This is a genomic window from Salmonella sp. SAL04202 (assembly GCF_046550775.1).
Lineage (GTDB): Bacteria > Pseudomonadota > Gammaproteobacteria > Enterobacterales > Enterobacteriaceae > Salmonella > Salmonella enterica.
On the sequence record NZ_JBGDXK010000002.1, the window covers coordinates 57672 to 98201 of the forward strand.

40 protein-coding genes are annotated in these 40530 nt (G+C 52.4%); 27 read left to right on the forward strand and 13 right to left on the reverse strand.

Annotation, left to right across the window (positions count from 1 at the left end):
* Positions 1-117 precede the first annotated feature (117 nt).
* Positions 118-1014, forward strand: coding sequence for an antimicrobial resistance protein Mig-14 (locus ACLJQJ_RS10515; RefSeq protein ID WP_039589419.1), 897 nt, complete (start codon positions 118-120; stop codon positions 1012-1014).
* A gap of 719 nt (positions 1015-1733) precedes the next feature.
* On the opposite strand, the gene ACLJQJ_RS10520 is transcribed toward ACLJQJ_RS10515, so the two are convergent.
* The 3 genes from ACLJQJ_RS10520 to tctD form a co-directional block, all read right to left on the reverse strand.
* Complete coding sequence (locus ACLJQJ_RS10520; RefSeq protein WP_001059351.1) at positions 1734-2747, reverse strand: HoxN/HupN/NixA family nickel/cobalt transporter; 1014 nt, start codon at positions 2745-2747, stop codon at positions 1734-1736.
* A 132-nt stretch (positions 2748-2879) separates the two neighbouring features.
* Positions 2880-4295, reverse strand: a complete 1416-nt coding sequence (locus ACLJQJ_RS10525; RefSeq protein ID WP_047607356.1) for a sensor histidine kinase — start codon at positions 4293-4295, stop codon at positions 2880-2882.
* A complete protein-coding gene (gene tctD, locus ACLJQJ_RS10530; RefSeq protein WP_001237934.1) occupies positions 4282-4956 on the reverse strand; it encodes a transcriptional regulator TctD in 675 nt (224 codons plus the stop codon). Before tctD ends, ACLJQJ_RS10525 begins: the two co-directional genes overlap by 14 nt.
* 154 nt (positions 4957-5110) lie before the next feature.
* Here tctD and ACLJQJ_RS10535 point away from each other — a divergent pair, with 154 nt between their 5' ends.
* The 9 genes from ACLJQJ_RS10535 to csiR all read left to right on the forward strand — a co-directional run bounded on the left by ACLJQJ_RS10535 (position 5111) and on the right by csiR (position 15650).
* Positions 5111-6088 (forward strand): Bug family tripartite tricarboxylate transporter substrate binding protein, encoded by a 978-nt coding sequence (locus tag ACLJQJ_RS10535; RefSeq protein ID WP_000744413.1) that lies wholly within the window; start codon positions 5111-5113, stop codon positions 6086-6088.
* 11 nt (positions 6089-6099) lie between these two features.
* Entirely contained in the window at positions 6100-6534 is a 435-nt protein-coding gene (locus tag ACLJQJ_RS10540; RefSeq protein WP_001574835.1) for a tripartite tricarboxylate transporter TctB family protein, read from the forward strand.
* Positions 6535-6544: 10 nt separating this feature from the next.
* Positions 6545-8059 carry a tripartite tricarboxylate transporter permease gene (locus ACLJQJ_RS10545; protein ID WP_000382034.1) on the forward strand — a complete coding sequence of 505 codons (1515 nt, stop codon included), beginning with the start codon at positions 6545-6547 and terminating at the stop codon, positions 8057-8059.
* A 302-nt stretch (positions 8060-8361) separates the two neighbouring features.
* Positions 8362-9339: a glutarate dioxygenase GlaH gene (gene glaH / locus ACLJQJ_RS10550; protein ID WP_000993092.1), complete on the forward strand. Its 978-nt coding sequence runs from the start codon at positions 8362-8364 to the stop codon at positions 9337-9339.
* A 25-nt stretch (positions 9340-9364) separates the two neighbouring features.
* The gene (lhgO, locus tag ACLJQJ_RS10555) at positions 9365-10633 is read left to right on the forward strand and encodes an L-2-hydroxyglutarate oxidase (protein ID WP_063808936.1); all 1269 of its coding nucleotides are present in this window, start codon (positions 9365-9367) and stop codon (positions 10631-10633) included.
* Between the two features lie 21 nt (positions 10634-10654).
* A complete protein-coding gene (gabD, locus tag ACLJQJ_RS10560; RefSeq protein ID WP_001176523.1) occupies positions 10655-12103 on the forward strand; it encodes an NADP-dependent succinate-semialdehyde dehydrogenase in 1449 nt (482 codons plus the stop codon).
* 14 nt (positions 12104-12117) lie between these two features.
* Complete coding sequence (gene gabT, locus ACLJQJ_RS10565; RefSeq protein WP_001095558.1) at positions 12118-13401, forward strand: 4-aminobutyrate--2-oxoglutarate transaminase; 1284 nt, start codon at positions 12118-12120, stop codon at positions 13399-13401.
* A 129-nt stretch (positions 13402-13530) separates the two neighbouring features.
* Positions 13531-14931 carry a GABA permease gene (gene gabP, locus ACLJQJ_RS10570; RefSeq protein ID WP_000531282.1) on the forward strand — a complete coding sequence of 467 codons (1401 nt, stop codon included), beginning with the start codon at positions 13531-13533 and terminating at the stop codon, positions 14929-14931.
* 41 nt (positions 14932-14972) lie between these two features.
* Positions 14973-15650 carry a DNA-binding transcriptional regulator CsiR gene (gene csiR, locus ACLJQJ_RS10575; protein ID WP_000126152.1) on the forward strand — a complete coding sequence of 226 codons (678 nt, stop codon included), beginning with the start codon at positions 14973-14975 and terminating at the stop codon, positions 15648-15650.
* A gap of 21 nt (positions 15651-15671) precedes the next feature.
* Here csiR and lysM read toward each other — a convergent pair whose 3' ends face one another.
* Together lysM and ACLJQJ_RS10585 are read right to left on the reverse strand one after the other, a co-directional pair.
* Positions 15672-16121 (reverse strand): peptidoglycan-binding protein LysM, encoded by a 450-nt coding sequence (lysM, locus tag ACLJQJ_RS10580; protein ID WP_000522406.1) that lies wholly within the window; start codon positions 16119-16121, stop codon positions 15672-15674.
* A 99-nt stretch (positions 16122-16220) separates the two neighbouring features.
* A complete protein-coding gene (locus ACLJQJ_RS10585; RefSeq protein ID WP_000508175.1) occupies positions 16221-16379 on the reverse strand; it encodes a YqaE/Pmp3 family membrane protein in 159 nt (52 codons plus the stop codon).
* A 182-nt stretch (positions 16380-16561) separates the two neighbouring features.
* On the opposite strand from ACLJQJ_RS10585, the gene ACLJQJ_RS10590 reads away from it, so the two are divergent.
* The 3 genes from ACLJQJ_RS10590 to ACLJQJ_RS10600 all read left to right on the forward strand — a co-directional run bounded on the left by ACLJQJ_RS10590 (position 16562) and on the right by ACLJQJ_RS10600 (position 17656).
* Positions 16562-16861: an ArsR/SmtB family transcription factor gene (locus ACLJQJ_RS10590; protein ID WP_000137432.1), complete on the forward strand. Its 300-nt coding sequence runs from the start codon at positions 16562-16564 to the stop codon at positions 16859-16861.
* A gap of 9 nt (positions 16862-16870) precedes the next feature.
* Complete coding sequence (locus tag ACLJQJ_RS10595) at positions 16871-17398, forward strand: rhodanese family protein (protein WP_063808935.1); 528 nt, start codon at positions 16871-16873, stop codon at positions 17396-17398.
* A gap of 78 nt (positions 17399-17476) precedes the next feature.
* Complete coding sequence (locus tag ACLJQJ_RS10600) at positions 17477-17656, forward strand: hypothetical protein (protein WP_000494943.1); 180 nt, start codon at positions 17477-17479, stop codon at positions 17654-17656.
* An 89-nt stretch (positions 17657-17745) separates the two neighbouring features.
* Here the strand turns inward: ACLJQJ_RS10600 and stpA are convergent, their stop codons facing one another.
* On the reverse strand, positions 17746-18147 hold the full coding sequence (stpA, locus tag ACLJQJ_RS10605) for a DNA-binding protein StpA (protein ID WP_001051100.1): 402 nt from the start codon (positions 18145-18147) through the stop codon (positions 17746-17748).
* A 900-nt stretch (positions 18148-19047) separates the two neighbouring features.
* Here stpA and alaE point away from each other — a divergent pair.
* A complete protein-coding gene (alaE, locus tag ACLJQJ_RS10610; RefSeq protein WP_000492669.1) occupies positions 19048-19497 on the forward strand; it encodes an L-alanine exporter AlaE in 450 nt (149 codons plus the stop codon).
* 34 nt (positions 19498-19531) lie between these two features.
* Here alaE and ACLJQJ_RS10615 read toward each other — a convergent pair whose 3' ends face one another.
* A complete protein-coding gene (locus ACLJQJ_RS10615; protein WP_000281305.1) occupies positions 19532-19882 on the reverse strand; it encodes a DUF2002 family protein in 351 nt (116 codons plus the stop codon).
* Between the two features lie 161 nt (positions 19883-20043).
* Here ACLJQJ_RS10615 and ACLJQJ_RS10620 point away from each other — a divergent pair, with 161 nt between their 5' ends.
* Positions 20044-20370 carry a DUF883 domain-containing protein gene (locus ACLJQJ_RS10620; protein WP_001519557.1) on the forward strand — a complete coding sequence of 109 codons (327 nt, stop codon included), beginning with the start codon at positions 20044-20046 and terminating at the stop codon, positions 20368-20370.
* An 83-nt stretch (positions 20371-20453) separates the two neighbouring features.
* Here the strand turns inward: ACLJQJ_RS10620 and ACLJQJ_RS10625 are convergent, their stop codons facing one another.
* On the reverse strand, positions 20454-21788 hold the full coding sequence (locus ACLJQJ_RS10625) for a PLP-dependent aminotransferase family protein (RefSeq protein ID WP_001138463.1): 1335 nt from the start codon (positions 21786-21788) through the stop codon (positions 20454-20456).
* Positions 21789-21876: 88 nt separating this feature from the next.
* On the opposite strand from ACLJQJ_RS10625, the gene ACLJQJ_RS10630 reads away from it, so the two are divergent.
* The 12 genes from ACLJQJ_RS10630 (at position 21877) to emrB (ending at position 35228) form a co-directional block, all read left to right on the forward strand.
* Positions 21877-22308: a carboxymuconolactone decarboxylase family protein gene (locus ACLJQJ_RS10630; protein WP_000209807.1), complete on the forward strand. Its 432-nt coding sequence runs from the start codon at positions 21877-21879 to the stop codon at positions 22306-22308.
* 271 nt (positions 22309-22579) lie between these two features.
* Positions 22580-22825, forward strand: a complete 246-nt coding sequence (nrdH, locus tag ACLJQJ_RS10635; protein WP_063808933.1) for a glutaredoxin-like protein NrdH — start codon at positions 22580-22582, stop codon at positions 22823-22825.
* On the forward strand, positions 22822-23232 hold the full coding sequence (gene nrdI / locus ACLJQJ_RS10640; RefSeq protein WP_001275401.1) for a class Ib ribonucleoside-diphosphate reductase assembly flavoprotein NrdI: 411 nt from the start codon (positions 22822-22824) through the stop codon (positions 23230-23232). The genes nrdH and nrdI overlap by 4 nt, the downstream gene beginning before the upstream one ends.
* Positions 23205-25349 carry a class 1b ribonucleoside-diphosphate reductase subunit alpha gene (nrdE, locus tag ACLJQJ_RS10645; protein ID WP_063808932.1) on the forward strand — a complete coding sequence of 715 codons (2145 nt, stop codon included), beginning with the start codon at positions 23205-23207 and terminating at the stop codon, positions 25347-25349. The genes nrdI and nrdE overlap by 28 nt, the downstream gene beginning before the upstream one ends.
* 10 nt (positions 25350-25359) lie before the next feature.
* Positions 25360-26319, forward strand: a complete 960-nt coding sequence (gene nrdF, locus ACLJQJ_RS10650) for a class 1b ribonucleoside-diphosphate reductase subunit beta (RefSeq protein ID WP_000777903.1) — start codon at positions 25360-25362, stop codon at positions 26317-26319.
* A gap of 354 nt (positions 26320-26673) precedes the next feature.
* Positions 26674-27876 (forward strand): glycine betaine/L-proline ABC transporter ATP-binding protein ProV, encoded by a 1203-nt coding sequence (proV, locus tag ACLJQJ_RS10655; RefSeq protein ID WP_000985529.1) that lies wholly within the window; start codon positions 26674-26676, stop codon positions 27874-27876.
* Complete coding sequence (gene proW, locus ACLJQJ_RS10660; protein WP_000775015.1) at positions 27869-28933, forward strand: glycine betaine/L-proline ABC transporter permease ProW; 1065 nt, start codon at positions 27869-27871, stop codon at positions 28931-28933. The genes proV and proW overlap by 8 nt, the downstream gene beginning before the upstream one ends.
* Positions 28934-29002: 69 nt before the next feature.
* Positions 29003-29998, forward strand: a complete 996-nt coding sequence (gene proX, locus ACLJQJ_RS10665; RefSeq protein WP_063808931.1) for a glycine betaine/L-proline ABC transporter substrate-binding protein ProX — start codon at positions 29003-29005, stop codon at positions 29996-29998.
* 164 nt (positions 29999-30162) lie between these two features.
* Positions 30163-31347, forward strand: coding sequence for an MFS transporter (locus ACLJQJ_RS10670; RefSeq protein WP_000165758.1), 1185 nt, complete (start codon positions 30163-30165; stop codon positions 31345-31347).
* Between the two features lie 496 nt (positions 31348-31843).
* Entirely contained in the window at positions 31844-32374 is a 531-nt protein-coding gene (mprA, locus tag ACLJQJ_RS10675; RefSeq protein WP_000378431.1) for a transcriptional repressor MprA, read from the forward strand.
* Between the two features lie 126 nt (positions 32375-32500).
* A complete protein-coding gene (gene emrA, locus ACLJQJ_RS10680) occupies positions 32501-33673 on the forward strand; it encodes a multidrug efflux MFS transporter periplasmic adaptor subunit EmrA (RefSeq protein ID WP_001726936.1) in 1173 nt (390 codons plus the stop codon).
* A gap of 16 nt (positions 33674-33689) precedes the next feature.
* Positions 33690-35228 (forward strand): multidrug efflux MFS transporter permease subunit EmrB, encoded by a 1539-nt coding sequence (gene emrB, locus ACLJQJ_RS10685; RefSeq protein ID WP_001187297.1) that lies wholly within the window; start codon positions 33690-33692, stop codon positions 35226-35228.
* A 48-nt stretch (positions 35229-35276) separates the two neighbouring features.
* Here emrB and ACLJQJ_RS10690 read toward each other — a convergent pair whose 3' ends face one another.
* From ACLJQJ_RS10690 to yqaB, 5 genes are all read right to left on the reverse strand, one after another.
* Positions 35277-36647, reverse strand: coding sequence for a carbohydrate porin (locus tag ACLJQJ_RS10690; RefSeq protein WP_000645137.1), 1371 nt, complete (start codon positions 36645-36647; stop codon positions 35277-35279).
* 345 nt (positions 36648-36992) lie between these two features.
* Positions 36993-37508 (reverse strand): S-ribosylhomocysteine lyase, encoded by a 516-nt coding sequence (gene luxS, locus ACLJQJ_RS10695; RefSeq protein WP_001130193.1) that lies wholly within the window; start codon positions 37506-37508, stop codon positions 36993-36995.
* 149 nt (positions 37509-37657) lie between these two features.
* Positions 37658-39214 carry a glutamate--cysteine ligase gene (gene gshA, locus ACLJQJ_RS10700; protein ID WP_000611821.1) on the reverse strand — a complete coding sequence of 519 codons (1557 nt, stop codon included), beginning with the start codon at positions 39212-39214 and terminating at the stop codon, positions 37658-37660.
* 76 nt (positions 39215-39290) lie between these two features.
* Positions 39291-39716, reverse strand: a complete 426-nt coding sequence (locus ACLJQJ_RS10705) for a YqaA family protein (protein ID WP_001279499.1) — start codon at positions 39714-39716, stop codon at positions 39291-39293.
* On the reverse strand, positions 39713-40279 hold the full coding sequence (yqaB, locus tag ACLJQJ_RS10710) for a fructose-1-phosphate/6-phosphogluconate phosphatase (RefSeq protein ID WP_000271296.1): 567 nt from the start codon (positions 40277-40279) through the stop codon (positions 39713-39715). The genes ACLJQJ_RS10705 and yqaB overlap by 4 nt, the downstream gene beginning before the upstream one ends.
* Between the last annotated feature and the right edge of the window lie 251 nt (positions 40280-40530).

Consider the following 40530-nt stretch of genomic DNA (forward strand, 5'->3'; position numbering starts at 1 on the left):
GTCATCGATTAGCATGTTAACCATTAAATACAAGCTAAACATTTGTCACATTTTTATTTGGTTGAGCAAAAAAATAATACAAAATAGAATTTTCAGTAAGCTAAGTCAGGAGTTTTGGTGAAAATACAAGAAGTTAAGCGTATATTAACCCGCTGGCAGCCGTCTTCCTTTACCCTATACCGGGAGGTGTTTACGCAATACGGCGGTAGTATCAATATGCACCCAGATATTGTGGATTATTTTATGAAGCGCCATAACTGGCATTTTAAATTCTTCCACTATAAAGAAGACGATAAGATTAAAGGCGCCTACTTTATCTGTAATGATCAAAATATTGGCATCCTGACGCGCAGAACCTTCCCGCTATCGTCAGATGAAATACTTATTCCGATGGCGCCAGATTTACGCTGCTTCTTACCCGATCGTACTAACCGGCTTTCGGCGTTGCATCAGCCACAAATACGCAATGCCATATGGAAACTCACCAGAAAAAAACAAAATTGTCTGGTCAAAGAAACGTTCTCTTCTAAGTTTGAAAAAAGACGCCGTAATGAATATCAGCAATTTCTTAAAAAAGGCGGTAGTGTAAAAAGCGTTGCTGATTGTTCTTCTGATGAACTGACTCATATTTTTATCGAGTTATTTAAGTCTCGTTTCGGCAATACTTTATCTTGCTATCCCGCTGATAACCTTGCCACCTTTTTTAGTCAACTGCATCACCTTCTGTTTGGGCATATTCTTTATATTGAAGGGATACCTTGTGCATTTGATATCGTACTGAAATCTGAAAGCCAGATGAACGTCTACTTTGACGTATCTAATGGTGCAATTAAAAATGAGTTCAGGCCACTCAGTCCCGGCAGCATACTGATGTGGCTAAATATTAACCGCGCCAGACATTACTGCCAGGAAAGACAAAAAAAATTGCTTTTTTCCATCGGCATACTAAGGCCTGAATGGGAATATAAGCGCATGTGGTCGACCCCCTATTTTACCGGGAAATCGATTTGCTAAGAAGAAAGCCTGGACGTAAATATGTTTTTACGCCCAGGTTTTTCATAAATCCTGATGAACTGATAAAAAACGAAATTTAATCAGAATTTAAAAAATAAGTTAACCACCATATAATCATAATGACAATTACTCGAAATTCACTTACACTATACTCGGTTTTATGGAATTGATTAACACGGTATGTTACAGATAACGTGCTAAAAAGCGTGCAGCGGTTATACATTTTCATATGTGTGTGTCATTAACCTGGCGTCAGGAACAGATGATGATGACAACTACCCTTTTATCTCTTCTGGCCTGGCATACCGTCAGTAGATTAAAGGTGTAGCCTTGCTTTATGGCATTACAAAAATGTGGGTGAGGTCTATGCTCAATGTATACGTTATTTGTAACAACGCTCTTGTGCATAAACAATACGTTATTGCCAACAGCACTGAACGGGTACAGTGGTTCTTGCTGACAACAGGCTTAAAGATCGCCTTAACACGGGATACCTGATAACTGGATTATATTATGACACATGCAGACTGGCTGATTCTTGGGTATACAACTGTTATTATTATTTTTGGTATTGTATGTTATATCGGATTGCTTAAATTGATAACGAAAGGCAAGCATGAAAAATAACGCACTTACCGGGAAGAATATACTCTCAGGAGATAAAATGCTTCGGCAATGATATGACACCACTGCCGAAATGCTATTTTTACAGAAATCAATCAGGTATTGAGGGTGATTTTATCATAGCCGCGCCAGCGATAATTCAACAACGAGAGCAGCCAGAATAGCACGAAAGCGCCCACTACCCAGAAGCCCACATTCCCCATATGATCGTTAAGCGTGCTTACGGTCTGCCAAAATGTTCCGCTTAACTGTAACGCATCATCAATCAACCCCAGCGCCTCAAGCCCGCCAATCGCCAGCGCGACAATGACGGATGCGGCGGTAATGGTCATATTATAATAAAGCTTACGTAATGGATGCGAGAAAGCCCAACCGTAAGCGCCGACCATGACAAAGTTATCCAGGGAATCCACCAGCGCCATCCCGGCGGTAAACAGCACAGGAAAAATCATCATCGACCAGAGAGATAGCCCCTGGTTGGCTGCTGAAGCGGAAATGCCCAGCAACCCAACCTCGGTTGCGGTATCAAATCCCAGACCAAACAGAAAACCGACAAAATACATATGCCAACTGGAAGTGACCAAACGAAACGTACGCTGAAATATACGCGTCATCAGCCCGCCAGGTATCGCCTCGTCATGCGCCCTCACTGACTCGCCGCGGGTAACCGAGCGAAATTGCCGCCAGACGTTGAACAAAATAAACAGGTTAAGCAGGGCCATCGCCAGCAGAAAAAAAGCGGAAACAGCCGTACCAATCAACGAACCATATTGATGCAAAACATCAATACGATCGCGAAATGCCATCGACGTCACAACAATCGCCAGACATGCCAGAACGACAATGGTCGAATGACCCAATGAAAAAAATGCCCCCACGCCTAAAGGCGTTTTACCCTGCTGCATCAGTTTACGGGTGACGGTATCGATGGCTGCGATATGATCGGCATCAACCGCATGACGCAGCCCAAAGCTATACGCCAGTATGGCTGCGCTTAGCATGACTGCATGGTGATGAAAAACACAGAACGCCCAAATCCAGGCCAGGATGTTAACCCCAACAAGAAAGACGGTTAATGCTATTCCCCGTCGTTTAGTATGATTATTCATGCCCCTGCACCCACTATATTTTTAATTAACGCTACGGTTTGTAGGGGGAATGTATGATCATTTGATTAAAACGTCACACCTCAAGATGCGACTTTTTGTAAACGTGCTTTACCGCTGACACATTTGTGCGCATTACTGCGGAACAAGGCTTAAAAAGCGTATCCGAACGTATAACCCTCCCAACGCTTCACTACGGGAAAAATGGGGATGAGTACGGTGCAGGCGTGCGATATCATTGACCAAAGCCAGACCAATGCCCGCCCCGGCCACATTTCCTACGTTATCGAGCCGGTGGAACGGCTGTAGCGCCAGATGGATATGTTCATCATCAATGCCGGGGCCGCTATCTTCGACAACCAGCGTCACGGCATCGCCATCCCGTTCAAGCCGCGCGGTGACGATGCCTTGCTCAGGCGTGTATTTCAGCGCATTATCCAGCAAGTTTCCGCACAGCTCGCTAAGCAGTACCTCATCCCCCTCGATCCACATCGCTTCCTGTTCGCCTTCGTAGCCCAGGTCGATATGTTTACTCCGTGCCTGCGCCAGGCGGGTAAAACAGCCGCTCTGTACGATATCGTACAGATTCACCGGGGAAAAACGCCGCTCGCCCTGCTCTTTATGCTTTACCGCAGAAAGTTGCAACAATCTTTCCGTGAGCTGAATGGTGCTATCCAGCGTTACGCTCATCGCCTGCAGACTTTCGTACCAGTGATGAGGGTGCTGGCTGGCTAACGCCACCGCCGCCTGCGTTTTTAACACCGCCAGCGGCGTTTTTAACTGGTGAGAAGCATCGGCGCTAAAGCGTTCCTGCCGGGAGAGAATGCCGCGGAGCCTGTCAATGTAGCGATTAAACGCCACGATTAACAAGCGTGTTTCCGACCACGGCAGCAGTTCCGGCAGCGGCGTTAACAGACCCGGTTCGCGGCGTACCATTAATGATGAAAGTTGACGCATAGGGCGCAGGATCCGGCGTAATAACCAGCCAACCAGCACCAGGGTTAGCAGCACCAGCAGACCCTGTGAGATCCAGGAAGAGAACAGCAGTTGGCCCGCCAGATAACGACGGGACTGCAGCGTCTCTGCGACATAAATCTCCGCCATGCCGATAATGCCGCCTTCGTTGACCGGCTGTAGCAAACGCGCCACGCGGATCGCCTCGCCGCGATACTCGGTATGATAGAACCACGCCAGCGCCGGATAAAGCCGGGTACGGGGCGTAGCGGGCGGCATGACGGGCAGATCGTCATAACCGGAAATGACCTTTCCGGAAGGGTCGACGACTTTGTAATAGAGTCGATCATTCATATTAAGCTCGAAGCTATCCAGCACCACCCAGGGCACGTTAACTTCCAGATGCTTATTGCGCACCACCAGCCGTTCCGATACCGTTCGCGCCGAGGAGAGCAACGTACGATCATAAGCCTGAGTGGCGGCCTGTAGCGCATTGACATAGCTGTTAAACGCCGACAGCCCCCATAGCAGAATCAGCGGCAACCCCAGGAACAGCAAGAGTTGCAGGTACAACGATTGCGGCTTAACCCACTTCATCGCCGCGCTCCAGCACATAACCCAGGCCGCGCAGCGTCGTAATTCGTACATCGCTTCCCTGGAGTTTTTTACGCAGTCGATGAATATAAAGTTCGATGCTTTCAGGGCTTACCTCATCGTTCAGGCTGAACACCTGTTCAAAAAGCTGCTGACGCGAAACCGGCCGCGTTCGTCGGTACATCAATACGGTTAAGAGCGCCTGCTCACGCGGCGTCAGCGCTAACGGTTGTCCCTGTAACAGAAAATACCCTTCATCATGAAAGATCAATTCCCCCAGTTGCTGAACTTCATGGACCTGCCCAGCGCTGCGTCGGAGCAAGGCCCGTAAACGGGCATCCAGCTCTTCCAGTTCAAAGGGTTTCGGCAGATAGTCATCGGCGCCGACGTTGAGACCTTTTACGCGATCCGCCACCGCGCTTCGCGCCGTGAGCAGCAAAACGGGTAAGGTCTGACCGCGTTTACGCAGCCGTTGCACCACCTCCAGTCCATCCATTCCCGGCATATTGATATCCAGCACCGCCAGCGCGTACATTTCACTGTGCAGAAGATGGTCAGCCGCCAGGCCGTCAAATACGCAGTCCACGGCAAAGCCGTTTTGCACCAGCGCTTTCTCCAGCCAGTGAGCCAGCTCACGGTTATCTTCCGCCAATAAGAGACGCATATCACATCCTGTAAAGTTTCTGCCGCATTGAAAGGGAATTGAAAGGTTATTGTTTTAACAATCACGCAACCGAACTGCTACATGTCGGCTCACATAATCACAAAAATCTTCTTCCGAACCTGAAAAATCCGGACGTCCGGCGTGAGGATAAAAAATGAAAAAACAATTACTTCGTACCCTTACTGCAAGCATTTTATTAATGAGTACCTCTGTTCTGGCGCAGGAGGCGCCGTCGCGAACGGAATGTATCGCGCCAGCCAAACCTGGCGGCGGTTTCGACCTCACCTGTAAGCTGATTCAGGTGAGTTTGCTGGAGACTGGCGCTATCGAGAAACCCATGCGGGTAACGTATATGCCTGGCGGCGTCGGCGCTGTGGCCTATAACGCGATAGTCGCCCAACGCCCTGGCGAACCCGGGACTGTGGTCGCCTTTTCCGGCGGTTCGCTGCTCAACCTGTCGCAGGGGAAATTTGGTCGCTACGGCGTGGATGATGTGCGCTGGCTGGCAAGCGTGGGCACTGATTACGGCATGATCGCCGTGCGTGCGGATTCCCCGTGGAAAACGCTGAAAGATCTGATGACGGCGATGGAAAAAGATCCCAACAGCGTGGTCATTGGCGCTGGCGCCTCTATTGGCAGCCAGGACTGGATGAAGTCGGCGTTGCTGGCGCAAAAGGCGAACGTCGACCCGCACAAGATGCGCTACGTTGCCTTTGAAGGCGGCGGCGAGCCGGTGACGGCATTAATGGGCAACCATGTTCAGGTTGTCTCCGGCGATCTCAGTGAAATGGTGCCTTATCTGGGCGGCGACAAAATCCGCGTGCTGGCCGTCTTTTCAGAAAATCGTCTGCCGGGCCAGCTTGCCAATATCCCTACCGCTAAAGAACAGGGCTACGACCTGGTGTGGCCGATTATTCGCGGCTTCTACGTCGGGCCCAAAGTCAGCGATGCCGATTACCAGTGGTGGGTGGACACCTTCAAGAAGCTCCAGCAAACCGACGAGTTTAAAAAGCAGCGCGATCTGCGCGGCCTGTTTGAGTTCGACATGACCGGCCAGCAGCTCGATGACTACGTGAAAAAACAGGTTACTGATTACCGTGAACAGGCGAAAGCCTTCGGACTCGCGAAATAATCGCGGAGGCAATGATGAGCGATCGTATCTTTGCGGGTATCTGGCTGTTGCTCTGTATCGCCGGGCTATTCATCGCCTGGCAGATCCAAAGCGAATACAGCTATGAACCCGTCGGCCCCCGCCCTTTTCCGCTGGGGATTATCGGCCTGATGGCGCTCTGCGCGCTGGCGCTGTTATTACGCCATCCCGACACGGTGAGCTGGCCGCGCCGCCATGTGCTGCAAAAGCTAATTACCATGATCATTATCCTGTTGATGTATGCCTGGGGATTCGAATGGCTGGGTTTTCCCATCGCCACCGCGCTTCTTACCATGGTTATCGGGATGCTGTTCGGCGCCACGATTCCGGCGGCGGGTATCTCCGGCGCGGTATTGGGTATTCTGCTGTGGTATGCCTTTGACCGGCTGCTTGATGTCACCTTACCTCTCGGCGCCTGGCTGAGTTAACGGAGCAACGATGGATACCTGGATATATCTTTCTCAGGGCTTTGCGGTGGCGATGACGCCGGAAAACCTGGTTATCGCGTTGATTGGCTGCTTCGTGGGCACGATCGTCGGTCTGCTGCCGGGCCTGGGACCGATCAACGGCGTGGCAATCTTACTGCCGCTGGCCTTTGCGTTGCATCTGCCTGCGGAGTCGGCGCTAATTCTGCTGGCGACGGTGTACATTGGCTGTGAGTATGGCGGCAGGATCTCCTCCATATTGCTCAACGTCCCCGGCGATGCGGCGGCGATCATGACGGCGCTGGACGGTTACCCAATGGCGCAGCAAGGGAAAGGCGGCGTAGCGCTGTCGATTTCCGCAGTCAGCTCATTTTTCGGTTCATTAATCGCTATCGGCGGCATCATTCTGTTCGCCCCTTTACTGGCGCAATGGTCGCTGGCCTTTGGTCCTGCGGAATATTTCGCCTTAATGGTTTTTGCCATCGCCTGTCTTGGCAGCATGATGGCGCAAAACCCGCTTAAATCATTTCTGGCAGCGCTGATCGGTCTTGGCCTTGCGACCGTCGGCGTGGACGCCAACACCGGGGTTTATCGCTTTACCTTTGACAGCGTTCATCTTTCCGACGGCGTACAGTTTATCGTCGTGGTGATCGGCCTGTTCTCGGTATCAGAAATACTTTTAATGCTGGAACATACCAGCAGCGGGCAAACAATGGTCCGCAAAACGGGTCGAATGTTGTTCAACCTGAAAGAAGGCGCGCAGTGTATCGGCACCACCCTGCGTTCTTCGGTAATCGGCTTTTTTGTCGGCGTATTGCCCGGCGCCGGGGCGACCATCGCCAGCGCCATTACCTATATGACCGAGAAAAAACTCAGCGGCAACAGCGATAGCTTCGGCAAAGGGGATATTCGCGGCGTCGCGGCGCCGGAGGCGGCAAACAACGCCTCTGCCTGCGGCTCCTTCATCCCGATGCTGACGCTGGGCGTTCCCGGTTCCGGCACTACGGCAGTGATGATGGGGGCGCTGACGCTGTACAACATCACGCCAGGCCCGGCGATGTTCACCGAACAGCCGGATATCGTCTGGGGACTCATCGCTGCGCTGCTGATTGCGAACGTGATGCTGCTGATCATGAATATCCCGTTGATCGGTCTGTTCACCCGTATGCTCACCATTCCGCTGTGGTTCCTGGTACCCGCCATCGCTGCCGTATCGGCGGTAGGGGTGTATGCGGTACACAGCACCACCTTCGATCTGGTGCTGATGGTCGCGCTCGGCGTGTTAGGGTACATTTTACGTAAAATGCACTTCCCCATGTCGCCGCTGATCCTGGGATTCGTACTGGGGGAAATGCTGGAGCAAAACCTGCGTCGCGCACTCTCCATCAGTAACGGCAATATGGCGATTTTGTGGCAAAGCGGCGTTGCCAAAGCCCTGCTGATCATGGCGATCATGGTCATTGTCGTACCGCCAGTGTTACGTCTGATCCGTAAACACAGCCGTAAACCGCAGGTTGACGCCGGTTAATTGACTGCTGAAATACGTTGTACTTGTCCGGCCTACGCGCTCATGTGCCAGGCCGGGCAACCCCGCCAGCATCACTCTTTCCATAACTCGCTCATTTTACACCCCTTCTTGCCGTTGTCAGGCTCGTGGCGCCGTTAACCTCACCTTTCGCATTGTTAAATATTTGTTGTTTTTGATCACAATAATTAAACAAAAGCGGTTATTTCATACGCGTTCCTGGAAAATGTCGATATTTTTAATTTATGGCTACGAAATGAGCATCGCCATGTCTCCCTGACCATCTACCGAGAGGAATGATTCTGATGAATGCACTGACTGCCGTAAAAGCGAACACAGATGATTTAGCCCAACGCCATACTGGTTTCATCCTTGCCCCTTCGGCGCAGTCGCCGCGCCTGCTGGCGTTAACGTTTACGGCGGATACCACAAGACAATTTCTCCATCAGGTTGCGCAGTGGCCGGTGCAGGCGCTGGAATACAAATCTTTCTTACGTTTCAAAATCGGCAAGATCCTCGACGATCTGTGCGGCAATCAGCTACAACCGCTGTTGATCAAAACGCTCCTCAACCGTGCACAAGGCGCGCTGTTGATCAGCGCCGAAGGGATCGATGATGTCGCACAGGCAGAAGAGATGGTCAAACTGGCGACGGCGGTGGCGCATCTTATTGGTCGCTCCAACTACGATGCGATGAGCGGCCAGTATTACGCGCGTTTCGTGGTCAAAAACGTCGACAACTCCGACAGTTATCTGCGCCAGCCCCACCGCGTAATGGAACTGCACAATGACGGTACCTATGTTGAGGAGGTGACCGACTACGTGCTGATGATGAAAATCGACGAACAGAATATGGAAGGCGGTAATTCGCTGCTGCTGCACCTTGATGACTGGGAACATCTGGAGTCGTTTTTTACCCATCCGCTGGCGCGTCGCGTCATGCGCTGGGCGGCGCCGCCAAGCAAGAATGTTAGCCATGACGTCTGGCACCCGGTGTTTGATGTCGACCAACAAGGCCGCCCGGTCATGCGTTATATCGACCAGTTCGTCCAGCCAAAAGACTTTGAAGAAGGCGTCTGGCTCAGCGAGCTTTCAGACGCGCTGGAAACCAGTCAAAACATCCTCTCCGTGCCGGTACCGGTCGGCAAATTCCTGCTGATTAACAATCTGTTCTGGCTACATGGACGCGATCGTTTTACGCCGCATCCTGACTTGCGTCGCGAGCTGATGCGCCAGCGAGGTTACTTCGCCTACGCCGCCAGCCATTATCAAACTCACCAATAAGCGCCACGGCGAAGGAATTACGCGGATGTATGATTTTGTGATTATCGGCGGCGGCATTATCGGCATGTCGACCGCCATGCAACTTATTGATCTCTACCCGGATGCGCGCATCGCATTGCTGGAAAAAGAGTCCGCGCCAGCCTGCCACCAGACCGGGCATAACAGCGGCGTGATCCATGCCGGGGTGTACTACACGCCCGGCAGCCTCAAAGCGCGGTTTTGTCTGGCAGGCAATCAGGCGACCAAAACCTTTTGCGATCAAAACAACATCCGCTACGACACCTGCGGCAAAATGTTGGTCGCCACCTCGGAGCTGGAAATGGCGCGGATGCGCGCGCTATGGGAGCGGACGGCGGCCAACGGCTTAGAGCGCGAGTGGTTAAGCGCGGCGGAGCTGCGTGAACGCGAACCCAATATCATTGGCCTGGGCGGGATTTTTGTCCCTTCCAGCGGGATTGTCAGCTATCGCGATGTCGCGACGGCCATGGCGAACCGCTTTCAGGCCAAAGGCGGCGAGATCATCTACCATGCCGAGGTCAGCGCGCTAACAGAACATGCCGCTGGCGTTGTCATTCGCACCTCGCAAGGTCGGGAAATCGAAACCGCTACGCTTATCGGCTGTGCAGGACTGATGGCGGATCGGCTGGTCAAAATGCTGGGCGTGGAGCCCGGTTTTATTATCTGCCCTTTCCGCGGCGAGTACTTTCGTCTGGCCCCGCGACACAACCGGATCGTTAACCATTTGATCTACCCGATCCCCGATCCGGCAATGCCGTTTCTCGGCGTCCATCTTACCCGCATGATCGACGGCAGCGTTACGGTCGGGCCGAATGCGGTGCTGGCGCTTAAACGCGAAGGCTACCGTAAGCGCGACGTTTCCTTCACCGACACCCTGGAGATTTTCCGCTCCGCCGGCATTCGCCGCGTACTGCAAAACCATCTGCTTTCCGGACTGGGCGAGATGAAAAACTCGCTGTGCAAAAGCGGCTATTTGCGGCGAGTACAAAAGTATTGCCCCAGCCTGACCGTCAACGATCTCCAGCCCTGGCCGGCAGGCGTGCGGGCGCAGGCGGTTTCACCGGACGGCAAACTGATTGATGATTTTCTGTTTGTCACGACGCCGCGTTCCATTCACACCTGTAACGCCCCCTCCCCGGCGGCGACATCCGCGATACCTATCGGCGCGCATATCGTCAGCAAAGTTCAGGCGCTACGCGAAAGCCAGAGCAACCCCGGACGTGCGCTGCGTGCGGCACGCAGCGTGGACGCATTACACGCCGCATTTACCCGTTAACTCTTCAGACAGGAAGCAATTATGCAACTTAACGACTCTACCCTGTTCCGCCAGCAGGCCTTTATCGATGGCGACTGGCGCGACGCGCGCGGCGGCGATGTCATCCCCGTGAGCAACCCCGCCAACGGGAAACCGCTCGGCAATGTGCCCAAAATGGGGGCGGAAGAGACGCGCGACGCCATCGACGCCGCCAATCGCGCCCTGCCCGCGTGGCGCGCGCTCACCGCCAAAGAGCGAGCCAATATCCTGCGTCGCTGGTTTAATCTGATGATGGAACATCAGGACGATTTGGCGCGTCTGATGACGCTGGAACAGGGCAAACCGCTGGCGGAAGCGAAAGGCGAAATTAGCTACGCCGCCTCGTTTATTGAATGGTTCGCCGAAGAGGGGAAGCGTATCTATGGCGACACGATTCCAGGTCATCAGGCCGATAAACGGCTGCTGGTGATTAAACAGCCCATCGGCGTCACCGCCGCGATTACCCCGTGGAACTTTCCCTCGGCAATGATCACCCGTAAAGCCGGCCCCGCGCTGGCCGCAGGCTGCACAATGGTACTCAAACCCGCCAGCCAGACGCCGTTTTCCGCGCTGGCGCTGGCGGAACTGGCCCGGCGCGCCGGAATTCCCGCAGGCGTATTTAACGTCGTTACCGGTTCGGCAGGCGATATCGGCGGCGAGCTGACCAGCAACCCGCTGGTACGCAAACTGTCGTTTACCGGCTCGACGGAGATTGGCCGCCAGCTAATGGAACAATGCGCCAAAGACATTAAAAAAGTGTCGCTGGAGTTGGGCGGCAATGCGCCGTTTATCGTCTTTGACGATGCCGATCTGGATAAAGCCGTCGAAGGCGCGCTGGCTTCGAAGTTTCGCAACGCCGGGCAGACCTGTGTCTGCGCCAATAGATTGTATGTTCAGGACGGCGTTTACGATCGTTTTGCGGAAAAACTCAACCAGGCGGTAAATAAGCTCGCGGTCGGCGACGGCCTGCAAGCCGACGTCGCTATCGGGCCGCTGATTGATGAAAAAGCCGTGGCGAAAGTCCAGGAGCATATCGCCGACGCGCTGGAAAAAGGCGCCCGCGTCATTACGGGCGGTGAAGCGCACAAATTGGGCGGCAACTTCTTTCAACCGACCATTCTGGCGGATGTCCCTGATAACGCGAAAGTCGCCAAAGAAGAGACATTCGGGCCGCTCGCGCCTCTGTTCCGCTTCAGCGACGAGGCGGATGTCATCAGGCAGGCTAACGATACCGAGTTCGGCCTGGCAGCCTATTTTTATGCACGCGATTTAAGCCGCGTTTTCCGCGTCGGCGAAGCGCTGGAATACGGCATCGTCGGTATTAATACCGGCATTATCTCCAACGAAGTCGCGCCTTTCGGCGGTATTAAGGCCTCCGGATTAGGCCGTGAAGGTTCCAAATACGGCATCGAAGATTATTTAGAAATCAAATATATGTGCATCGGCCTTTAACAGGAGAGTCGCTAATGAATACCAATAACGCTTTAATGCAGCGCCGTCATAACGCCGTTCCTCGCGGCGTGGGCCAGATTCACCCGATTTTCGCCGAGCGGGCGGAAAATTGTCGGGTCTGGGATGTCGAAGGCCGTGAGTATCTCGATTTCGCGGGCGGCATTGCCGTCCTGAACACCGGTCATTTACATCCGGGCATTGTTTCAGCGGTGGAAGCGCAGTTGAAGAAATTGTCGCATACCTGTTTTCAGGTGCTGGCCTATGAACCGTACCTGGCGTTGTGCGAACGCATGAACCAGAAGGTACCGGGCGATTTCGCCAAAAAAACGTTGCTGGTCACGACCGGTTCAGAAGCGGTTGAAAACGCGGTGAAAATCGCCCGCGCGGCGACAAAACGCAGCGGCGCTATCGCGTTTAGCGGCGCTTACCACGGTCGTACCCACTACACGCTCTCTCTGACCGGGAAAGTACACCCGTACTCTGCTGGTATGGGATTGATGCCAGGCCATGTCTACCGCGCGCTTTATCCTTGCCCGCTACACAACATCAGCGACGACGACGCGATCGCCAGCATTGAACGCATCTTTAAAAATGATGCCGCGCCGGAAGATATCGCCGCCATTATTATTGAGCCGGTACAGGGCGAAGGCGGATTTTACGCCGCCTCTCCCGCGTTTATGCAGCGACTGCGCGCGCTATGCGACCAACACGGCATTATGTTGATTGCCGACGAAGTGCAAAGCGGCGCGGGCCGGACCGGTACGCTGTTCGCCATGGAACAGATGGGCGTTGCGGCAGATATTACCACGTTTGCGAAATCGATCGCCGGCGGCTTTCCGCTGGCAGGCGTTACCGGCCGGGCAGACGTGATGGACGCTATCGCGCCGGGCGGGCTGGGCGGCACCTATGCCGGAAACCCGATTGCCTGCGCTGCCGCGCTGGCGGTACTGGACATTTTCGAGCAGGAAAATCTACTGCAAAAGGCAAATACGCTTGGCAAAACGCTGCGCGATGGCCTGATGGAGATAGCGGAAACGCACCGTGAGATTGGCGACGTGCGCGGACTGGGCGCCATGATCGCCATTGAGTTGTTTGAAAATGGCGACCCCGGCAAACCGAACGCGACTCTGACCGCCGACATTGTGGCCCGCGCCCGCGAGAAAGGGTTAATTCTGCTCTCCTGCGGTCCTTACTACAACATCTTGCGCATCCTCGTTCCACTCACTATTGAGGCCTCGCAGATTCGGCAAGGCCTGGAGATTATCGCCCAGTGCTTTGATGAGGCGAAACAAGCGTAATGTCCAATAAGCAGCGTCGGATGGCGACGTAACTGTCTTATCCGGCCTACAAAAACCGTTTCGATTGTAGGCCGAATAAGCCAGGCGCCATCCGGTAAACGAGCGCAATAACAATAAAGAGGTTTTAGGATGGGGCAATTGTCAGAATCACATGCATTAGGGGGCGGGCTGAAATCACGCCACGTCACCATGTTATCGATCGCCGGCGTCATCGGCGCCAGCCTGTTTGTCGGTTCCAGCGTGGCGATTGCGGAGGCCGGCCCTGCGGTACTGCTGGCCTATCTGTTCGCAGGACTTTTAGTCGTCATGATTATGCGAATGCTGGCTGAAATGGCCGTCGCCACGCCGGATACCGGTTCTTTTTCCACCTATGCGGATAAAGCGATCGGCCCCTGGGCCGGGTATACCATCGGCTGGTTATACTGGTGGTTTTGGGTGCTGGTTATTCCGCTGGAGGCCAATATTGCCGCCATTATTCTGAATTCATGGATACCGGGTATTCCGGTGTGGCTATTTTCATTAGTGATTACGCTTGCCTTAACCGGAAGCAATTTATTGAGCGTCAAAAATTACGGCGAATTCGAATTCTGGCTGGCGCTATGTAAAGTGATTGCTATCCTGGCGTTTATCGCGCTGGGCGCGACGGCGATTAGCGGTTTTTATCCGTATGCCGAGGTAAGCGGTATCTCCCGGCTCTGGGATCACGGCGGTTTTATGCCTAACGGCTTCGGCGCGGTGTTAAGCGCCATGTTGATCACCATGTTCTCTTTTATGGGCGCGGAAATCGTCACTATTGCTGCCGCGGAATCCGATACGCCGGATAAACATATCGTACGCGCCACCAATTCTGTTATCTGGCGAATTTCCATCTTTTACCTGTGTTCCATTTTCGTGGTGGTGGCGCTGATCCCGTGGAATATGCCGGGTCTGAAAAGCGTAGGTTCGTACCGTTCGGTACTGGAGCTGCTTCATATTCCGCACGCAAAATTCATTATGGATTGCGTGATTTTGTTGTCGGTGACCAGTTGTCTGAACTCCGCATTATATACCGCCTCCCGGATGCTCTATTCCCTTAGCCGCCGCGGCGATGCGCCTGCGATAATGGGAAAAACTAACCGTAGCAAAACGCCCTGGGTGGCGGTTCTCCTCTCTACCGGCGCGGCGTTTTTAACCGTTATCGTCAATTATTACGCCCCGGCAAAAGTGTTTAAATTTCTTATCGACAGTTCTGGCGCCATCGCGCTGCTGGTCTATCTGGTGATTGCGATTTCGCAATTGCGGATGCGTAAAATTCTGCTGGCGCAGGGCGGAGAAATTAAGTTGAAAATGTGGCTTTATCCGTGGCTCACCTGGCTGGTTATCGGCTTTATCTGCTTTGTCCTGGTGGTGATGCTGTTTCGACCGGCACAGCAACTAGAAGTCATTTCGACCGGGCTGTTAGGGCTGGGCATAATAGGTACTGTCCCCATTATGTCTCGCTGGAAAAAACTGATAAGGTGGCAAAAAGCCCCCCTGCAAAACCTACGTTAGTTATTCCCGGCGTCAGCCGGGAAGCTTCTCAGGAGTAAAAGATGACCGCCCTTTCCCAACCGACGGCCATAGATGGCTATCGCTGGCTTAAAAATGACATTATTCGCGGCACTTATCAGCCGGATGAGAAACTGCGGATGAGTTTATTAACCGCCCGCTATGCGCTTGGCGTAGGGCCGCTGCGCGAGGCGCTGTCACAACTGGTGGCGGAACGGCTGGTCACCGTGGTGAATCAAAAAGGCTATCGCGTGGCGTCCATGTCAGAGGCGGAACTCCTCGATATTTTTGACGCGCGCGCCAATATGGAAGCGATGCTGGTACGCCTGGCGATTGAACGCGGCGATGATGCGTGGGAGGCGGAGATCCTGGCGCGAGCGCATATGCTCAGTAAACTGGAAGCCAGCGATGCCAGTGAACATATGCTCGATGAATGGGATCAGCGCCACCAGGCGTTTCATTCCGCCATTGTCGCCGGGTGCGGCTCCCATTACTTGCTACAGATGCGCGAACGCTTATTTGACCTGGCGGCCCGCTACCGCTTTATTTGGTTACGTGAAACCGTTCTGTCCGTCGAGATGCTGGAAGATAAACATATCCAGCATCACACGCTAACCGAAGCGATACTGGCGCGCGAGGCGGCACGCGCCAGCGAATTAATGCGTCAGCATTTGCTGACGCCGATTCCCATTATTCGCCAGGCGATGGCAGGGAAAATGTAGCCTGGCGCGACCTGATAGCCATTATTCTTCAGGAATACGCAACACTTGTCCCGGATATATTTTTTCCGGGCTTTTCAGCATCGGTTTATTTGCCTCGAAGATTTTATTATACAGATTGGCGTTACCATACACTTGCTTTGAAATAGCGCTCAGGGTGTCGCCTGATTTTACGGTATAAAACTGACTTTCAGCCGCCGGCGTCGTGGTTTTAACCTGATCGTCAACGCTGCTAATCCCGGCGATATTCCCCACGGCAACCAGAATTTTTTCTTTTGCCTCCTGACTCAGCCCATCACCCGTCACTGTCGCTTTTCCATCCGCAATTTGCACATTCACTTTGTCAGCGTCGGGTATTCCCGTTTTATTTAAATGTTCCTGGACTTTTTTCGCCTGATCGTCCTTATCATGATTAGCGGTTACCGCGTCCCAGAGTTTTTCACCTGCATCTTTTACAAAATTGAAAAGTCCCATATTCACCTCGCTTGTCAAAAATACACACAAAGAAAAGTGTAGCAGAGGGAATGAGGTTATCCTGATAAGCGGCGCTTATGCGCCGCCGGTGGCCGGTAATTAATGACGCATCTGAACCCAAAATGCGTGGATAAGCCCCGGAATATATCCGAGTAATGTCAGCAGGATATTAAGGATAAATGCCCAACCGAACCCTTTTCCTAAAAGTACGCCGAGCGGAGGCAAAATAATCGTAAATACAATTCTCCAGAAACCCATATACACTCCATACAAGCAAAATTAGTCATTGTTTAAAAAGAGATTTTATCTCTAAGCATAGTCAGTTTACCTGAGCCTGCCAGTCGCGCGCCGCGCTTTTACCCTCCTTTACGCTCTTTACGCTGGCATTAGGTTGACGTTTATTTTAGAATTAACTAAATTTAGAAAATGCTTAAATAACTATGACAGAGCTTGAACAACTTCAGGCCAGCGCAGAACAGGCGGCGGCCCTGCTCAAAGCGATGAGCCACCCAAAAAGATTACTGATTTTATGTATGCTTTGCGGTTCGCCAAAAACCAGCGCAGGCGAACTGGCGCGCATTACCGGGCTAAGCCCCTCCGCGACGTCGCAACATCTGGCGCGGATGCGGGAAGAAGGACTGATTGATAGTCAACGCGATGCCCAGCGCATTCACTATTTCATTAAAAATGAGGCGGTTAATACGATTATCGCCACGTTAAAGAATCTCTATTGTCCATAAGGAGGCACGATGTCCATTGGGATAGTTTCCCCCCGTGAGGCGCAAGCGCTGATAGCGCAAGGCGCGAAACTGATTGATGTGCGCGACGCCGATGAATATCTGCGCGAGCATATTCCACATGCGCAACTGGCGCCTCTCTCCCGGCTTGAACAGGGCGATTTGCCCGCCAACCTGCGAGCGGAACAGATTATTTTTCACTGTCAGTCAGGTAAACGAACCAGCAGCAATGCAGCAAAACTACAGGCCATTGCCGCCCCAGCTCAGGTCAGTCTACTGGAAGGCGGTATCGACGGATGGAAAGCGGCAGGATTGCCCGTCACAGAAGACAAATCGCAACCGTTGCCACTGATGCGTCAGGTGCAAATCGCCGCCGGCGGGTTGACGTTGCTTGGGGTGATTCTGGGCTATACGGTCCACGGCGGCTTTTCCCTCATTAGCGGTTTTGTCGGGGCCGGGTTAATGCTGGCAGGCATGACCGGCTTCTGCGGAATGGCGCGACTACTGGAAAAAATGCCCTGGAATAGCCGTACTCATTAAGCGGTACCTTCACCGCGCGTCGGTAGGTGTGTAGTAGACTGAAGGCGGGTTTATACCATTGTTCAACAGGAGAGCGTGATGTTCACACCAGGCGATATCGTACAGCCCCGAATGGGTGGGCCGAAACTGAAAGTGATTGAAGTCAACGAGGATCATATTGTCGCGGTACAGGTCGGTAATGAGCAGGGCGAAAAATTGATCCTCAAAGCGGCAGATGTCACCCCCTATTGCGAAGAGGGCGATTTTGGCGTGTGCTGATTTATCAGAATGAGCATGGCGCAACGTTCCCTGAGTCCCGGTTAATAGAGACAGGAAACGCAGCGCCATCTGTTAAAGGTTATCCGTGATTAGATTAAGAAATCATCCAGAGATTTCCCCGCCGCCAGCGCCTGGGCAATCGGTTTAGGCGTACGACCTTGTCCGGTCCAGGTTTTTTCTTCGCCATTGAAATCAGTAAAACGATATTTTGCCGGACGCGGCTGGCGCTTTTTAGCAGAACGCGGCATTGCTGAATCCATGGCAAATAACTCTTCCGGGTTAATACCGTCTGCTTTCATCAGCTCCAGAAAGGCATTAATTTTCTCCTGCTTCTCGGCAAGCTGGCGTTGCTGCAATTCTTCTTCTTCGCGTCTTTCTTTAGTGACAACCCTGAATTTTTCGAGCATTTCTTCAAGAACGTCAATGGAGAATTCGCGAGCCATAGCGCGCAGCGTGCGGATATTATTTAAGTTCTGTAACATCAAATTCATATCAATAAAAACCTTTTAACGCAGAAAACAAAAACTATTACAGGCGGTATTGTATGCGATTATTGATTATATTTCCAGATCCTAAAGTTCATACAGATATACTCAGTATAACTCGATTAATTATATTAATCTGTTAACCAGAAGGTTATATTCATTACCCCCTGTGTGTTTCAGGTTATTCTGCCTACGGTATATCTGTAGGTTTCCCGTTCGGCTGTTTATACCCTTCATTCTTCAAGTTGCTTATGTGTTGGCTACGGATTACCCGGCCCATCCATGGGCCTCGCCCTGACGGGTCGTCGCACGCGACGTTCAAATCTGCTCCCCGCAGATTTGTCGCTCCCCCCCCAGTCACATCGTTATCTATGCTCCTGGGGATTCACTCCCTTGCCGCCTTTAAACAACTCGAAATCCATAGCGTATATAGCGTATTGCGTATCTCAGTAACCGCGGTGGCCCTCACGGTGGCTGACCTTATACAGAAGTGAATATTTCAGCACAATAAGAGATTAATCATTCAAAAATCATCATCAGAGCTTTATGCTAAAAATTCCCCTGCAATAGCTATAATTATGCTGAGAAAAGTAGAGCGCGTACCGTTAGCCGAGAATACATCGCATCTGACAACATTTGGAATGTGGCTGAAAATCGCCAGAAAAACAATGCATTATAATGCATTGATTTAAAAGTAATTAATGACTAACAACAACGAAAATCTCGCCGCGAGCAAAAAACACACAACCACAGAGTATTTTATCGACAAAAAGTCTATAAATAAAAATATTGCACTAGTTGATAGTTATTATATAGGGATATACTCTATGCAAAGACAAAAGTGCTTTATGATTTCACTACCAACCATCACCTCATTCTGATTGATACGCTACAAGGAGCATTAACATGTTCTCTCCACAGTCACGCTTGCGTCATGCCGTAGCAGACACGTTTGCGATGGTTGTTTACTGTTCTGTTGTGAACATGTTGATCGAGATATTCCTCTCCGGAATGAGCTTTGAGCAGTCGCTTTCTTCCAGGCTGGTGGCGATACCTGTCAACATTTTGATTGCATGGCCATACGGCGTTTACCGCGATCTGATTATGCGCGTCGCGCGTAAGGCAAGCCCGGCGGGATGGGCCAAAAACCTGGCGGATGTATTGGCTTATGTCACCTTTCAGTCACCCGTTTATATTATCATCTTGCTGACCGTCGGCGCCGGCTGGCATCAGATAGTGGCCGCCGTGAGTTCAAACATTGTTGTTTCAATGTTAATGGGCGCGGTTTATGGCTACTTCCTGGATTATTGTCGCCGCCTGTTTAAAGTGAGCAGCTATCATCAGGCTAAGGCGTAAGTTAGCGTCGCGACTGGCATTGCCAGTCGCGCTTTTAGTCGGTTTTTTCGTCGCCAAAAAGCCCGTTCAGATAACGTTCTAACGCTATTCGGGAACTAAAGCCGTGGGGAATACCGTAATGTTCGTGGGTCTCGCCGCCTAAATAGAGCGGAAAGTTTTGGTAGTGATCGCAGGTTTTAATATCCGAAGCCGGGTCAGCCAGTGATGAGCTACGGTCTTTTAATCTGGGATGAATGATCAGCGCGGTACGCCCCATACGCGCCTCGCGGTTAACATAAACATAATTCTCGCCGCGTCGATAACCATACGTCTTATTCGTCACCACATCGACGGTAAACCCTGCCTTTTCCAGTACCCGCGCCACCTCGTCAGGTCGTAAATACATATTTTATCCTCATTCTCTTTTACTGCGGGCTTACCTTACCCGATAGCGCGTTATCAACGCTTTCAGAAAAGTCCAGAAACGCATGATATCGCCGTAACAAGCCTCAGCAGGTAAAAATATGAACTACACTGAAAGCTACATCGAAATCAATGGAGGATCATATGCTTAACAAACCGAACCGAAACGACGTCGATGATGGTGTTCAGGATATTCAGAATGATGTCAATCGATTAGCCGACAGTCTGGAAGATGTCCTTAAATCCTGGGGAAGCGATGCGAAAGACGAAGCCGAGGCTGCGCGACGTAAAGCACAGGCGTTGCTGAAAGAGACCCGGGCGCGGATGCAGGGTCGTACTCGCGTAAAACAAGCCGCCTGTGATGCGATGGGGTGCGCGGATACGTTTGTGCGTGAAAAACCCTGGTGTAGCGTAGGAACCGCCGCAGCGGTAGGGATTTTTATCGGGGCGCTGCTTAGCCTGCGTCGCTAACGACGTGCGCTGCCGGATGGCGACATACTTTATTGGGCCTGCATCATTGCCGCAGGCCCAGGTCGCGCCATTCGGCGAAACGGTTACTGTATCGCCTGTCGAAGCTGCCACGCGACCTGTTTCGCCATGGCAGCGGAAGTAATATTGGTAAACGACAGTAAAATGCCCCCCTTTCCTGACGAAACCACTCGCCAACGGCTTAGCGCCTGTACCGCCAGTCCGGCCTGATTCGCTTTTGCTACCTGCGCTTTATCATCACCTTCAACCTCAATAACCAATTGAATACCGCCTTTCTGTAATGTCACGACAAATCCCTGTTCTGCCAGCGCCTCTTCAATCCATAACCGTCGCTGAGCATAATGTTGACGCATCTTTTTCAGATGCCGCCAGAAATGGCCATCACGGATAAAATCAGCCAGCGTGTGCTGCCATAACAACGGTACACTACAGGGCATCAGCGACGCCTGCTGGCGGAAATGCTCAATCTGCTTTATCGGCACCACCAGCCAGGCGGTACGTAATGCCGGAAAGAGCGACTTACTGAACGTTCCGGCGTAAATCACTCGCTGCGGGGCATCCAGACTCTTGAGCGGCGGAAGCGGTTTACCGTGATAACGAAATTCGCTGTCGTAGTCATCTTCAATAATCCAGGCCTGCACATTCGCCGCCCATGCCAGAAGTTGCCGTCGGCGAGTTAACGACAGCGCCACCCCCAACGGACTTTGATGGGCGGGCGTCACCAATGCAAAGCGCCCCTGCGGGCAATCCCGCATCCCCGCCGCGACATTCAGCCCATCGGCATCGACCGGAATCGGCGCCAGCGTAATCCCCTCCTGCGTTATCACCGGGCGAATTAACGGAAAGCCGGGATCTTCCACCCACATGCTGTCTCCCGGCACAGACAATGTACGCAGGATTAGCCGCATAGAATCCGCATAACCGGAGGTAATAAATACCTGTTCCGGCAGACATTCAATGCTACGCGAAACCCGCAGGTAATCGACTATCGCCTGGCGCAAAATCGCCTCGCCGCAGACGTCGCCTAATGCCAGATCGAAGCGCGTCTGCGTGCGCAACCGACGCCCCATCACTCGCGCCCACTTCTCGCGTGGAAAGAGATCCAGCGCCGGTAACCCCATCTGAAAGGGTTTCGGCTCCGGACTTTCTCCGGCAAAAACGGCGGGTATCGGCGGCGCCGTCTCAAACCGTAGAGCGTTGCTCACAAACGTGCCTGCCTGGCCACGTCGCTCCAGCCAGCCCTGCGCCACCAGTTCGCCATAGGCATTTTCCACCGTGGCGCGAGAAACGCCCAGTTCCTGCGCCCACGTTCGGCTGGAAGGCAAACGCGTTCCGGGCGCGAGTTCTCCTTGCTCAATGGCCGTTTTTAACTGACGAGCGATGTGCTGATAGCGCGGCATATGGTCTGCTTTTTCTGTAAAAATATGGCTCTCTTTTACAGACCATTATAGTGCTACAGTGCTCGTCATCAACACGAGGAGAAACATGATGACGACGTTACGCCAACCCTATTATGAACTGAGCCCGGAGGTTTATAGCGCTCTGGTGCAGGCGAAAAACGCGCTGGAAAAGAGCACGCTTGACCTCACTCTGATGGAGCTGATTTACCTGCGTGTTTCGCAAATAAATGGTTGTGCATTTTGCCTGGAGATGCACAGTAAAGCGCTGCGTAAGGCTGGCGTAAATCAAGCTAAATTAGATGCGCTGGCAGGATGGCGGGTAAGCCACCATTTCAGCGAGCAAGAGTGCGCGGCGTTAGCCTGGGCGGAATCGGTGACGCACATTGCTGAAACCCACGCCGAAGATAATGTTTACCTGCCGCTGCTCGATCATTTCAGCGCGCGTGAAATCAGCGATCTGACCTTCGCCATCGGTTTAATGAACTGCTTTAACCGTCTGGCGATCGGTATGCGAATGTGACGCATTGTTGCCGGATGGCGCAGATGTCAGCCAACTCTGTTATGCGTCAACCTGCAGGCCGGATCGGGCGTTCACGCCGCCATCCGGCAAAAATTAGCCATGCCGCCCCTCCCCCGCTGCGTTCATCAGCGACGTTAAAATCAATCGAAAATTCCCATATCTTGTATGGTTGAATCTTAATTCAACTACATCTAGTATTTCGTGTATCAACACACGACAATCCGACGCGTTTCATCGCGCCGTTTTCTCATTTTAAATGGAAATACGAATCATGAGCATTACTATTTACACTCGCAATAACTGTGTTCAGTGCCACGCCACAAAGCGGGCGATGGAAAGCCGTGGATTTGAATTTGAGATAGTGAACGTCGATCTGGTGCCGGATGCAGCGGATACGCTCCGGGCGCAAGGATTTCGTCAATTACCGGTGGTGATGGCGGGCGATTTGAGCTGGTCTGGCTTCCGCCCGGACATGATTAACCGTCTGCACCCGACACCCCACGCGGCAAACGCATGAGCGCGCTTGTCTACTTCTCCAGCAGCTCTGAAAATACGCACCGTTTTATGCAGCGTCTGGGGCTGCCTGCCACGCGTATTCCGCTCAATGAACGGGAGCGAATTCAGGTAGACGAACCGTACATTCTGGTTGTGCCGTCATACGGCGGCGGCGGGATGGCCGGTGCGGTGCCGCGACAGGTGATCCGCTTTTTAAATGATGAACACAACCGGGCGCGCATTCGCGGCGTCATCGCCTCCGGTAACCGCAATTTCGGCGATGCCTGGGGATGCGCTGGCGATGTGATAGCACAAAAATGCGGCGTCCCCTGGCTGTACCGCTTTGAGCTCATGGGCACACAACGCGACATCGATAACGTCCGAAAAGGAGTAAATGAATTTTGGCAACAACTACCCCGGAGCGCGTAATGCAGGAAACCATGGATTACCACGCCCTGAACGCGATGCTGAATCTTTATGATAAAGCAGGCCATATTCAGTTCGACAAGGACCAGCAGGCGATCGACGCCTTCTTTGCCGCCCACGTCCGCCCGCATTCCGTGACGTTTGCCAGCCAGCATGAACGTCTGGAGACGCTGGTTCGGGAAGGGTATTACGATGACGCCGTCCTCGCGCGTTACGACCGCGCCTTCGTCCTTCGCCTGTTCGAGCACGCCCATGCCAGCGGCTTTCGCTTCCAGACGTTTCTTGGCGCCTGGAAGTTCTATACCAGTTACACGCTGAAAACCTTCGACGGCAAACGTTATCTGGAACACTTTGAAGATCGGGTGACAATGGTGGCGTTGACGCTGGCGCAGGGTGACGAAACACTGGCCACCCAACTGACCGATGAAATGCTTTCTGGTCGCTTTCAGCCCGCCACCCCGACTTTTTTAAATTGCGGCAAACAGCAGCGTGGGGAACTGGTCTCCTGCTTCCTGCTCCGTATCGAAGACAATATGGAGTCGATCGGGCGAGCGGTGAATTCGGCGCTGCAACTCTCCAAACGCGGCGGCGGCGTCGCGTTTTTACTCTCCAATCTGCGCGAGGCGGGCGCGCCGATCAAACGCATTGAGAATCAGTCTTCCGGCGTGATCCCGGTGATGAAAATGCTGGAAGACGCATTTTCGTATGCCAACCAGCTTGGCGCGCGCCAGGGGGCCGGCGCGGTTTATCTCCATGCGCACCACCCGGATATTCTGCGTTTTCTGGATACCAAACGGGAAAATGCTGACGAAAAAATCCGGATCAAAACGCTCTCTCTCGGCGTGGTGATCCCGGATATCACCTTCCGGCTGGCGAAAGAAAACGCGCAAATGGCGCTCTTTTCGCCCTATGACGTACAACGACGCTACGGCAAACCGTTTGGCGATATCGCCATTAGCGAACGGTACGATGAATTAATTGCCGATCCGCACGTGCGTAAAACCTATATTAACGCCCGTGACTTTTTTCAAACACTGGCGGAGATTCAGTTCGAATCCGGGTATCCCTACATCATGTTTGAAGATACGGTAAACCGCGCGAATCCCATTGCTGGGCGCATTAATATGAGCAACCTGTGCTCGGAAATTTTACAGGTCAATAGCGCCTCCCGTTACGACGATAACCTTGACTATACCCACATCGGGCATGACATCTCCTGCAATCTCGGCTCGCTGAATATCGCTCACGTCATGGATTCACCGGACATTGGTCGTACCGTAGAAACCGCTATTCGCGGCCTGACGGCGGTGTCGGACATGAGCCATATACGCAGCGTGCCCTCAATAGCCGCCGGTAATGCCGCCTCTCATGCCATCGGTCTGGGCCAGATGAATCTGCATGGTTATCTGGCGAGAGAAGGCATTGCCTACGGTTCGCCGGAGGCGTTGGATTTCACCAATCTCTATTTTTACACCATTACCTGGCATGCCGTGCATACTTCAATGCGGCTGGCCCGCGAACGCGGCAAAACCTTCGCCGAATTTGCGCAGTCGCGCTATGCCAGCGGCGACTATTTTACGCAGTATTTACAGGACGACTGGCAACCGAAAACGGCGAAAGTCAGGGCGCTATTTGCCCGCAGCGGCATTACGCTGCCCACACGAGAAATGTGGCTAAAGCTGCGCGACGATGTGATGCGCTATGGCATCTATAACCAAAATTTGCAGGCGGTGCCGCCGACCGGTTCGATTTCTTACATTAATCATGCGACCTCCAGCATTCATCCGATTGTGGCCAAAATTGAGATTCGCAAAGAGGGCAAAACCGGGCGTGTGTATTACCCCGCGCCGTTTATGACCAATGAAAATCTGGACATGTATCAGGATGCTTACGATATCGGTCCGGAAAAAATTATTGATACCTATGCCGAGGCCACGCGCCACGTCGATCAAGGACTGTCGCTCACCCTGTTTTTCCCCGATACCGCCACGACCCGCGATATCAACAAGGCGCAGATCTATGCCTGGCGAAAAGGTATTAAGTCACTGTATTACATCCGGCTTCGCCAGTTGGCGCTGGAAGGTACTGAAATTGAAGGCTGCGTATCCTGCGCGCTATAAGGAAAGCCATATGAAATTATCTCGTATTAGCGCCATCAACTGGAACAAGATCCAGGACGACAAAGATCTGGAGGTGTGGAACCGGCTGACCAGTAACTTCTGGCTGCCGGAAAAAGTGCCGTTATCGAATGATATTCCGGCCTGGCAGACGCTGAGCGCCGCCGAACAGCAGCTCACTATTCGCGTGTTTACGGGTCTTACGCTGCTCGACACTATCCAGAACATCGCAGGCGCGCCGTCGTTAATGGCAGATGCCATCACGCCGCATGAAGAGGCAGTACTGTCGAACATCAGCTTTATGGAAGCGGTACACGCCCGCTCTTACAGTTCTATTTTTTCCACACTGTGCCAGACGAAAGAGGTTGATGCCGCCTACGCCTGGAGCGAAGAAAACCCGCCGCTACAGCGTAAGGCGCAGATTATTTTGGCTCATTACGTCAGCGATGAACCGCTAAAGAAAAAGATTGCCAGCGTCTTTTTAGAGTCTTTTCTGTTCTATTCCGGCTTCTGGCTGCCGATGTATTTCTCCAGCCGCGGTAAGCTCACGAACACTGCCGACCTGATTCGTTTAATCATTCGCGATGAAGCGGTTCACGGTTATTATATTGGCTATAAGTATCAGATAGCGCTACAAAAACTATCGGCAATCGAGCGTGAAGAGTTAAAGCTTTTCGCGCTGGATTTGTTGATGGAACTGTACGACAACGAAATCCGCTACACAGAAGCGTTATATGCGGAAACCGGCTGGGTTAACGACGTCAAAGCCTTCTTGTGCTACAACGCCAATAAAGCCTTAATGAACCTGGGTTATGAGGCGTTATTTCCGCCGGAGATGGCAGACGTGAATCCCGCAATCCTTGCCGCGCTCTCGCCGAATGCCGACGAAAACCATGATTTCTTTTCCGGCTCAGGTTCATCTTATGTGATGGGGAAAACAGTCGAAACCGAAGACGAAGACTGGAATTTTTAACCTTACGGGCATGGGAAATAACGTTACATTTCCCATGCCTTTATTTCAAGCAATAGGGAGTCAAATCGCGCAAATATTATAACATGTCCTACACTCAATACGAGTGACATTATTCACCTGGATTCCCCCAATTCAGGTGGATTTTTGCTGGTTGTTCCAAAAAATATCTCTTCCTCCCCATTCGCGTTCAGCCCTTATATCATGGGAAATCACAGCCGATAGCACCTCGCAATATTCATGCCAGAAGCAAATTCAGGGTTGTCTCAGATTCTGAGTATGTTAGGGTAGAAAAAGGTAACTATTTCTATCAGGTAACATATCGACATAAGTAAATAACAGGAATCATTCTATTGCATGGCAATTAAATTAGAAGTGAAGAATCTGTATAAAATATTTGGAGAGCATCCGCAGCGTGCCTTCAAATATATTGAAAAGGGACTATCGAAAGAGCAAATACTGGAAAAAACGGGGCTATCGCTTGGCGTTAAAGACGCCAGTCTGGCCATTGAAGAAGGCGAGATATTTGTCATCATGGGATTATCCGGCTCGGGTAAATCCACAATGGTACGCCTTCTCAATCGCCTGATTGAACCCACCCGCGGACAGGTACTGATTGACGGCGTTGATATTGCCAAAATATCAGACGCTGAGCTTCGCGAGGTGCGCAGGAAAAAGATTGCGATGGTCTTCCAGTCATTTGCGCTCATGCCACATATGACCGTGCTGGATAATACGGCATTCGGTATGGAATTAGCGGGCATCGCGGCGCAAGAGCGTCGAGAAAAAGCGCTGGACGCCTTGCGTCAGGTGGGGCTTGAGAATTACGCTCACGCCTATCCGGATGAACTTTCCGGTGGGATGCGTCAGCGTGTTGGGCTTGCCCGCGCGCTGGCAATCAACCCTGATATCTTATTAATGGATGAAGCGTTTTCCGCCCTCGATCCATTAATTCGTACCGAAATGCAGGATGAGCTGGTGAAATTACAGGCGAAACATCAGCGCACCATTGTCTTTATTTCCCACGATCTTGATGAGGCTATGCGTATTGGCGACAGGATTGCCATTATGCAAAATGGCGAGGTCGTACAGGTTGGTACGCCGGATGAGATCCTGAATAATCCGGCAAATGATTATGTCCGCACGTTCTTCCGTGGCGTGGATATTAGTCAGGTCTTTAGCGCCAAAGATATTGCCCGTCGCAGCCCGGTCGGATTAATTCGTAAAACGCCAGGTTTTGGTCCCCGTTCGGCACTGAAATTATTACAGGACGAAGACCGTGAATATGGTTACGTCATTGAGCGTGGCAATAAATTCGTGGGCGTCGTGTCCATCGACTCATTAAAAGCGGCATTAAGCCAGGCGCAAGGGATTGAAGCGGCGCTTATCGACGACCCTTTAGTCGTTGATGCGCAAACCCCACTCAGCGAGTTGCTCTCTCACGTCGGTCAGGCGCCCTGCGCAGTGCCGGTTGTCGATGAAGAACACCAGTATGTTGGCATTATTTCAAAACGTATGTTGCTACAGGCTTTAGATCGCGAGGGGGGTAACAATGGCTGATCAAACGAATCCGTGGGATACCGCACAGGTGGCCGATACTACGACGCAAACGGCTGATGCCTGGGGAACACCGGCAGGCGTAGCCACGGACGGCGGCAGTACCGACTGGTTGAACAGCGCGCCCGCGCCAGCCCCTGAACACTTTTCTCTTCTGGACCCGTTCCATAAGACGCTGATCCCGCTGGATAGCTGGGTCACAGAGGGAATCGACTGGGTCGTCACCCATTTCCGTCCCCTTTTTCAGGGGATTCGTGTGCCGGTGGATTACATCCTTAACGGCTTTCAGCAACTGCTGCTGGGAATGCCCGCCCCTGTGGCGATTATTCTCTTTGCGCTGATTGCCTGGCAGGTTTCCGGCGTGGGCATGGGGATCGCGGCGCTGATATCGCTGATCGCCATCGGCGCGATCGGCGCCTGGTCGCAGGCGATGATTACCCTGGCGCTGGTGCTGACCGCCCTGTTGTTCTGCGTCGTGATCGGATTACCGATGGGAATCTGGCTGGCGCGCAGCCCGCGCGCGGCCAAAATAGTTCGTCCGCTGCTGGATGCGATGCAGACCACGCCCGCGTTTGTCTATCTGGTGCCGATTGTCATGTTATTCGGCATCGGTAACGTGCCGGGCGTGGTGGTGACGATTATTTTTGCGCTACCGCCAATTATACGCCTGACGATCCTGGGCATTAACCAGGTGCCTGCCGACTTAATTGAAGCGTCGCGCTCGTTCGGCGCCAGCCCGCGCCAAATGTTGTTCAAAGTGCAACTACCGCTGGCGATGCCCACCATTATGGCAGGCGTTAATCAGACGCTGATGCTGGCTCTCTCGATGGTCGTCATCGCCTCGATGATTGCGGTCGGCGGGCTTGGCCAGATGGTATTACGCGGCATTGGTCGTCTTGATATGGGGCTGGCAACCGTCGGCGGCGTCGGCATTGTGATTCTCGCCATCATTCTGGACCGTCTGACGCAGGCCGTCGGGCGCGACTCGCGTAGCCGCGGTAACCGTCGCTGGTATACCACCGGTCCTGTTGGGCTAATCACCCGCCCTTTCGTTAAGTAACTCTCCTGACGCCCGGTGACATTGCGCTTACCGGGCTTACAACTCCCTACCATAATTAAAGGAACAACGATGCGACATACTGTGATATTTGCCTCAGCGTTTGCCACCCTTGTCACCGCCAGCGCTTTCGCTGCCGACCTGCCTGGCAAAGGCATTACCGTTCAACCTATCCAAAGCACTATTTCTGAAGAGTCCTTCCAGACGTTACTGGTCAGCCGGGCGCTGGAAAAGTTGGGTTATACCGTAAATAAGCCGAGTGAAGTCGATTACAACGTAGGCTATACCTCCATCGCCTCTGGCGATGCGACGTTTACCGCCGTGAACTGGCAGCCGCTGCATGATGATATGTATGCCGCAGCAGGCGGAGACAACAAGTTTTACCGCGAGGGCGTCTTCGTCTCCGGCGCTGCGCAGGGCTATCTGATCGATAAAAAAACCGCCGAGCAGTACAACATCACCAATATCGCTCAGCTAAAAGATCCGAAAATCGCCAAAATCTTCGATACCAATGGCGACGGCAAAGCGGACATGATGGGCTGCTCGCCGGGCTGGGGCTGCGAAGCCGTGATCAATCACCAGAATAAAGCGTTTGATCTGCAAAAAACCGTTGAGGTCAGCCACGGTAACTATGCGGCGATGATGGCTGATACCATTACCCGTTTTAAAGAAGGCAAGCCGGTGCTGTATTACACCTGGACCCCGTACTGGGTGAGCGACGTAATGAAGCCGGGTAAAGATGTCGTCTGGCTACAGGTGCCGTTCTCCTCTCTGCCGGGCGAACAGAAAAATATTGATACTAAACTGCCGAACGGCGCGAACTATGGGTTCCCGGTTAATACCATGCATATTGTCGCCAATAAGGCATGGGCGGAGAAAAACCCGGCGGCGGCGAAACTGTTCGCCATCATGAAGCTGCCGCTGGCGGATATCAACGCGCAGAACGCCATGATGCATGCCGGTAAATCGTCTGAAGCCGATGTTCAGGGCCACGTGGACGGCTGGATCAACGCCCACCAGCAGCAGTTTAACGGCTGGGTGAAAGAAGCGCTGGCCGCGCAGAAATAGTATCGTTTTTTATGCCGGATAAGGCGCAATTCATGCGCCGCTATCCGGCCAACGCAATCTCTCCTCAAAGCGCACGATTCATCACGTCACCGTTCCCCTTTATTCATCAACATCCGCTATGATTGTTTTCCCAGGAAATAATTATCTGAATCACGATTACCATAATGACGAAACCCACTCATGAGCTTAGCCCGGCGCTGATCGTTTTAATGTCTGTGGCCACGGGTCTGGCGGTCGCCAGCAACTACTATGCCCAGCCGCTGCTTGATACCATCGCGCATCACTTTTCGCTTTCCGCCAGCTCCGCAGGGTTTATCGTTACCGCCGCGCAGTTGGGCTATGCCGCTGGCCTGTTGTTTCTGGTGCCGCTCGGCGACATGTTTGAACGCCGAACGCTGATTGTCTCCATGACGTTGCTGGCGGCTGGCGGAATGCTGATCACCGCCAGCAGTCAGTCGCTTAGCATGATGATACTCGGAACGGCCTTAACCGGACTGTTCTCCGTGGTGGCGCAGATTCTGGTTCCGCTGGCCGCTACGCTTGCGACGCCCGCCACCCGCGGTAAAGTGGTCGGCACCATTATGAGCGGCCTGTTGCTGGGGATCCTGCTGGCGCGAACGGTCGCCGGACTGCTGGCAAACCTCGGCGGTTGGCGCACCGTATTTTGGGTAGCGTCGGCGCTGATGGCGCTGATGGCCGTCGCGTTATGGCGCGGACTGCCAAAGCTCAAATCCGACACCCATCTTAACTACCCGCAACTGTTGGGTTCTGTATTCAGCCTGTTTATTCACGATAAGCTGCTGCGTACCCGCGCGCTGCTGGGCTGTCTGACCTTTGCTAATTTCAGCATCCTCTGGACGTCAATGGCCTTTTTGCTCGCCGCGCCGCCGTTTAGCTATTCCGAGGGGATGATTGGCCTGTTTGGCCTGGCGGGGGCCGCTGGCGCTTTAGGCGCGCGTCCGGCGGGCGGATTTGCCGATAAAGGTAAATCTCACCTCACCACCACGTTCGGCTTACTGCTGCTGTTACTCTCCTGGCTGGCTATCTGGCTTGGGCACACCTCGGTACTGGCGCTGATTATTGGCATTCTGGTACTGGACCTCACCGTTCAGGGGGTACATATCACCAATCAGACGGTCATCTATCGTTTGCATCCGGATGCGCGTAACCGGCTCACCGCCGGCTATATGACCAGCTACTTTATCGGTGGCGCCGCGGGGTCGCTGATTTCCGCCTCCGCCTGGCAACATGCCGGCTGGGCTGGCGTTTGTCTGGCGGGTGTCACGGTAGCCTTACTTAATTTACTGGTCTGGTGGCGAGGTTTTCACCGACAGGAAGCCGTAAATTAAGCGGATAGTGAGCGTTTACCTTTGTTTAAGCTCCTTAGGGTGTTAAGGAGCTCCCCAGTCTGTTAAGGTTATGCTATTCATTTATCATGGTTATTTTTATACCGGTGAAGAATAATATAATTCTATGGAAAGCCCTGCATCCCCATCTGCTCCCAGGCCAATAGCGCCCGTTCAAGGATTCGAAGGTCGTTCACCGATAGCTATCCGTGATATTCCGGTGGCTTTTGCATCGGGTTGTAAGGCCGTTTACCCGGCTTTCGCCCCTCCCGCTTATCGTTCTCTCCTGATTTTTTCATGCAGGCACTCACGCTTTTCTCGTCATTCCTGGATTTGCCGCAGGCGGCGCTTTACCGGGCCCAATGTTCCCGCTGACGTCTCAGTCTGCGTATCATTGGTTGCTTTATAGCCTGAAAGAATGATTTTGTATTAATAATACATTTACTTTATTTGTCACTGTCGTTACTATATCGGCTGAAATTAATGAGGTCATGCCCAAATGGATAGTTCGTTTACGCCCATTGAACAAATGCTAAAATTTCGCGCCAGCCGTCACGAAGACTTTCCTTACCAGGAAATTCTTTTGACTCGTCTTTGTATGCACATGCAAGGCAAGCTCCTGGAAAACCGCAATAAAATGCTGAAGGCTCAAGGGATTAACGAGACGTTGTTTATGGCGTTGATTACGCTGGAGTCTCAGGAAAACCACAGTATTCAGCCGTCTGAATTAAGCTGCGCGCTGGGTTCATCTCGCACCAATGCGACACGCATTGCAGATGAGCTGGAAAAACGCGGCTGGATTGAGCGTCGTGAGAGCGATAACGACCGCCGTTGCCTGCATCTGCAATTAACGGAGAAAGGCCAGGCATTTTTGCAAGAAGTGCTTCCGCCTCAGCATCATTGTCTGCATCAACTCTGGTCATCACTTAGCACAGCCGAAAAAGATCAACTTGAGCACATCACTCGTAAACTCCTGACGCGTCTTGATCAAATGGAGCAGGAAGGCACTGTTCTTGAGGCGCTGCGCTAAAGCGCCGACCCGCTCAAAAATCCAGATTAATAACAGGAAAGCGGACAGGCCGGCACGCATTACTGCTGGCCTTTCTGACAACAGGTCGGCTCAGCCGATGTGAATAATAAGATCGTGGAGAACAACATGAGCGCAAATGCGGAGATCCAAACCCCGCAGCAACCGGCTAAGAAGAAAGGCAAACGCAAAACAGCGCTGCTACTTCTTACCTTGCTCTTTGTTATTATTGCCGTGGCATATGGAATTTATTGGTTTTTAGTATTGCGTCATATTGAAGAGACAGATGATGCTTACGTGGCAGGGAACCAGGTTCAAATCATGGCGCAGGTGTCAGGCAGCGTGACGAAAGTCTGGGCTGATAACACCGACTTTGTAAAAGAGGGCGATGTTCTGGTCACGCTCGATCAGACTGACGCCAAACAAGCGTTTGAAAAAGCTAAAACGGCGCTGGCCTCCAGCGTGCGCCAGACGCACCAGTTGATGATTAACAGCAAGCAGTTGCAGGCGAATATCGACGTGCAAAAAACCGCCCTGGCGCAAGCGCAAAGCGACCTTAACCGTCGTGTGCCGCTGGGTAACGCCAATCTTATTGGCCGTGAAGAGCTGCAACACGCCCGCGATGCCGTCGCCAGCGCGCAGGCACGGCTGGATGTCGCCATTCAACAGTACAATGCCAACCAGGCAATGATACTCAACAGTAAACTGGAAGATCAGCCCGCGGTTCAACAAGCGGCGACCGAAGTGCGTAACGCCTGGCTGGCGCTGGAGCGTACCCGCATCGTCAGCCCAATGACCGGTTATGTCTCCCGCCGCGCCGTCCAGCCTGGCGCGCAGATCAGCCCCACCACGCCGCTGATGGCCGTGGTGCCTGCAACCGATCTGTGGGTGGACGCTAACTTTAAAGAGACTCAATTAGCGAATATGCGCATTGGGCAGCCAGTGACGGTGATTACTGATATTTATGGCGACGACGTAAAATACACCGGTAAAGTCGTCGGTCTGGATATGGGAACAGGCAGCGCCTTCTCTCTGCTGCCCGCGCAAAATGCGACGGGTAACTGGATTAAAGTGGTTCAACGTCTGCCGGTACGCGTCGAACTGGACGCCCGCCAGTTAGAACAACATCCGCTGCGTATTGGTTTATCGACGCTGGTCACCGTGGATACCGCTAATCGCGACGGTCAGGTACTGGCCAGCCAGGTACGAACGACGCCGGTTGCCGAAAGTAACGCACGCGAAATTAATCTCGCGCCGGTCAATAAACTGATCGACGACATAGTGCAGGCTAACGCGGGTTAATCCTGAGGTGCGTGTGATGCAACAGCAAAAACCGCTGGAGGGCGCGCAGCTCGTCATCATGACGATCGCGCTGTCGCTGGCGACATTCATGCAGGTGCTGGACTCCACCATTGCCAACGTGGCGATTCCGACCATCGCCGGGAACCTGGGTTCTTCCCTAAGCCAGGGGACATGGGTTATCACCTCTTTCGGGGTGGCGAACGCTATCTCGATTCCCTTAACCGGCTGGCTGGCGAAACGTTTTGGCGAAGTCAAACTGTTCATGTGGTCGACGGTCGCCTTTGCCGCGGCCTCCTGGGCCTGTGGCGTATCCAGCAGCCTGAATATGCTGATCTTCTTCCGCGTGGTGCAGGGCGTGGTCGCCGGGCCGCTGATTCCGCTCTCGCAAAGCCTGTTGCTGAATAACTATCCGCCTGCAAAGCGCTCCATTGCGCTGGCGCTCTGGTCAATGACCGTCATTGTCGCGCCGATTTGCGGCCCGATTCTGGGGGGCTATATCAGTGATAATTACCACTGGGGATGGATTTTCTTCATCAACGTGCCGATTGGCATCGCCGTCGTCCTGATGACGTTACACACGCTGCGCGGACGTGAAACGCATACCGAACGGCGACGTATTGACGCCGTCGGGCTGGCGTTACTGGTGATTGGCATCGGCAGCCTGCAAATTATGCTCGATCGCGGTAAAGAGCTGGACTGGTTCTCCTCGCAGGAAATTATCATCCTGACCGTGGTCGCCGTCATCGCCATCAGTTTCCTGATCGTCTGGGAACTGACCGACGATCACCCTATCGTCGATCTTTCTCTTTTTAAATCGCGTAACTTCACGATTGGCTGCTTGTGCATCAGCCTTGCCTATATGCTCTATTTCGGCGCCATTGTTCTACTGCCGCAGCTTTTGCAAGAGGTGTACGGCTATACCGCAACGTGGGCAGGTCTGGCGTCGGCGCCAGTCGGCATTATTCCGGTAATTTTGTCGCCGATTATCGGACGCTTCGCGCATAAACTGGATATGCGCAGGCTGGTCACGTTCAGCTTCATTATGTACGCCGTCTGTTTTTACTGGCGCGCCTGGACGTTCGAACCGGGTATGGATTTCGGCGCTTCCGCATGGCCGCAGTTTATTCAGGGATTTGCCGTCGCCTGCTTCTTTATGCCGCTGACCACCATTACGCTCTCCGGGTTACCGCCAGAACGGCTGGCGGCGGCATCAAGCCTGTCGAACTTCACGCGAACGCTGGCGGGCTCCATCGGCACCTCGATTACCACCACTATGTGGACCGATCGTGAGTCGCTACACCATGCGCAGCTCACCGAGTCGATTACGGCGTATAATCCAAACGCTCAGGCTATGTACGATAAACTGGAAGGCTTAGGGATGACGCACCAACAGGCGTCAGGCTGGATAGCTCAGCAAATCACGAATCAGGGGCTGATTATTTCCGCCAACGAAATCTTCTGGATGTCGGCGGGGATCTTCCTGGTGCTGCTCGGCCTGGTGTGGTTCGCCAAACCGCCCTTCGGTGCGGGCGGCGGCGGTGGCGGCGCGCACTAACTATCTGATAAAAGGGATCTGCGGATCCCTTTTTTAGTAGACCAACAATCAGAAGAAATATTTGAATCTCAGACGCCCGCCGTAACGCGCATCTTCACTGTTATCGCCATTATTCGGATTGGCCTCTACCCATGAAGCATAGGCACCGAGGTAGATGTTAAAGTTTTTCATATCCATCACGTTGGGGAATAAATATGAGGCATGAATAGTGTGAATGTCATAATTGCCGGGATCGGTGATCCAACAATCGTCCTCACAAACGGCATCGATATTAGTAGCATTGAAGGCTTCGATTTTGTTATGCGCATAGATATAACCCAGTTCAAATCGATGCCACAGCGCATTCACCCCAGCGGTAAAATCTGTCTCATCGGTCGCATCCATATAGGCGGTATTCAGGTTAATCACTGCGCCATCTTCCGGGTCAGTTTTTTGACCATTCCAGGTCATGGTAAAACCATAGCCCGTACGATCTGACTGATCGATCCACTTCCCATTCTCATAATAGCCATAGGCGTTGTTAACGACGTTACTTTCCATCGCTATCGCCGTTGAAAAACGCCCGTTTTGCCAGGCGATAACCGGACGGACGTAAGCCACGTTTTTATCGTTGGTTAAATCCATTCCGTGGTACTGCTTCTCGGTATATAACGTACTGCCATTTTCCAGCAATGTGTTAACTTCGAAATACCAGTTGTCGATGGTTTTACTCAGCAGGAAGTTACCCCCACTGTCGCTACGTCCCCGTCCTTCTTTCATCATATAGATATAGCCGTAACCGTCACTGTAAAGATCGTTCGCTGTATTCCCCGAATATTCAATAAACGTATCCTGATTCAGCGGGAACATATCGTAGGCTTCAAAACGACCAACCTTAATTTTCCAGTCATTCTCACGACCAAAGAAGAAAACGGCATCATCAAGGTTCATTTTTCCGGTCAGGTCCGCCAGAGGCTGTACAGAGAATCCGGCAAAATTACCGTTGTCCAGCCGCTGGTAGCCATCAAAGCCCAACAACAGGCGTCCGTTAATATCCCAGCGTTCATTGGTTCCTGATGCCCAATCTTTATTCGCTGACGTTCTCATCGAGGTCAGGCTACCGGAACGGCTTGCCGCATCCATATTAAATTCGACATCGCCATAGAACTTAATATCGCTGAATCCGGATAAGGTCAGCTTCGGCGGCGTTTTATCTGCTGCAATGGGCTCGGCGGACTGGACATTCACCGTCGGCGTAGCGGCGACCTGCTGCTGTTTCAGCGAGCGAATTTGCGCCTCGGCATCGGATGCCCGTTTTTCAGCATTAACAACACGTTGCTCCAGTTCAGCCAGACGCTGCTCAATAGTGATATTATTCGCTGCCCAAAGGTTATGAGAAAAGCAAGCGCCGATCATCAGCGCCAAATATTTAGCCTTCATTTTTTATCCCTTAAGTTTGATGTATACCAGATAAGATTTGCTAAAAACCCCATCGACCGGCTATTAGTAGAGTCTTGTTATTACCTGGATATCTGGCGCATTCCATTATGTTTTTCTATTAATTATTTATGATTTTTAGTTTATGTGATCAATACACTCTGGCATCGTGAGTTATCCGCCTTTTCTGTTTACCAGATCACATTTTATTATTTAACAGGCCAGGCATTACTTAATTTAAAATGTATTCTCGCCGCAAATATAATAAACGCAAATTATATTAAGCAATAAAAAACCCCGGCCATAGACCGGGGTTAATTTAAATACTGGAAACGCTTACCAATAAGACTAAATATGCAGTTCCTGCAGTTTTTCTTTCGGCAGCGCCAGCTCTTTATTGCTGTTCACGCGCACATCACACTCCAGAATATGACGGGCAATGTCCTGCGCTTCACTGAGCGAGTGCATCTGATACGTACCGCACTGGTAAACGTTCAGCTCCGGGATCTGGTTTTGATCCTGCACTTTCAGCACATCCGCCATCGCCGCTTTCCAAGCGTCGGCAACACGCTGCTCGTCCGGCGTGCCAATCAGGCTCATGTAGAAACCGGTACGGCAGCCCATCGGTGAGATATCGATAATCTCAACGCCGTTACCGTTGAGGTGGTCGCGCATAAAGCCAGCAAACAGATGCTCAAGCGTATGAATCCCTTTTTCCGGCATCACTTCTTTGTTCGGAATGCAAAAACGCAGATCAAACACGGTGATTGCGTCGCCATGCGGAGTGTTCATCGTTTTTGCAACCCGGACCGCCGGCGCTTGCATCCGGGTATGATCGACTGCGAAGCTATCTAATAATGGCATTTAGTCACCTCCGATAATTTTTTAAAAATAAACTGAACTCTTTGTTCCGGGGCGAGTCTGAGTATATGAAAGACGCGCATTTGTTATCATCATCCCTGTTTTCAGCGATGAAATTTTGGCCACTCCGTGAGTGGCCTTTTTCTTTTGGGTCAGGCGTGTTTTGCAAGCCACGCGGCAAACGGCTCGGTATCCGCCGCCTCAATCTCCTGCTGACGACGTACTGAAGCGTCACGTTCAGCAATAAACTCTTCTTCCTGTAAAATCTCCAGCGGCTCTTCGCGTAACAGATTACGGTAAGCCTCACCGAACGCTTTCCCAGTGCCGCCAATGCCTTCATCAATCATAGACCGTAAGATTCGGGCAGAGAATGTCAGTTCAGGATTATCAAAGCAGGCGACCAACTCATCACACACCTTTTGATACTCCTCTCCCCCGTGGATACTGTCCAGCGTTTGCGCCACGCGTTTCAGATCGCGGAAGAGATCTTTCCCTACTTTGGGCAGCGGGAACTGCGCGGTTTCACAGCCAATCCCCAGGGTAAGGCCCGGCTTACGCCCTTCCAGAATAACGCGATTCCAGTTAGTACGCGTACATAACAGCTCATCGCTACTCATTTCCGGCGCATCGGCCAATACGCACCAGACCATAAACAGATCGAGGAAGCGCACCTGTTGCTCGTCTACGCCGATCGGTGAGAACGGGTTAATATCGAGAGAACGAACTTCGATGTACTCAATACCACCACGCAGAAGCGCATCTGAAGGCGATTCGCCGCTGCGCGTCACGCGCTTGGGACGAATGGGCGCGTACAGCTCATTTTCAATTTGCAGAACGTTGCTGTTAATCTGTAGCCGCTTACCGTCTTTTTCCACACCAATCCGCGCGTACTCCTCGGAAGGGGTTTTAATCGCGCGCTTCAGACCTGCAACATATTCATGCAAATCGTTAAACGTAATTCCGAGATTGCTTTGCGACTTATTGGTATAGCCCAAATCACTCAAACGCAGCGACGTCGCATATGGCAGGTAGTACATGCCGCAGTCCGTTTTTTCAAACGGTAATGTGGTTGGCTTTCCTTGCAGGAAAGAGGAACAAATGGCCGGAGACGCGCCAAACAGATAGGGGATGACCCAGCCAAAACGGTAATAGTTGCGAATCAGACGAAAATAGCCGGCAGAAATTTTTTCTTTTGCCGCTTCGCCTTCCGTAACGCCGCATTTCGCCTGCCAGAACGCCATCGGTAATGAAAAATTGTAATGTACGCCGGAGATGGTTTGCATCAAAGCGCCATAACGATTTTTCAGCCCTTCGCGATAGAGCGTCTTAAAGCGCCCGGTATTGGATGTGCCGTACTGCGCCAGCTCTATGTCCTGCCCTTCCGCAATATAGCAGGGCATACTTAATGGCCACATCCGCTCATCGCCCAGTTTCCTGGCCGTATACCGATGGAGATCGCGCATAAAAGTGAGCATATGCTGGATATCGCCATCGACTGGCGTAATAAACTCCAGTAGGGCTTCCGCAAAATCCGTGGTAATCCATTTATGGGTCAGCGCTGAACCTAACGCTTCAGGATGACCTGTTGTCGCCAGCGTGCCATCAGCATTGACACGCAGCGTTTCGCGCTCTAACCCGCGCTGTATCCCCTTTAACGCCTGAGGATGTTTTTCCAGCCAGGCCAGAGCCTGTGATACGTCCGGGATCAAATTGACCTCCCGCCTGTCCAAATCGTTTTAATAAGCATAACTGTAATGGCGGCCATACATGCCAAACCTACAATTATTACCACCACATCATGCCCTGAACCGTCGCCGCTGCGAGCGCAACATAGCGCAGCGCCTTACCAAGACACAAAAAAAAGATCGTCCGCCCCCACGGGATGCGCATCCATCCCGCTAACAGGCACAACAAATCACCGATGACCGGCATCCAGCTTAATAATAGTGTGGCTGCGCCATAACGCTTTAGCCAGCCAGTCGCTTTTTCCTGCCAGCGCGACGTTTTGCGCAGCGGAAAGAAACGCCCAAGAATAACGTTAGTTACCCCTCCAAGGCTATTACCCATTGTTGCTGTTAAGACTAAGACCCAGGGATGGCTGACGCCGGAGACCAGCATAGCAACCAAAACCACCTCAGAATTACCGGGTAACAGCGTCGCGCTGAGAAAACTACTGGCAAACAGAGACAGGAGCGACAGTCCGTCACTCACAATAGTCGAACATCCACGGCATCCATTCCCGCCGCCCGCGCCGCCTGTAAACCAAAATCGGCATCTTCAAATACCACGCACTGCGTCGGCATGACGCCCATCCGTTGGGCGCACAGTAGGAAGGTGTCAGGCGCAGGTTTGTGATGCTGTACGTGATCTGCCGCCACAACCGCATCAAAATAACGACGCAGCCCCAGATGCGCTAACAAGGCTTCCGCGATAGCGCTTTCGCTACCGGTACCGACCGACATGGGACGCCGCCCATGCCACGCTTTGACCACCTCAACCAGCGGCAGCGGTTCTACGCAGTCCAGCAGGATGCTTTTTACCGCGTCGGTTTTCTCACGCGCCAGTGACAGGGGATCAAGATCGGCATGGTTAAGCTCAATGATTGACTGGGCGATAAGCCAGGTTGGCGAACCGTTAAGCGCGACCATTGCCTGTTCATCAAAACGAAGACCATAGCGCCCCAAAACCTCACGCCACGCTTTGCGATGCGTGGGTTCGGTATCCAGGAGAGTACCGTCCATATCAAAAATCAAACCAGCATAACGTGCGTACATCGTGTTCTCGCAAACCGAATAACCAGACAGTACTTTATCGCAATTGGTTGATTTTGTCGCTAATAGAGATGAAGAGGTGTGTTCAGGATAAGGGGAAAAGCGATTGCAGGGCAGTGACGTATCCGGGAGGATTATTCGCCTTATGGGCCGTTGCTGACGCAACGTTATCCTTCTGATGCCAGCGGTGATTACCGCTATCTTATCTGCATCTTCATCGCTGAAAGTACGGAGAATAAAGTATGGAGAATATG

Coding starts and splice junctions, on each gene's coding strand:
- tctD (WP_001237934.1), bottom strand. CDS start 4,956: ATGCGTCTCTTATTGGCGGAAGATAACCGTGAGCTGGCTCACTGGCTG.
- nrdH (WP_063808933.1), top strand. CDS start 22,580: ATGAGCATTACTATTTACACTCGCAATAACTGTGTTCAGTGCCACGCC.
- luxS (WP_001130193.1), bottom strand. CDS start 37,508: ATGCCATTATTAGATAGCTTCGCAGTCGATCATACCCGGATGCAAGCG.
- ACLJQJ_RS10540 (WP_001574835.1), top strand. CDS start 6,100: ATGATGAGCGATCGTATCTTTGCGGGTATCTGGCTGTTGCTCTGTATC.
- ACLJQJ_RS10690 (WP_000645137.1), bottom strand. CDS start 36,647: ATGAAGGCTAAATATTTGGCGCTGATGATCGGCGCTTGCTTTTCTCAT.
- emrB (WP_001187297.1), top strand. CDS start 33,690: ATGCAACAGCAAAAACCGCTGGAGGGCGCGCAGCTCGTCATCATGACG.
- ACLJQJ_RS10535 (WP_000744413.1), top strand. CDS start 5,111: ATGAAAAAACAATTACTTCGTACCCTTACTGCAAGCATTTTATTAATG.
- ACLJQJ_RS10595 (WP_063808935.1), top strand. CDS start 16,871: ATGTCCATTGGGATAGTTTCCCCCCGTGAGGCGCAAGCGCTGATAGCG.
- alaE (WP_000492669.1), top strand. CDS start 19,048: ATGTTCTCTCCACAGTCACGCTTGCGTCATGCCGTAGCAGACACGTTT.
- ACLJQJ_RS10670 (WP_000165758.1), top strand. CDS start 30,163: ATGACGAAACCCACTCATGAGCTTAGCCCGGCGCTGATCGTTTTAATG.
- glaH (WP_000993092.1), top strand. CDS start 8,362: ATGAATGCACTGACTGCCGTAAAAGCGAACACAGATGATTTAGCCCAA.
- gabT (WP_001095558.1), top strand. CDS start 12,118: ATGAATACCAATAACGCTTTAATGCAGCGCCGTCATAACGCCGTTCCT.
- ACLJQJ_RS10545 (WP_000382034.1), top strand. CDS start 6,545: ATGGATACCTGGATATATCTTTCTCAGGGCTTTGCGGTGGCGATGACG.
- lhgO (WP_063808936.1), top strand. CDS start 9,365: ATGTATGATTTTGTGATTATCGGCGGCGGCATTATCGGCATGTCGACC.
- ACLJQJ_RS10525 (WP_047607356.1), bottom strand. CDS start 4,295: ATGAAGTGGGTTAAGCCGCAATCGTTGTACCTGCAACTCTTGCTGTTC.
- csiR (WP_000126152.1), top strand. CDS start 14,973: ATGACCGCCCTTTCCCAACCGACGGCCATAGATGGCTATCGCTGGCTT.
- ACLJQJ_RS10585 (WP_000508175.1), bottom strand. CDS start 16,379: ATGGGTTTCTGGAGAATTGTATTTACGATTATTTTGCCTCCGCTCGGC.
- ACLJQJ_RS10630 (WP_000209807.1), top strand. CDS start 21,877: ATGACGACGTTACGCCAACCCTATTATGAACTGAGCCCGGAGGTTTAT.
- gabP (WP_000531282.1), top strand. CDS start 13,531: ATGGGGCAATTGTCAGAATCACATGCATTAGGGGGCGGGCTGAAATCA.
- proX (WP_063808931.1), top strand. CDS start 29,003: ATGCGACATACTGTGATATTTGCCTCAGCGTTTGCCACCCTTGTCACC.
- proW (WP_000775015.1), top strand. CDS start 27,869: ATGGCTGATCAAACGAATCCGTGGGATACCGCACAGGTGGCCGATACT.
- nrdF (WP_000777903.1), top strand. CDS start 25,360: ATGAAATTATCTCGTATTAGCGCCATCAACTGGAACAAGATCCAGGAC.
- emrA (WP_001726936.1), top strand. CDS start 32,501: ATGAGCGCAAATGCGGAGATCCAAACCCCGCAGCAACCGGCTAAGAAG.
- ACLJQJ_RS10520 (WP_001059351.1), bottom strand. CDS start 2,747: ATGAATAATCATACTAAACGACGGGGAATAGCATTAACCGTCTTTCTT.
- ACLJQJ_RS10600 (WP_000494943.1), top strand. CDS start 17,477: ATGTTCACACCAGGCGATATCGTACAGCCCCGAATGGGTGGGCCGAAA.
- mprA (WP_000378431.1), top strand. CDS start 31,844: ATGGATAGTTCGTTTACGCCCATTGAACAAATGCTAAAATTTCGCGCC.
- ACLJQJ_RS10620 (WP_001519557.1), top strand. CDS start 20,044: ATGCTTAACAAACCGAACCGAAACGACGTCGATGATGGTGTTCAGGAT.
- yqaB (WP_000271296.1), bottom strand. CDS start 40,279: ATGTACGCACGTTATGCTGGTTTGATTTTTGATATGGACGGTACTCTC.
- ACLJQJ_RS10615 (WP_000281305.1), bottom strand. CDS start 19,882: ATGTATTTACGACCTGACGAGGTGGCGCGGGTACTGGAAAAGGCAGGG.
- lysM (WP_000522406.1), bottom strand. CDS start 16,121: ATGGGACTTTTCAATTTTGTAAAAGATGCAGGTGAAAAACTCTGGGAC.
- nrdI (WP_001275401.1), top strand. CDS start 22,822: ATGAGCGCGCTTGTCTACTTCTCCAGCAGCTCTGAAAATACGCACCGT.
- proV (WP_000985529.1), top strand. CDS start 26,674: ATGGCAATTAAATTAGAAGTGAAGAATCTGTATAAAATATTTGGAGAG.
- ACLJQJ_RS10590 (WP_000137432.1), top strand. CDS start 16,562: ATGACAGAGCTTGAACAACTTCAGGCCAGCGCAGAACAGGCGGCGGCC.
- stpA (WP_001051100.1), bottom strand. CDS start 18,147: ATGAATTTGATGTTACAGAACTTAAATAATATCCGCACGCTGCGCGCT.
- gabD (WP_001176523.1), top strand. CDS start 10,655: ATGCAACTTAACGACTCTACCCTGTTCCGCCAGCAGGCCTTTATCGAT.
- ACLJQJ_RS10625 (WP_001138463.1), bottom strand. CDS start 21,788: ATGCCGCGCTATCAGCACATCGCTCGTCAGTTAAAAACGGCCATTGAG.